The sequence below is a fragment of the Acidovorax sp. Root275 genome, assembly GCF_001428965.1.
Taxonomy (GTDB): domain Bacteria; phylum Pseudomonadota; class Gammaproteobacteria; order Burkholderiales; family Burkholderiaceae_C; genus Acidovorax; species Acidovorax radicis.
In genome coordinates, this window is record NZ_LMJH01000009.1 from 316,255 (window position 1) to 372,978 (window position 56,724).

At 66.0% G+C, this 56,724-nt stretch carries 50 protein-coding genes (1 of these 50 only partly in view); 22 read left to right on the forward strand and 28 right to left on the reverse strand.

Going from position 1 to position 56,724, the window contains the following annotated elements:
• Positions 1 to 448: L,D-transpeptidase (locus ASE52_RS16500; RefSeq protein WP_198928116.1), on the reverse strand; the 448-nt coding region annotated here is incomplete at its 3' end.
• A 394-nt stretch (positions 449 to 842) separates the two neighbouring features.
• Here ASE52_RS16500 and ASE52_RS16505 point away from each other — a divergent pair.
• A complete protein-coding gene (locus ASE52_RS16505) occupies positions 843 to 1,094 on the forward strand; it encodes a hypothetical protein (protein ID WP_057227638.1) in 252 nt (83 codons plus the stop codon).
• Between the two features lie 33 nt (positions 1,095 to 1,127).
• Here ASE52_RS16505 and ASE52_RS16510 read toward each other — a convergent pair whose 3' ends face one another.
• The 5 genes from ASE52_RS16510 to ASE52_RS16530 form a co-directional block, all read right to left on the reverse strand.
• On the reverse strand, positions 1,128 to 2,822 hold the full coding sequence (locus tag ASE52_RS16510) for an NAD(P)-binding protein (protein ID WP_057227641.1): 1,695 nt from the start codon (positions 2,820 to 2,822) through the stop codon (positions 1,128 to 1,130).
• 171 nt (positions 2,823 to 2,993) lie between these two features.
• Positions 2,994 to 4,556 carry a polyamine aminopropyltransferase gene (locus ASE52_RS16515; protein ID WP_057227644.1) on the reverse strand — a complete coding sequence of 521 codons (1,563 nt, stop codon included), beginning with the start codon at positions 4,554 to 4,556 and terminating at the stop codon, positions 2,994 to 2,996.
• A gap of 50 nt (positions 4,557 to 4,606) precedes the next feature.
• On the reverse strand, positions 4,607 to 4,828 hold the full coding sequence (locus tag ASE52_RS16520) for a DUF350 domain-containing protein (RefSeq protein ID WP_010464743.1): 222 nt from the start codon (positions 4,826 to 4,828) through the stop codon (positions 4,607 to 4,609).
• Between the two features lie 99 nt (positions 4,829 to 4,927).
• Positions 4,928 to 6,418, reverse strand: a complete 1,491-nt coding sequence (locus tag ASE52_RS16525) for a DUF4178 domain-containing protein (RefSeq protein WP_057227646.1) — start codon at positions 6,416 to 6,418, stop codon at positions 4,928 to 4,930.
• 104 nt (positions 6,419 to 6,522) lie between these two features.
• The gene (locus ASE52_RS16530; protein ID WP_010464747.1) at positions 6,523 to 7,575 is read right to left on the reverse strand and encodes an SPFH domain-containing protein; all 1,053 of its coding nucleotides are present in this window, start codon (positions 7,573 to 7,575) and stop codon (positions 6,523 to 6,525) included.
• 283 nt (positions 7,576 to 7,858) lie between these two features.
• Here ASE52_RS16530 and ASE52_RS16535 point away from each other — a divergent pair, with 283 nt between their 5' ends.
• Positions 7,859 to 8,128 (forward strand): DUF2061 domain-containing protein, encoded by a 270-nt coding sequence (locus tag ASE52_RS16535; protein ID WP_010464751.1) that lies wholly within the window; start codon positions 7,859 to 7,861, stop codon positions 8,126 to 8,128.
• A gap of 204 nt (positions 8,129 to 8,332) precedes the next feature.
• Here the strand turns inward: ASE52_RS16535 and ASE52_RS16540 are convergent, their stop codons facing one another.
• Both ASE52_RS16540 and ASE52_RS16545 read right to left on the reverse strand, forming a co-directional pair.
• Complete coding sequence (locus tag ASE52_RS16540) at positions 8,333 to 8,638, reverse strand: flagellar basal body protein (RefSeq protein ID WP_057227648.1); 306 nt, start codon at positions 8,636 to 8,638, stop codon at positions 8,333 to 8,335.
• A 74-nt stretch (positions 8,639 to 8,712) separates the two neighbouring features.
• Entirely contained in the window at positions 8,713 to 9,675 is a 963-nt protein-coding gene (locus tag ASE52_RS16545) for a LysR family transcriptional regulator (protein ID WP_181147550.1), read from the reverse strand.
• A gap of 130 nt (positions 9,676 to 9,805) precedes the next feature.
• On the opposite strand from ASE52_RS16545, the gene ASE52_RS16550 reads away from it, so the two are divergent.
• The 8 genes from ASE52_RS16550 to ASE52_RS16585 all read left to right on the forward strand — a co-directional run bounded on the left by ASE52_RS16550 (position 9,806) and on the right by ASE52_RS16585 (position 20,017).
• Positions 9,806 to 11,167, forward strand: a complete 1,362-nt coding sequence (locus tag ASE52_RS16550) for an aspartate aminotransferase family protein (protein ID WP_057227650.1) — start codon at positions 9,806 to 9,808, stop codon at positions 11,165 to 11,167.
• Positions 11,168 to 11,357: 190 nt separating this feature from the next.
• Positions 11,358 to 12,875, forward strand: a complete 1,518-nt coding sequence (locus ASE52_RS16555) for a CoA-acylating methylmalonate-semialdehyde dehydrogenase (protein ID WP_057227652.1) — start codon at positions 11,358 to 11,360, stop codon at positions 12,873 to 12,875.
• A gap of 321 nt (positions 12,876 to 13,196) precedes the next feature.
• Positions 13,197 to 14,789, forward strand: a complete 1,593-nt coding sequence (locus ASE52_RS16560) for an ABC transporter substrate-binding protein (RefSeq protein ID WP_225584927.1) — start codon at positions 13,197 to 13,199, stop codon at positions 14,787 to 14,789.
• 35 nt (positions 14,790 to 14,824) lie between these two features.
• Complete coding sequence (locus tag ASE52_RS16565) at positions 14,825 to 15,778, forward strand: ABC transporter permease (protein ID WP_057227657.1); 954 nt, start codon at positions 14,825 to 14,827, stop codon at positions 15,776 to 15,778.
• A 24-nt stretch (positions 15,779 to 15,802) separates the two neighbouring features.
• Positions 15,803 to 16,711, forward strand: coding sequence for an ABC transporter permease (locus ASE52_RS16570; RefSeq protein WP_057227660.1), 909 nt, complete (start codon positions 15,803 to 15,805; stop codon positions 16,709 to 16,711).
• Between the two features lie 21 nt (positions 16,712 to 16,732).
• Entirely contained in the window at positions 16,733 to 17,773 is a 1,041-nt protein-coding gene (locus tag ASE52_RS16575; protein ID WP_057227662.1) for an ABC transporter ATP-binding protein, read from the forward strand.
• Positions 17,774 to 17,828: 55 nt separating this feature from the next.
• Positions 17,829 to 18,836 (forward strand): ABC transporter ATP-binding protein, encoded by a 1,008-nt coding sequence (locus tag ASE52_RS16580; protein WP_057228506.1) that lies wholly within the window; start codon positions 17,829 to 17,831, stop codon positions 18,834 to 18,836.
• A complete protein-coding gene (locus tag ASE52_RS16585; RefSeq protein ID WP_057227664.1) occupies positions 18,833 to 20,017 on the forward strand; it encodes an amidase in 1,185 nt (394 codons plus the stop codon). The genes ASE52_RS16580 and ASE52_RS16585 overlap by 4 nt, the downstream gene beginning before the upstream one ends.
• A 20-nt stretch (positions 20,018 to 20,037) precedes the next feature.
• Here the strand turns inward: ASE52_RS16585 and ASE52_RS16590 are convergent, their stop codons facing one another.
• Positions 20,038 to 20,556: an ureidoglycolate lyase gene (locus tag ASE52_RS16590; RefSeq protein WP_057227666.1), complete on the reverse strand. Its 519-nt coding sequence runs from the start codon at positions 20,554 to 20,556 to the stop codon at positions 20,038 to 20,040.
• Positions 20,557 to 20,784: 228 nt separating this feature from the next.
• Between ASE52_RS16590 and ASE52_RS16595 the strand changes: the two genes are divergently transcribed.
• The 4 genes from ASE52_RS16595 to ASE52_RS26055 all read left to right on the forward strand — a co-directional run bounded on the left by ASE52_RS16595 (position 20,785) and on the right by ASE52_RS26055 (position 24,446).
• Positions 20,785 to 23,130, forward strand: coding sequence for an NADP-dependent malic enzyme (locus ASE52_RS16595; RefSeq protein WP_010464773.1), 2,346 nt, complete (start codon positions 20,785 to 20,787; stop codon positions 23,128 to 23,130).
• Between the two features lie 154 nt (positions 23,131 to 23,284).
• Entirely contained in the window at positions 23,285 to 23,692 is a 408-nt protein-coding gene (locus ASE52_RS25230; RefSeq protein WP_010464775.1) for a ribonuclease, read from the forward strand.
• 140 nt (positions 23,693 to 23,832) lie between these two features.
• Positions 23,833 to 24,258 (forward strand): barstar family protein, encoded by a 426-nt coding sequence (locus ASE52_RS16600; protein ID WP_010464776.1) that lies wholly within the window; start codon positions 23,833 to 23,835, stop codon positions 24,256 to 24,258.
• Positions 24,237 to 24,446, forward strand: coding sequence for a hypothetical protein (locus ASE52_RS26055; RefSeq protein ID WP_140426755.1), 210 nt, complete (start codon positions 24,237 to 24,239; stop codon positions 24,444 to 24,446). Before ASE52_RS16600 ends, ASE52_RS26055 begins: the two co-directional genes overlap by 22 nt.
• Before the next feature lie 193 nt (positions 24,447 to 24,639).
• Here the strand turns inward: ASE52_RS26055 and rsmA are convergent, their stop codons facing one another.
• The 3 genes from rsmA to ASE52_RS16615 are packed head-to-tail and all read right to left on the reverse strand — an operon-like array spanning position 24,640 to position 29,243.
• On the reverse strand, positions 24,640 to 25,419 hold the full coding sequence (gene rsmA / locus ASE52_RS16605; protein ID WP_010464778.1) for a 16S rRNA (adenine(1518)-N(6)/adenine(1519)-N(6))-dimethyltransferase RsmA: 780 nt from the start codon (positions 25,417 to 25,419) through the stop codon (positions 24,640 to 24,642).
• A 30-nt stretch (positions 25,420 to 25,449) separates the two neighbouring features.
• Positions 25,450 to 26,862: a peptidylprolyl isomerase gene (locus ASE52_RS16610; RefSeq protein WP_057227668.1), complete on the reverse strand. Its 1,413-nt coding sequence runs from the start codon at positions 26,860 to 26,862 to the stop codon at positions 25,450 to 25,452.
• An 11-nt stretch (positions 26,863 to 26,873) separates the two neighbouring features.
• Positions 26,874 to 29,243 (reverse strand): LPS-assembly protein LptD, encoded by a 2,370-nt coding sequence (locus ASE52_RS16615; protein WP_057227669.1) that lies wholly within the window; start codon positions 29,241 to 29,243, stop codon positions 26,874 to 26,876.
• Between the two features lie 161 nt (positions 29,244 to 29,404).
• On the opposite strand from ASE52_RS16615, the gene ASE52_RS16620 reads away from it, so the two are divergent.
• The 3 genes from ASE52_RS16620 (at position 29,405) to ASE52_RS16630 (ending at position 32,698) form a co-directional block, all read left to right on the forward strand.
• A complete protein-coding gene (locus ASE52_RS16620) occupies positions 29,405 to 30,547 on the forward strand; it encodes a phosphotransferase (protein ID WP_057227671.1) in 1,143 nt (380 codons plus the stop codon).
• A gap of 91 nt (positions 30,548 to 30,638) precedes the next feature.
• Positions 30,639 to 31,370: a 16S rRNA (uracil(1498)-N(3))-methyltransferase gene (locus ASE52_RS16625; RefSeq protein ID WP_057227673.1), complete on the forward strand. Its 732-nt coding sequence runs from the start codon at positions 30,639 to 30,641 to the stop codon at positions 31,368 to 31,370.
• Between the two features lie 182 nt (positions 31,371 to 31,552).
• Positions 31,553 to 32,698: a diguanylate cyclase gene (locus tag ASE52_RS16630; protein WP_057227675.1), complete on the forward strand. Its 1,146-nt coding sequence runs from the start codon at positions 31,553 to 31,555 to the stop codon at positions 32,696 to 32,698.
• Between the two features lie 31 nt (positions 32,699 to 32,729).
• Here ASE52_RS16630 and ASE52_RS16635 read toward each other — a convergent pair whose 3' ends face one another.
• Positions 32,730 to 34,022 carry an acyl-CoA dehydrogenase family protein gene (locus ASE52_RS16635; protein ID WP_057227677.1) on the reverse strand — a complete coding sequence of 431 codons (1,293 nt, stop codon included), beginning with the start codon at positions 34,020 to 34,022 and terminating at the stop codon, positions 32,730 to 32,732.
• Between the two features lie 197 nt (positions 34,023 to 34,219).
• Between ASE52_RS16635 and ASE52_RS16640 the strand changes: the two genes are divergently transcribed.
• From ASE52_RS16640 to ASE52_RS25240, 3 genes are all read left to right on the forward strand, one after another.
• Complete coding sequence (locus ASE52_RS16640) at positions 34,220 to 34,990, forward strand: SOS response-associated peptidase family protein (RefSeq protein WP_057227678.1); 771 nt, start codon at positions 34,220 to 34,222, stop codon at positions 34,988 to 34,990.
• A 224-nt stretch (positions 34,991 to 35,214) separates the two neighbouring features.
• Positions 35,215 to 35,982: a hypothetical protein gene (locus ASE52_RS25235; protein WP_081474671.1), complete on the forward strand. Its 768-nt coding sequence runs from the start codon at positions 35,215 to 35,217 to the stop codon at positions 35,980 to 35,982.
• 379 nt (positions 35,983 to 36,361) lie between these two features.
• A complete protein-coding gene (locus tag ASE52_RS25240; protein ID WP_158004169.1) occupies positions 36,362 to 37,378 on the forward strand; it encodes an acyltransferase in 1,017 nt (338 codons plus the stop codon).
• A 410-nt stretch (positions 37,379 to 37,788) separates the two neighbouring features.
• On the opposite strand, the gene ASE52_RS16650 is transcribed toward ASE52_RS25240, so the two are convergent.
• Genes ASE52_RS16650 through ASE52_RS16680 form a run of 7 tightly spaced genes read right to left on the reverse strand, consistent with a single transcriptional unit; the run spans position 37,789 to position 45,480 of the window.
• The gene (locus ASE52_RS16650) at positions 37,789 to 38,400 is read right to left on the reverse strand and encodes an alkylhydroperoxidase domain protein (protein WP_057227682.1); all 612 of its coding nucleotides are present in this window, start codon (positions 38,398 to 38,400) and stop codon (positions 37,789 to 37,791) included.
• The gene (locus tag ASE52_RS16655) at positions 38,397 to 39,080 is read right to left on the reverse strand and encodes a CMD domain protein (RefSeq protein ID WP_057227684.1); all 684 of its coding nucleotides are present in this window, start codon (positions 39,078 to 39,080) and stop codon (positions 38,397 to 38,399) included. The genes ASE52_RS16650 and ASE52_RS16655 overlap by 4 nt, the downstream gene beginning before the upstream one ends.
• Positions 39,077 to 40,183, reverse strand: a complete 1,107-nt coding sequence (locus ASE52_RS16660; RefSeq protein WP_057227686.1) for a putative FMN-dependent luciferase-like monooxygenase — start codon at positions 40,181 to 40,183, stop codon at positions 39,077 to 39,079. The genes ASE52_RS16655 and ASE52_RS16660 overlap by 4 nt, the downstream gene beginning before the upstream one ends.
• A complete protein-coding gene (locus ASE52_RS16665; RefSeq protein ID WP_057227688.1) occupies positions 40,125 to 41,834 on the reverse strand; it encodes an ABC transporter ATP-binding protein in 1,710 nt (569 codons plus the stop codon). Before ASE52_RS16665 ends, ASE52_RS16660 begins: the two co-directional genes overlap by 59 nt.
• Positions 41,831 to 42,811, reverse strand: a complete 981-nt coding sequence (locus tag ASE52_RS16670; RefSeq protein WP_010464806.1) for an ABC transporter permease — start codon at positions 42,809 to 42,811, stop codon at positions 41,831 to 41,833. Before ASE52_RS16670 ends, ASE52_RS16665 begins: the two co-directional genes overlap by 4 nt.
• A gap of 11 nt (positions 42,812 to 42,822) precedes the next feature.
• Entirely contained in the window at positions 42,823 to 43,761 is a 939-nt protein-coding gene (locus ASE52_RS16675) for an ABC transporter permease (protein WP_029414179.1), read from the reverse strand.
• A 60-nt stretch (positions 43,762 to 43,821) separates the two neighbouring features.
• Complete coding sequence (locus ASE52_RS16680) at positions 43,822 to 45,480, reverse strand: TIGR04028 family ABC transporter substrate-binding protein (protein WP_035197516.1); 1,659 nt, start codon at positions 45,478 to 45,480, stop codon at positions 43,822 to 43,824.
• A 324-nt stretch (positions 45,481 to 45,804) separates the two neighbouring features.
• Between ASE52_RS16680 and ASE52_RS16685 the strand changes: the two genes are divergently transcribed.
• Positions 45,805 to 46,389: an OsmC family protein gene (locus ASE52_RS16685; RefSeq protein WP_010464813.1), complete on the forward strand. Its 585-nt coding sequence runs from the start codon at positions 45,805 to 45,807 to the stop codon at positions 46,387 to 46,389.
• Between the two features lie 26 nt (positions 46,390 to 46,415).
• Complete coding sequence (locus ASE52_RS16690; RefSeq protein ID WP_057227690.1) at positions 46,416 to 47,228, forward strand: VOC family protein; 813 nt, start codon at positions 46,416 to 46,418, stop codon at positions 47,226 to 47,228.
• 110 nt (positions 47,229 to 47,338) lie between these two features.
• Here ASE52_RS16690 and ASE52_RS16695 read toward each other — a convergent pair whose 3' ends face one another.
• The 8 genes from ASE52_RS16695 to ubiD all read right to left on the reverse strand — a co-directional run.
• Entirely contained in the window at positions 47,339 to 49,426 is a 2,088-nt protein-coding gene (locus ASE52_RS16695) for a family 2A encapsulin nanocompartment cargo protein cysteine desulfurase (RefSeq protein WP_198928117.1), read from the reverse strand.
• 6 nt (positions 49,427 to 49,432) lie between these two features.
• Positions 49,433 to 50,365 (reverse strand): family 2A encapsulin nanocompartment shell protein, encoded by a 933-nt coding sequence (locus ASE52_RS16700; RefSeq protein WP_057227692.1) that lies wholly within the window; start codon positions 50,363 to 50,365, stop codon positions 49,433 to 49,435.
• 75 nt (positions 50,366 to 50,440) lie between these two features.
• Positions 50,441 to 50,710 (reverse strand): helix-turn-helix transcriptional regulator, encoded by a 270-nt coding sequence (locus ASE52_RS16705; RefSeq protein ID WP_057227694.1) that lies wholly within the window; start codon positions 50,708 to 50,710, stop codon positions 50,441 to 50,443.
• The gene (gene epsC / locus ASE52_RS16710; protein WP_057227696.1) at positions 50,707 to 51,639 is read right to left on the reverse strand and encodes a serine O-acetyltransferase EpsC; all 933 of its coding nucleotides are present in this window, start codon (positions 51,637 to 51,639) and stop codon (positions 50,707 to 50,709) included. The genes ASE52_RS16705 and epsC overlap by 4 nt, the downstream gene beginning before the upstream one ends.
• A gap of 63 nt (positions 51,640 to 51,702) precedes the next feature.
• Positions 51,703 to 52,182, reverse strand: a complete 480-nt coding sequence (locus ASE52_RS16715; protein WP_057227697.1) for a rhodanese-like domain-containing protein — start codon at positions 52,180 to 52,182, stop codon at positions 51,703 to 51,705.
• A 623-nt stretch (positions 52,183 to 52,805) separates the two neighbouring features.
• Positions 52,806 to 54,053, reverse strand: coding sequence for a branched-chain amino acid ABC transporter substrate-binding protein (locus tag ASE52_RS16720; RefSeq protein WP_057227699.1), 1,248 nt, complete (start codon positions 54,051 to 54,053; stop codon positions 52,806 to 52,808).
• A 60-nt stretch (positions 54,054 to 54,113) separates the two neighbouring features.
• On the reverse strand, positions 54,114 to 55,748 hold the full coding sequence (locus ASE52_RS16725; RefSeq protein WP_057227702.1) for a long-chain-fatty-acid--CoA ligase: 1,635 nt from the start codon (positions 55,746 to 55,748) through the stop codon (positions 54,114 to 54,116).
• Positions 55,749 to 55,911: 163 nt separating this feature from the next.
• A protein-coding gene (gene ubiD, locus ASE52_RS16730) for a 4-hydroxy-3-polyprenylbenzoate decarboxylase (protein WP_057227704.1) crosses the window boundary here: on the reverse strand, positions 55,912 to 56,724 show its 3' portion. It continues 675 nt past the right edge of the window; only the last 813 of its 1,488 coding nucleotides appear in the window; its start codon lies beyond the right edge, outside the window; it ends in the stop codon at positions 55,912 to 55,914.

Sequence of the window (56,724 nt, forward strand, 5' to 3'; positions counted from 1 at the left end):
TCGTCTGCTTGCATGGGCACGAGCCCATGCGGCGCATCCGAAGCTTCCACTCATCCCGATTGCACTCCAATGCGATCCCCGAAAAGACCTTGAACAGGTTCTCACGGCGCAGCGTGTCCACCGCACCGCCCCGGTTGACGCCGGGCGTGCAGCCGGTGAGCCACAGGATGCGGCTCAGGATCCAGTCGCGCCCCGGGTGCTGGGCGGCCAGCGCGGGTGAATAGATTTCGCCCGTGGCGCGGCGCCCCACAAACACCGTGCCGGGCGCGCAGCCCGCGCCCACCTTGGCCCGCACGCGGTGTGCGCCGCGCGGGGTGCAGCCGCTGCCGCTGCGTTCACCCACGCCGTTCAGGGCGGTCGATACCGGGTAGCTGCGCTCGATGGCGCCGTCTACCACCACGTCCAGCTGCTGCCGCGCCACGTGGATGTGCAGTTCGGTGCCCGCCATCGTGTTCGTTCAACCCGCCGCCATCCGCCGGGCCCCATGGCCACGCGTGAAGGCCTCTGCCAACACCGAATCGCCGGCCCCATCGCGGTGCACAAACGGGCTTGTTGCAGGTGTCAGTATCCAGAGCATTTGCTCACCATTTGATAGCTACTTGCGCTTTACTGTCAAGCGCTACAGGCCAATTTTTCATGAAAATTACTGCCTACCCGACACCAGAATGGACATGGCATGCCCACAGGACGTGATGTCCACTGCCACCGGGGTACCGCGTTCGATGCCGATACCCAGGCGGTCCCCCACCGGCTTGTTTTCATGGACCTTTTGCCGCGCCGGGGAATCACACCGGTCCCGCTGCCCACACGCACCCCGCCACCCCACCGCCGAACCCACCCGCATGGACACCCTTTCCGCATTGCAATCCCTCGGACTGGAACTGCCCAGCCCGGCCTACATCGCGGGCGCCGTCGTGTTCGGCCTTATCGGCATGGCCGCGTACTGGCACGGCAAAAAAACGCCGCAGCGGCGCACGCGCTGGTGGGGCGTGGCGCTCATGTTCTACCCCTACGCCATCTCGCTCACGTGGATGCTGTATGCCGTGGGCGTGGCGTTGTGCCTGGGCCTGTGGTGGGAGGTGCGGCGCACGTAGAGGTGCGCTTTGCCCGCCGCCCCCCTCACCCACTCACCCCGCCGCCACCAGCCCGGCCCCATGCCCGCGCGTGAAGGCCTCTTCCAGCACCGAGTAGCCGGACCAGTCGCTGTGCGCAAACGACAGCCGCGCCGTGGCGGGGGTGGGAATCCAGGGCGCTTGCTCCCCATTTGATAGCTGTTTGCGCTTACCAGATAAGCGCTGGAGGCCAATTTGGCTTAAAAACCCGAGCATTCCCGGCGTAGGGATGGCCATGGCGTGGCCGTAGCGGGTGATGTCCACGCGCGTGGCGCGCTGGCGCAGGTCGGGGTGGGGCACGGCCAGGGTGGCCAGCACAGCCTCGGCCCACGGTTGCCAGGGCTGGGTGGCCAGTTGCTGGCGGCCGTCGGGCACGTCGCCCAGCGCCTGGTAGTAGGTGAGCACCGTGGGCCCGGCCAGAGCGGCGCGGGTGTCCAGCCGCTGGTGCCCGGCGTTCACATACCCCAGGCCGCCGGCGGTGGGGTCGGCGTAGAGCACGTTGTCCCACGCGGGCGCGGCGCCGGGGCGGTCGGTGAGGGGGCTGTCGATGTGGATATTGGCCACCAGCCAGGGGGCCGACTGCAGGCGCTGCGCCGCGCCGGTCAGGAAGGCGGGCGGGCTTTGCACCACACGCGCCGCCACGAACACCGGCAGCGCCACGATGCAGCGCGGCGCCTGCCACCGCTCCACGCTGTCGGTGGCGTGGTTGAAGGCATCCACCTCCACGCCGTGGCGGGTTTCGGTAATGCGCAGCACGCTGGTGGCGGTGCGCAGCTGGCCTCCGGCGCGCAGGGGCTCGGCCAGGCGCTGGGTGATCCAGCCATTGCCTTCGGGCCAGGTCAGCACGCTTTCACGGGCCTCGTCCGCCGCCTCGCCGGGGGCGTGAAAACCGTGGCGGCTGGCAAAGTAGTGGATGCCCGCCCAGGCCGAAACCCGCGCCGCGCCCGCGCCGTAGTCGTCGCGGCAGCAGTAGTTCAGGTACCAGAGCAGGTGCTCGTCGTCAAAGCCCTCTTGCGCCAGCCAGGCGGCAAACGTCAGTGCATCCAGCGCCTGGTGGGGCTTGGCCAGCGGCTTGCCCGGGCCCAGCGACCGCAGCACGGGCATGGTGAAACGCGCGGCTTTGGCTGCGTCGTCCACCGCCTGCGCAAAGCGGCGGTACTGGGCCAGCGTGGTGTCCGGCACCCCGTGCGCGGGCAGTAGGCCTTCCTGCCACTCGCCCTCAAAGAAAAGCCGCTCCTGCGGGCTGTGGCACAGGTGGCGTTCGTCATAGCGCCAACGGCCCGCCACGCGCTGGCGCAAGCCCAGCTCTTCCAGCAGATCCTGCACTTCGCGCGCATCGTCGCCGGGCACCGGCAGGTAGTGCGCGCCAAGCGGGCAGGCAATGCCCTGCACGGCCCCGCCCCGGCTGTTGCCGCCCGCACTGTCTTCCAGCTCCAGCAGCGCGAAGTCCTCCACCCCGGCCAGCCGCAGCGACCGCGCCGCCGCCAGCCCCGCCACACCGCCGCCCGCGATGATGACCTGCGCGCGCCGCACCACGGCCGGTGCGGGCCAGGTGCCGGCCTTGAGCCGATCGCGCAGCTGGTGGCCCCGCGCCATGTCGATGCCGGTGAAGCCGCCTTCCAAGACGCGAGGGGCCTTGTCGCAACCCGGCAGGAGCACCGCGGCGGCAGTCGAGGCGGCGGCGGTGGCTAGGAAATGGCGACGTTGCATGGCGTCAGTGTCTCCGGGTGTACGCAACGCCTGCGCCGCTTGCGACCGGCGCGGCCCAGACCAGCGGCCCCCGCGCAAGGGCCGCCCCGCCGCGCTGGGGGCGTCCCCCTGCCCGCTGCGCGCAGCGCTGCGAGAGCGGGGGGAAGACGCGAAGCGGCTCAGGGGGGCTTCTCAATGTTTTCCCCACTCGCGCTCGTACGTGTGCACCAGCGCCTGGTTCGACAGCCGATTCACTTCGGCAGGCACCCGCGCCATGTCGCGCGGAAAATCGAACAGCAGGGGCAGCGAGTCGGTGCCCAGAAAACGCAGGCCGTCGGGCAAGGCCTCGGGCAGGCGCCAGGGCCTGCGGCTCGCGATGATGAAGCCCCATTCGCCAAAGCTGGGCACGTGCGCGTGGTAAGGCGCAGTGTGCAAGCCCACGGACTCGATGGTCTGCACCACCGTCCAGTAACTTTTGCGCGCCACCAGCGGGGACGTGGTCTGCACCACCGCGTAGCCACTGGCCGCCAGGCGTTTGTCCAGCAGCGCATAAAAGCTGTTGGTGTAGAGCTTGCCGATCGAGAAGTTGGTGGGGTCGGGAAAGTCCACCACGATGACGTCAAAAGTGTCCGCCCCCTCCTGCAGCCAGCCAAAGGCATCTGTGTTGACGATCTTCACCTTGGGGTTCTGCAAGGCGTTGCCGTTCAGGCGTGCGAGCGTGGGGTTCTCGCTGAAGATTTTTGTCATGGCCGGGTCCAGTTCGACCAGCGTCACGGACTCGACCGAGGGGTACTTGAGGATCTCGCGCACGGCCATGCCGTCGCCACCGCCCAGCACCGCCACTCGTTTGGGCGCACCGTGTGCCGACATGGCGGGGTGCACCAGGGCTTCGTGGTAGCGGTACTCGTCGGCCTGCGCAAACTGCAGGTTGCCGTTGAGGTACAGCCGGTGCCCCACGCGCCCCTGCGTGACCACGATACGCTGGTAAGGCGACGCGGTGCTGAAGACGATGCGGTCCTGGTAGAACTTGTCTTCGGCCACGCTGGTGATGTGCTCAGCCCCCGCCAGAGCGGCCAGCAGGATGCCCAGCACCATCACGCAGGCCACCAGGTGCGCCTTCAGGCGCCGCAGCTCGTGCCTAAACAGCCACACCGCCCACAGCGCCACGGCCGCGTTCATCACCCCGAACAGCAGCCCCGTGCGGATGAGCCCCAGGTGCGGCACCAGCAGCAGCGGGAACGCCAGCGACACCGCCAGCGCGCCCAGGTAGTCGAACGTGAGCACCTGGGAGACCAGGTCCTTGAGGGCCACATTGCGCTTGAGGATGCGCATCACCAAGGGGATCTCCAGCCCCACCAGCGTGCCCACCATCAGCACCATGCCGTACAGCAGAAAGCGAAACGCGCCCGGCGCGTACGCGTTGGCCAGGAACAGCGTGGCAGGCAAGGCGCCGCCAATCAGCGCCACCAGCAATTCGATGCGCAAAAAGTGCGCTGGCAGCTGCCGCTCGAAGTACCGCGACAGCCACGAGCCCACGCCCATGGCGAACAGGTAGGTGCCGATGATGGTGCTGAACTGCAGCACCGAATCGCCCAGCACATAGGACGCGAGCGCACCCGCAGCCAGCTCGTACAGCAGCCCGCAGGCGGCCACGACGAACACGCTGATGAGCAGGGCGATTTCGATGGGGCGGGGGCCGGAGTGGGCGCCCGGGGCCTCGGACGGCGAGGCAGGAGAAGTCAGGTCGGATTGCAAGGCAGGTACCGGCGCGCCGCAGGGGCGCGCGCCGCTTCAGGCAAGGTGCGTCAGTGAATGGCTGCCGCCACGATGATGCTGATGCCCAGGCACATCGCCGCCACCACCAGCCCCAGGGCCTGGTTCTGCTTTTCGACGATTTCGCGCCACAGGTCGTAGGGGGTGATCTTGTCCACGATGACAAAACACAGCCAGAAAATGACCACGCCGATGATGGCGTAGAGGATGGACCCGAGGAACGCTGCGGGCTTGAGCCATTCGATGCCGATCATGATGGGATCTCCTTGAAACGGGTGTTTGTGGGTGGGTTGTCGGTCGGGCCAGGGGGCGTGGATCGGTCTGAAAGCGGGCGGCGGGGTCCGTCCAGTCGCTTACTTGTGGCTTCCGCCGGACGAGTATCCACCGAACGATCCGCCTGAACTGCGGTAGCCGCTGCCCGACGATCCTGAACAATTGCTCAGGATGATCAGCAGGATGATGATGATGATCGCAATCAGGATGATGGTGCCGCAGCCCAGGCCCGACTTGGCCGCGAAGGGGCCGGGGTCGTCGCGCTGCAGCGCGTCCGCCTTGTCTTCGAGCTTGAAGGCCTTGGCCACCGTATCGCTGGCGAGCTTGTCCCCGGCCGACCAGGTGATCTCGTTCGGGCTTTGCTCCATCGAGAGCAGGCCTTTGGCACTGGCAAAGTCGCGGTTGGTGGTCTTCTGGCCGCGCGTGACCTGCCAGTAAAACTCGCCCAGCACGTAGGTGGTTTCGGCCTCGTAGGTGTACTTGAGCTCGTACTTGGTGCCCATGTAGGTGGCCGAGCGCCCGGTGGCCGCCATCTGCGGCGCGCCCGTGGTGGGGCGCACCATGCTCCAGCCCTCTTCCGAATCCACCAGGAAGGCAAAGCCGCGCTTCTGGTTGTAGAGCAGGTATTCGCTCCAGCCGAAGTGCTCGTCGTCGCCGGGCTCCACACCCATGCGGTGCTGAAAGCCCACCACCTGCCAATGCACGCCCTGCAGCTGGCCCTTGCTGCCCAGCGGGATGAGCGGCTGCACCGGCTCGTCCTGCTCGGCCGAGCGCAGCTCACCGCCCACGCCGCTATCGAGGCTGATGATGCTGGCGCACGAGCCGCAGGTGATGCTCTTGGTGCCCGCCAGCTGCACCTGCACCGGCGCGCCGCAGTGCGGGCAGTTGAACTGGCGGCCTTTTTCGTCCTTGGCGGATTCGTCCTTGAGGCCCTGGAGCTGCAGATCTTCCAGCAGCACAGACTTGCCGCGCTCGACGTTGGGCGGCGTGTGGCCGTAGTCGATGCTGACCACTTCACCGTCGGCGCTGCGCAGCTCGACCATGCCGAAGGGCTCGCCCAGGGGCGGCAGCTTGGGCAGCTCGCCCTGGGCCGAGATCAGCGATGCCTGGCCCGTGTAGGCCACGCTGTACGGCTTGCCATTGATGGCCGTGGTGCTGCCGATGCGAAAACGCGCGGCCTCGGGCATCTCGCGGCCGGGGTCGATCGTGCGCGTGAAGACGTAGGCGCCGTTGTCCTCGCCCAGGGTGGCCAGGGTGCCGTCGTTGAGGAAGGCGGCCCATTCGGTCCAGACACCCGCATCGCCCTTGTATTGCAGGCGGCCCACCAGGGTGAAGGGCACGTCCTTGCCATCGAGCTGGATGCGCCCACTGGCCATGAGCTGCAGCGGGCTGTGGTCGTCGAACAGCTCGGCCATCTTGCCCAGGCGCGTGAGCACATCGCCGCTGCGCACGACGGTGCTCTGGCAGTAGCCGCAGACGGCGTGCGTGGACTGCGCGCTGCGGAATTCAACCGGCGCACCGCAGCCCGGGCAGGGCGCGCGGTAATAACGCTGTGTGGGGTCGGTGGCCATCGTGGGGCTGCTGCCTGCGCCGCGCTACACGGCTTTGAGGCCTTTTTGGCCCCTAGCGCTTATCCCTCCAGCGCAAACAGCTATTTTTATGATAGCAACCGGATTCAGACCAGCTTCTTGAGCAGCTCGGCCTTCTTGGCGTCGAACTCTTCCTGGGTCAGGATGCCCTTGGATTTGAGGTCGCCCAGCTTCTCCAGCGTGGCCATCACGTCCTCGGGCTTGACGCCCAGAGGTGCGGCAGCTGCCTGTGCCGCTGCGGCCGCCGCAGGGGCCACCGGGGTCTGCAGGCCCTGCTGCAGGTTCTGCGCCAGCACCTGGCCCAGTGCCACACCTGCGCCCAAGCCCATCGCATCGCCCGCAATGCCGCCACCGCCGCCGCTGGCTTCGGCGAACTTGGGGATGGCCTGCGCCGTCTGGTACTGCATGAACTTGCCCATGTCGTTGCCGACCATGCCCATGCCGATTTTCTGGTCGAGGATCTTTTGCAGCTCTTCGGGCAGCGAGACGTTCTGCACCGTGAGAGATTCGATCAGGATACCCAGCTTGGCAAAGATGGGCGCCAGTTCCTTGGTCAGCGCATCGGCAAACATGACCTGGTTGGCCGCCAGGTCGAGGAACGGCAGGCCGCTGCCCGCAATGGCGTTGCTGATGTTCTGCAGCACCAGGCCACGCAGCTGGCCTTCGAGGTCGGCCACGGGATACATCTCCCGCGTGCCCGAGATCTCGGTGTGGAACAGCTTGGGGTCGGCGATGCGGAACGCGTAGTTGCCGAACGCGCGCAGGCGCACGGCGCCAAAGTCCTTGTCGCGGATCGTGATGGGCTGGGGCGTGCCCCACTTCTGGTCGATCTGCTGGCGCGTGCTGAAGAAGTAGACGTCACTCTTGAAGGGGGACTCGAAGAGCTTGTCCCAGTTCTTGAGGTAGGTCAGCACCGGCAACGTCTGCGTGGTGAGCTTGTAGGTGCCGGGCGTGAACACGTCGGCCACCTGGCCTTCGTTCACGAAGATGGCCATCTGCGACTCGCGCACCACCAGCGTGCCACCGTTCTGGATTTCCATGTCGCGCATGGGGAAGCGCCAGGCCAGGGTGCCGTCCCCCTCTTCGGTCCATTGAATGATGTCAATGAACTGTTTCTTGATGAAGTCCATGAGGGCCATGTGTGCTCCCAAAGCAAAAGAGGGGGTTGAAAAGAGCGGCCATCATAGCAACGGGGGCATGGCGCGCACCGGCTTTTTTTAACCCCATGGTGTGAACTAGTTCACGCGCAGAACCAGTCTGCTTGGAGTAGGGGCCACCCCATGCAGATGAGCCACCGCTTGATAGTGGCTATCTCCAGCTTAGCGATGATCAATTGGTCAGCGCTATTGCGAATAACTACCATTTCAACATTCCTGCCACCACCGCAGGCCCTGTTGAAAAAAGAGAGAGAAGGAGCTCGCCATGTCCCACATCCGCCGTGCCGCCCGCCAGAACCAAACCATGCTGATGAAAACGGGCAGCTACTACCTGATCCATATCTGTGTGGCCGCCTTGGTGGCCTATGCCGTCACGGGCAACCTGTGGGCGTCGCTCACGCTGAGCCTTCTGGAGCCGACCGTGCAGGCCGTGGCCTTCTTTTTCCACGAAAAGGCGTGGGACCGCGCGGCACGGCGCACCGCCAGCCATGGTGCCCCGGCGCAATCGCCCAGCCCCGCCTTGCAATCCGCCTGAACGCCACCCCAAGGAGCCCGCCATGTACAGCATTCCCTTGCGCAGCCGCACCGCCACCGGGTTGGCCTTTCAGCGCTGGCTCGTTCACCGGCTGGCGGGGCTGGCCTCTGCCAGCTGAGGCCAACCGAGGCCGCTTCAGCGCTGGCGCTGAAAACAACAATGCCCCGGCTGGCGGGGCATTGTGGGGAGCGCGTGAGAAACGACTCAGGCCTTCACATCCAGCAGCGAACCCATCATTTCATCTTGTGTCTTGATGGTCTGCAGGTTGGCCTTGAACGCGTAAGTGGCCGACATCTGCTCCACCGCCTCTTTTTCCAGCGCCACCCCTTCAGCCTCTTGCTGGCGCTGCACCGTGGCGCGCACGCCAGCGCTGTCAGCCGCTTCTTCCTGCGCCACCACCTGGCGGCGGTAATTGGGGGTGTTCATGTTGGCCACGTTGTTGGCCGAGGCATCCAGCCGCAACTGCGCGGCCTGCAGGCCAGAACTGCCAATTGAAGAAATGCTTGCCATCGTGTGCCCCGCTAAAAAAGCGCCAAAGAGTTGGCATTGTCTGCCTGCGCCGCGCCTGGGGCAACCCAGGTCCATCAACCATGCGCCTGGATCAGGCATTGCGCAAACGCCTGGGCCGCGCGCGGCGGGTGGGGCGACTTGCGCAACACGCTCACGAACTGGCAGCGGTAGTGGAACTGCGCGGGCGACACCGCCTGCATGAGCCCCTGGCGCTCGAAGCCTTCGGCGTAGTGGTCGGGCAAAAAACCCAGGTAGCGGCCGGACAGGACCAGCGTGGCGATCGACTCCTGGTCAAACCCCGTGGCTTTGCGCGGCAGGCGCGTGCTGTGGCTCAGTTCCATGTTGGGCGAGTGGTAGCCCAGGCCCGCGAACTGGTAGGCGCGCAGGGATTCCCAGGTGAGCGCGGCATGGTCGGTGCCGTACAGCGGGTGGCGTGCACCGCAGTACAGCAGCATGGTTTCGGCGAACAGGTCGGCATAGACCAGGCTTTGCGACGTGCGGTGCGCCGGGATGATGCCCACATGGAAGCTGCCGTCGATCAGCCCGCGCTCGATGGCCGGGATCGACGCCACATGCATCTGCAGGCTGACTTCGGGCGCCTGGCTGGCAAACAGCGCAATCGCGTCGCCAATGTGCGCGGCTGGGTTGCTGGCCGTCTTGTCGAACACGGCCACCTCCAGCCGCCCGCCCATGCGCCGGTGGATGTCGTCAATGCTGCTGCGAAAGGCATCCACGGCCGACAGCAGGCGCAGAGTTTCGTCGTACACCCGTTGCCCTTCGGCCGTGAGCGCAAAACCCGCCCGCCCGCGCCGGCACAGCGTGAGGCCCAGGCGGGTTTCCAGGTCCTTCATGTGTCGGCTGACGGTGCTGGTGCCGATGTTCAGCTCCAGCTCGGCCGCCGACATGCCGCCGCACTCGACCACGCTCTTGAACACCTGCAGCAGGCGCAGGTCCATGTCGCTGAGCTGGCCCAGCACGGCGCGGTGTTTGGTGGGCGATGGGGTTGCAGGGAGGGGGGCAGGTGCTTTTACTTGCATAAATCATCAAGTAAACATTGATATTGGATTATTTGAGAGATTAACAGGCGGCGCAACAATGCCCTACGTCAAGCCCCAGGCCGCTGGGGCCGCCCGCCTTTTGTCGCCGCCTTTGCACTGGAGAACCCCCATGAGCTTCGTCAACATCGAAAAACCCGCCGCTGGCGCCGAAGGCCCCCGCATGGACGCCGAATGGCTGGACGCGCACTGGATGCCCTACACGGCCAACCGCCAGTTCAAGGCCAACCCGCGCATGATCGTGGAGGGCAGCGGCGCGTACTACACCGACTCAGACGGCCGCAAGATTTTTGACGGGCTCTCGGGCCTGTGGTGTGCGGGCCTGGGCCACGGCCGCCGCGAGATAGCCGAAGCCATCGGCAAGCAGGCGATGAAGCTGGACTACGCACCGGCCTTCCAGTTTGGCCACCCGCTGGGTTTTGAGCTGGCCAACCGCGTCAAGGAACTCACGCCCGCCGGGCTCGACTATGTGTTCTTCACCGGTTCGGGCTCCGAGTCGGCCGACACGTCCCTCAAGATGGCCCGCGCCTACTGGCGCGCCAAGGGCCAGGGCACCAAGACGCGCCTAATTGGCCGCGAAAAGGGCTACCACGGCGTGAATTTTGGCGGCATCTCGGTGGGCGGCATCGTGGCCAACCGCAAGCTGTTCGGCCAGGGCGTCGAGGCCGACCACCTGCCCCACACCCAGCCAGCTGCGGGCTCGTTCCACAAGGGCATGCCGCCCACGGGCAAAGAGTTGGCCGACAAGCTGCTGGACGTGATCGCGCTGCACGATGCTTCCAATATCGCCGCCGTGATCGTCGAACCCTTCTCGGGCTCGGCCGGCGTGGTGATCCCCCCCGTGGGCTACCTGCAGCGCCTGCGCGAGATCTGCACACAGAACAACATCCTGCTGATTTTTGACGAAGTGATCAGCGGCTTTGGCCGCAGCGGCGCCTGGACCGGTGCCGAGGCCTTTGGCGTTACGCCCGACATCCTGAACTTTGCCAAGCAGGTCACCAACGGCGCGCAGCCGCTGGGCGGTGTGGTGGCGACCAAGGAAATCTACGACACCTTCATGGCCGCAGGCGGACCGGAGTACATGCTGGAGTTCCCGCACGGCTACACCTACTCGGCCCACCCGGTGGCCTGCGCAGCGGGCATCGCGGCACTCGACATCCTGCAAAACGAAGACATGATCGGCCGCGTGAAAGCGCTGGCGCCGTATTTTGAAGAAGCGGTGCACAGCCTCAAGGGCGCCAAACATGTGCTGGACATCCGCAACTTCGGCCTGGCAGCAGGCCTGACGATTGCGCCGCTGCCCGGCGAACCCGCCAAGCGCCCCTACGAGATCGCGATGAACTGCTGGAAGAAGGGTTTTTACGTGCGCTACGGCGGCGACACCATCCAGCTGGCGCCACCATTCATCAGCGAGCGCGCCGAGATTGACCGGTTGGTCAACGCGCTGGGCGACGCCCTGGCTGAAACGGCGTGATGACACACCCCCTGAGGCGCTACACGCCTTCCCCCAAGGGGACGCCGCCAGCGCGGCGGGGCGGCCCTTGCGCGGCGGCCGCTGGCCTGGCGCGCGCCCGTTTCATCCGCCTGCGGGAACACTCCTGATTCAATAGCTGCTAGCGCCTTCTGTATAAGCGCTAGCGGCACTTTTTATTCATATTTTCGCCATGAACCACGACAAGAACGTCACCACCACCGTCGGCCACCTCATCGACGGCAAGATCGTTGCGGACACCGAGCGCACGCAGCCGGTGTTCAACCCCGCCACCGGCCAATCGACCACCAGCGTGGCGCTGGCGAGCAAGGCCACCGTCGAGGCTGCCATTGCCTCGGCCGAGGCCGCCTTCCCGGCCTGGCGCAACACGCCACCGCTCAAGCGCGCACGGGTGATGAGCAAGCTGAAAGTCCTGCTCGAAGACAACGCCGACAAGATCGCCGCCCTGATCACGGCCGAACACGGCAAGGTGCTGGCCGATGCGCACGGCGAGCTGCAGCGCGGCATCGAGAACGTGGAATACGCGAGCTACGCGCCCGAGCTGCTCAAGGGCGAGCACAGCCGCAATGTGGGCCCGAACATCGACTCGTGGAGCGAGTTCCAGGCGCTGGGCGTCACCGCTGGCATCACCCCCTTCAACTTCCCGGCCATGGTGCCGCTGTGGATGTGGCCCGTGGCCGTCGCTTGCGGTAACACCTTTGTGCTCAAGCCCTCCGAGCGTGATCCTTCTTCCACGTTGTTCATCGCCCAGCTGGCCCTGGAAGCCGGCCTGCCGCCGGGTGTGCTCAATGTCGTCAACGGGGACAAGACGGCCGTGGACACGCTGCTGCAGGACCCGCGCGTCAAGGCCGTGAGCTTTGTCGGCTCCACCCCGATTGCCGAGTACATCTACGCCGAAGGCTGCAAGCACGGCAAGCGCGTGCAGGCCCTGGGCGGCGCCAAGAACCACGCGGTGCTGATGCCCGACGCGGACGTGGGCAACGCCGTGAGCGCCCTGATGGGCGCGGCCTACGGCTCGTGCGGCGAGCGCTGCATGGCCATCCCGCTGCTGGTGGCCGTGGGCGACGCGGTGGGTGACGCCGTCATTGCGGGCCTCAAGACCGAGATTGCCAAGATGAAGGTCGGCCCGGGCACCGACAACAGCAACGACATGGGCCCGCTGGTCACGAAGCAGCACTTCGAGAAGGTGAAGGGCTATGTGGACCAGGGCGTGGCCGAAGGCGCCACGCTGGTGGTGGATGGCCGGGGCGTGCAGGTGGCAGGCCATGCGGAAGGCTACTTCCTGGGCGCCTGCCTGTTCGACAACGTCAAGCCCGGCATGAAGATCTACCAGGAAGAGATCTTCGGCCCCGTGCTCGGCGTGGTGCGCGTGAAGACGCTGCAGGAAGCCATGCAGCTCATCAACGACCACGAATACGGCAACGGCACCTGCATCTTCACGCGCGACGGCGAGGCCGCCCGCTACTTCACCGACCACATCCAGGTCGGCATGGTGGGCGTGAACGTTCCCCTGCCGGTGCCCGTGGCCTACCACTCGTTCGGCGGCTGGAAGCGCAGCCTGTTCGGCGACCTGCACGCCTACGGACCCGACGCCGTGCGCTTCTATACCAAGCGCAAGACCATCACGCAGCGCTGGCCGTCGGCCGGTGTGCGCGAGGGCGCGGTGTTCAGTTTTCCGAGCAGCCGCTGATCCATCAGGGGCGCGACAGGCGCCACCCCCAAAGCTCCAACGGCCCCTCGCGGGCCGTTTTCTTTGGGCTGTCTTGTGGGTGGCGCACGCGCAGGGCGCACCACGGTGGGGAAACCCCGCCGCCGCACCTCGCTCATGGTGCACGGGGAAGTTTAGTGAACGCTGAAATGATGGCATGTCACTTGCTTTGAGAGGTTGACCTCAACCCCTCTCTGGAAGGTGATCCCCATGAGCCATGCCCTGCCGCCGTCGCACACCCGTACCCCTCCACGCCAGCGCCCCGCGCAACTGGCGCTGGCCCTGGCGATGGCTTTCTCGTTGATGGGTGGCTCTGCCGCGCTGGCGCAAGAGAAGGTGCTGCGCATCGCGATGACGGCGGCAGACATCCCCCGCACGCTGGGCCAGCCCGACCAGGGCTTTGAAGGCAACCGCTTCACGGGCATTCCGATCTATGACTCGCTCACGCAGTGGGACCTGTCCAAGGCCGATGCAGCCAGTGTGCTGATCCCTGCGCTGGCCACGTCGTGGACGGTGGATGACAAGGACAAGACGAAGTGGGTGTTCAAGTTGCGCCCTGGCGTGAAGTTCCATGACGGCGCCGCGCTCAACGCCGATGTGGTGGTGTGGAACGTGGCCAAAGTGCTGGACAAGGACGCCGTGCATTTCGACCCCAGCCAGGTGGGCGTGACGGCCTCGCGCATGCCCACGCTGCGCTCGGCCCGCAAGATCGACGACATGACGGTGGAGCTGACCACCAGCGAGCCCGACGCGTTCCTGCCCATCAACCTGACCAACCTGTTCATGGCGTCGCCCGCGCACTGGCAAAAGAAATTTGACGCGGCGGCAGGGGCCACGCCCGCCGACAAGTCCAAGGCGGCATGGACCGCCTTTGCGGCCGATCCCGCAGGCTCGGGCCCCTTCAAGGTCACACGTTTTGTGGCACGCGAACGCCTGGAGCTGGCCGCCAACAAGGCGTATTGGGACGCCAAGCGCACCCCCAAGATCGACAAGGTGGTGATGCTGCCCATGCCCGAGGCCAATGCCCGCACGGCCGCGTTGCTGGGCGGCCAGGTGGACTGGATCGAGGCACCCGCACCCGATGCCATGCCGCAGATCACGCAGCGCGGGTTCAAGATCTATTCCAACGCCCAGCCCCATGTGTGGCCGTGGCAGCTGTCGTTTGCCGAGGGCTCGCCCTGGCTGGACAAGCGCGTGCGCCAGGCCGCCAACCTGTGCATTGACCGTGGCGGCATGAAGCAGCTGCTGGGCGGCATGATGGCCGAGCCCAAGGGCACGGTGCCCCCAGGCCACCCGTGGTGGGGCAACCCCAAGTTCGACATCAAGTACGACGTGAAGGCCGCGCAGGCGCTGATGGCGCAGGCGGGCTACTCGGCGGCCAAGCCCATCAAGGTCAAGGTGCAGATCTCGGCCTCGGGCTCGGGCCAGATGCAGCCGCTGCCGATGAACGAGTTTGCGCAGCAATCGCTCAAAGCCTGTTTCTTTGACGTGCAGTTTGATGTGATCGAGTGGAACACCCTGTTCACCAACTGGCGCAAGGGTGCCAAGGACGCATCGGCCAACGGCGCCAACGCGGTGAACATCAGCTTTGCCGCCATGGACCCGTTTTTTGCGATGGTGCGTTTTGTGAGCACCAAGGCTTTCCCGCCGGTGTCCAACAACTGGGGCTACTACGGCAATGCCGAGGTGGACAAGCTGGTGGCCGATGCCCGCACCAGTTTTGACGAAAAGGCCCGCGACGCGGCCCTGGCCAAGCTGCATGCCCACATCGTGGAAGACGCGCCGTTTGTCTGGATTGCCCACGACGTGGGCCCACGCGCCATGTCGGCCAAGGTCAAGAACGTGGTGCAGCCGCGCAGCTGGTTCATCGACATCGCCACGATGACGATGGACTGAGTCCACGCCGCCGACCTCTGCACACCGCATTTTCCATGCTTGCCTACCTGCTGCGCCGCTTCCTCTATGCCCTGCCCATCATGCTGGGTGTGGCACTGGTGTGTTTCCTGCTGGTGCACCTGGCACCCGGCGACCCACTGGTGTCCATCCTGCCGCCCGACGCCTCGGCAGAGCTGCAGGCGCAGCTGCGCGAGCTGTATGGCTTCAACCGGTCGCTGCCTGAGCAGTTTGTGATGTGGGTGTGGCGCGCACTGCACGGCGACCTGGGGGTGTCGATCGCCAGCAACCGGGCCGTGGCGGGTGAGGTGATGACGGCCGTGGGCAACACGCTGCGGCTGGCCGTGGTGGCCACCTTCATCGGCTTTGTGCTGGGCAGCCTGTTTGGCTTTGTTGCGGGGTACTTTCGCAACTCGTGGGTGGACCGGCTGGCGTCCATGCTGTCGGTGCTGGGCGTGAGCGTGCCGCACTACTGGCTGGGCATGGTGATGGTGATCGTGTTCAGCTCGCAGTGGGCGCTGCTGCCCGCCACCGGCGCGGGGCCAGGCGGCTCCAGCGACTGGGCGTGGGACTGGGAACACCTGCAGTTCCTGGTGCTGCCTGCCGTCACCATGTCGGTGATCCCGATGGGCATCATCGCGCGCACGGTGCGCGCGCTGGTGGCCGACATCCTGGACCAGGAGTTCATCCTGGGCCTGCGCGCCAAGGGGCTTACGCACCGGGGAGTGTTCCGGCACATGGTGAAGAACGCAGCCCCTACGGCCCTGGCCGTGATGGGCCTGCAGCTGGGTTATCTGCTGGGTGGCTCGATCCTGATCGAAACGGTGTTTTCCTGGCCCGGCACGGGCTTCCTGCTGAACTCTGCGATCTTCCAGCGCGACCTGCCGCTGCTGCAGGGAACCATCCTGGTGCTGGCCCTGTTTTTTGTGATCCTCAATCTGCTCGTGGACGTGCTGCAGACGCTGCTGGACCCACGCATCGCCCGCGCCTGAAGCGGCAGAACAAGACCACCCACCATGGCCTCCACGACTGCACCCTCCTCTTCGGCGTCTGCCATTGCAGACAGCCCTGCGCCCGCGCTGCGCTCGCGCGGCTACTGGACAGCCGCGCTGGTGCGGTTCACCCGCGACCCGGTGGCCATGGGGGCGGCGCTGGTGGTGTTGCTGCTCATCGGTCTGGCGGTGCTGGGCCCGTGGATTGCGCCGGCAGACCCGTATGCAGCGTCCATGCTCAAGCGGCTCAAGCCCATCGGCACCGAAGGGCTGCCACTGGGCAGCGATGAGCTCGGTCGCGACATGCTGTCGCGGCTCATCGTGGGCGCGCGCCTGTCGCTGTTCATTGGCATCACGCCGGTGGTGTGCGCTTTTGTGCTGGGCTCGGTGATCGGCATCGTGGCGGGCTACGCCGGGGGCATCACCAATACGGCCATCATGCGCACCATCGACGTGTTCTACGCCTTTCCGTCGGTGCTGCTGGCGATTGCGCTGTCGGGCGTGCTGGGCGCGGGCGTCGTCAACTCGCTGATTTCGCTCACCATCGTGTTCATTCCGCAGATTGCGCGGGTGGCGGAAAGCGTGACCACCCAGGTGCGCAACCGCGACTACGTGGAGGCCGCGCGCGCTTCTGGCGCGAACCCGTTCACCATCGTGCGCGTGCACGTGCTGGGCAATGTGCTGGGGCCCATCTTTGTCTACGCCACCAGCCTGATCGCGGTGTCGATGATCCTGGCTTCGGGCCTGTCGTTCCTCGGCCTGGGGGTCAAGCCGCCCGAGCCCGAGTGGGGGCTGATGCTCAACACGCTGCGCACGGCCATCTACGTGCAGCCGTGGGTGGCGGCGCTGCCGGGACTGATGATTTTCGCCACTTCGATCTCGTTCAACATCCTCTCCGACGGCCTGCGCTCGGCCATGGACAACAAGGGCTGAGAGGCCGAAAGTCTTCTGACCATGCACACGATCACCGATGTCGGCGGACCCGCGCAGCCTCTGCTCACCATCAGGGGGCTGGTCAAGCACTTCCCGCTCAAGAAGGATGCGCTGGGGCGCGGCGGGGGCGTGGTGCATGCGGTGGATGGCGTGAACTTCGAAGTCCTCAAGGGGGAAACGCTGGGGGTGGTCGGGGAATCGGGCTGCGGCAAGTCGACGACGGCGCGCTTGCTGATGCAGCTCATCGCACCCACGGCCGGGGAGATCGTGTTTGACGGCCGCACCGTGGGCAGCCGCGATCTGCCCCTCAAGGAGTTCCGGCGCCAGGTGCAGATGGTGTTCCAGGACAGCTATGCGTCCCTGAACCCGCGCCTGACCATCGAAGATTCCATCGCCTTCGGACCACAGGTGCACGGCGTGCCGCAGCGCGAGGCCATCGCCCGTGCGCGCAGTCTGCTGGACCGTGTGGGCCTGGCCCCGGCGCGGTTTGCCGAGCGCTATCCGCACGAGCTGTCGGGCGGGCAACGCCAGCGGGTCAACATTGCGCGTGCACTGGCATTGCAACCCCGCATGGTGATCCTGGACGAGGCGGTGTCTGCGCTCGACAAATCGGTGGAAGCGCAGGTGCTGAACCTGCTGACCGACCTCAAGGCGGAATTCGGCCTGACCTATGTGTTCATCAGCCACGACCTGAACGTGGTGCACTACATGAGCGACCGGGTGATGGTGATGTACCTGGGCCAGGTGGCAGAGATCGGGCCGTCCGATGCCCTGTTCAAAAAGCCCGCGCACCCCTACACCGGCGCCCTGCTGTCGTCCATGCCGTCCATGGACCCCGACCACCGCACGTTGGAGGCGCCGCTGGCGGGCGACCCGCCCAACCCCATCAACCCGCCGTCGGGCTGCCGGTTTCATCCGCGCTGCAGCATGGCTGCGGCGGTGTGCGCGCAGCGGGTGCCCGTGCGCACCACCACCGGCCCGCACCATGTCGCAGCCTGCTTGGTGCATGAACCCGGCAGCGGCCACCCCCAAGCGCCCCAGCCGATGGCCCAGGCGGCCTGAAAGCAACACCATGACCCTGGACACCCTTCCTCCTTCGTCGGGGGCCACCGAACCCATGGTGGAGCTTCATGACCTCAGCGTCACCTTTACCGGTGGCCGCAGGCCGGTACAAGCCGTCAGCGGTGTGAGCCTGCAGGTGCAGCGTGGCGAGGTGGTTGCGCTGATTGGAGAATCCGGGTCTGGCAAAAGCGTGACGCTGCGCACCTTGCTGCGCCTGCACCCCGAGCGGCGCACCCGCATTGCAGGCAAGGTACGGGTGGCCGGCCAGAACCTGCTGACCTTGTCGGGCCGCGACTTGGCGGACTACCGGGGCAAGGTGGCGGCGATGATTTTTCAGGAGCCTTTGCTGGCGCTGGACCCGGTGTACACGGTGGGGGCACAGATCGTGGAGTCGATCCGCCGCCACGAGAAGGTGACCGCCGCACAGGCCCAGGAACGTGCGCTGGCCTTATTCAAGCGCGTGCGCATACCCAGCCCGGAGCGGCGGCTGCAGGCCTATCCGCACGAAATGTCGGGCGGCATGCGCCAGCGCGCCATGATTGCCCTGGCGCTGGCCTGCCGCCCGCAACTGCTGCTGGCCGACGAACCCACCACCGCGCTCGATGCGACCGTGCAGATCCAGATCCTGCTGCTGCTGCGCGAACTGCAGCGTGACCTGGGCCTGTCGGTGATCTTTGTCACGCACGACATTGGCGCCGCCGTCGAAGTGGCCGACCGCATTGCCGTGATGTACGCAGGGCGCATTGTGGAAGAGGGCACCGCGCGGGACCTCATTCGCCACCCGCGGCACCCGTACACCATTGCGCTGCTCAAAAGCCGGGCGCATGGCGCCATGGCACGCGGCACGCCGCTGGAGACCATTGCCGGTGCCCCCCCAGACCTGTCAAACCTGCCCCCCGGCTGCGCCTTTGCCGAGCGCTGTACGCTGGCAACGCCAGCATGCCGCACACAACAACCTCCGGCCGTCCAGATAGCGCCCGGCCACCGTGCGCTGTGCCTGCGCACTGAGGCCGCAGCAGCCATCGCCCCCGAGCTTCTTCCCGTTGTTGACACCACTCCATGACTGCGCACGACCCAGCCCACGCCTTTGTTCCCTATCCCCCCGTACCGGTAGTGAACGCCAGCACGGGCCCCCTGAGCGGGCTGTGTTTTGCAGCGAAGGACCTGTTTGATGTGGCGGGCTACCCCACCGGAGGCGGCAACCCCGTGGTGCTGGCACTGTCGGGCACCAAGACGCGTACCGCACCCACCGTGCAGAAGCTGCTCGACGCGGGGGCTCGGTTTGTGGGCAAGACCGTGACCGATGAGCTGGCGTTTTCGATGAACGGGAACAACGCGCACTTTGGCGCGCCCCTCAATGGGGCTGCGCCTGACCGGATCACGGGGGGTTCATCGTCAGGCTCCGCAGCGGCCGTGTCGTCCGGGCTGTGCGACTTTGCGCTGGGCACCGATACCGGCGGGTCGGTACGGGCGCCTGCCAACCATTGCGGCCTGTACGGGCTGCGCCCCACGCATGGGCGCGTGAGCCTGGAAGGGGCGATGGACCTGGCACCGAGCCTGGACACCTGCGGCTGGTTTGCGCGCGATGTGCAGACCTTTGCCCGGGTCGCCGACGTATTGCTGGGCGACGATGCGGCCCCGCTGCCACCCCGGGTGCGCCTGCTGCTCCCCACGGATGTGTGGGCGCTGCTCGACCCCACGGTGGTGGGCGCTCTGCAGGGTGCCACGCAGCAGGTGACGGACTTGCTTGGCCCCTCGCAGCCCGCCAACGCGGTGCTGGAGTCCTTCGACACGATGTACTGGAACTTTCGGTACGTGCAGGGGCGAGAAGCCTGGATGACCGACCGGCCACTGATCGAGCGCTACGCGCCCCCCCTGGGGCCGGGTGTGGCCGAGCGTTTTGCCTGGTCCCGCGACGTGACTGATGGGCAGGTGGCCAGCGCACGCGCCTTTCGGGATCGCTATCGCGCCCATCTTGCGGCGCTGCTGGGCCGGGATGGCGTCCTGCTTCTGCCCACGATGCCCGACATCGCACCGCTGCGCACGGCCCCCGAAAGCAGCCTGGAGGACTACCGCAACCGGGCCATCCAGATGTTGTGTATCGCCGGGCTGTCCGGGTTTCCACAACTGTCCATGCCGCTGGCGCGGCGCGACGGTGCGCCCTTGGGGCTGTCGCTTCTGGGCCCAGCAGGCAGCGACCGCTCATTGACTGCGCTGGCCGAGCGCATTGCGACGAAGGAGTGAGCGGGCTCCCCCGCAGCGCGCTATCGCCGCTCCAGCCGCAAGGGCAGGTCCAGCCGGTGGAGTTCGCAGTCCACCACAGCGGCTGCGCGCTCGATCACCAGAAAATCGCCCGCATCGACTGCCAGCAAGGCGTGGTGCCAGGTGCCCGGGGCCAGCACAACGCCCTGCCGGCCGTCGGTGACAAATGCCCGGATCTCTCCGCCACTGGGCATTTCGCCTGCCGGGGCCACCACCAGCACAAAGCGCACCACGCCCCAGGGCACAAAGGTCTGGCTGCCCCACCGATGGCATTCCATCTCGTGCACTTGCAGCGGAAATTGGCGTGCCTGCGCGCGAAAAAGCGCCAGTTGCGCCCGACCACCCTCTGCCCCCAATTGCAGGTCGTCTACCAGATCAAATCGTTCTGAGCTGCCCGCATTGATGGGGCGGCCCGGGCCCGCAGGCGCCTGCAGCACCGCCCCAAAAGGGAGAAACGCCGCGGGGGTCAGGGGGACCGGCACCAGTGTTGCAAAGTCGGCAGGGCACGCAGGAGCATTCATGCCTTCCACCCCAGCAAGAACTGAACCCGACCATCGGCGATGTAGGGATCGCCAGGGATCATTGGCTGCATGGGGATCACAATTGACCCACCCATATAAGCAGATTCGCTTACTAGGGTTTTTACCGTCTCCGCCCTACAATCGCAGACCCTTACAAAGCTGACAACCGCTGCGGAGCCCCTGCGGCATGTTTTTTTGCACCCATCCTGACTGAGTTGGAGACACTGAATGCCCGAGAACACCACGGCCCAGAACAACAACAACGATTCCGACAAGCGCGCCCAATTGCGCCGTGCCGCCCTCGAGTACCACGAGTTTCCCAAGCCCGGCAAGATCGCGATTGCCGCCACCAAGCAGATGGTGAACCAGCATGACCTGGCGCTGGCCTACTCGCCTGGCGTGGCAGCACCTTGCGAAGAAATCGTGAAGGACCCGGCCAATGCCTTCCGCTACACCTCGCGGGGCAACCTGGTCGCCGTCATCACCAACGGCACCGCCGTGCTGGGTCTGGGTGACATTGGCGCCCTCGCCTCCAAGCCCGTGATGGAGGGCAAAGCCGTACTGTTCAAGAAGTTTGCCGGCGTGGACGTGTTCGACATCGAGATCGACGAGAAGGACCCACAAAAGCTGGTGGAAGTGATTGCCGCGCTGGAGCCGACGTTCGGCGCCATCAACCTCGAAGACATCAAGGCACCCGACTGCTTCTATGTGGAGCGCGAGCTGCGCAAGCGCATGAAGATCCCGGTTTTCCACGACGACCAGCATGGCACGGCCATCACGGTGGCCGCAGCGATCGTGAACGCGCTGAAGGTGGCGGGCAAGAAGATCGAAGACGTGAAGCTCGTGACCAGCGGCGCAGGCGCAGCAGCGCTGGCTTGCCTGAACCTGCTGCTCAAGGTGGGCGTGCAGCGCAAGAATGTGTTCGTCACCGACCTGGCCGGTGTGGTCTATGAAGGCCGCGAAGAGCTGATGGACGACGACAAGCGCCAGTTCATGCAGAAGACCGATGCCCGCAAGCTGGCCGAGGTGATGGTGGGCGCGGATGTGTTCCTGGGCCTGTCGGCAGGCAATGTACTCAAGCCCGAAATGGTCGCCTCGATGGCCGAGCGCCCGGTGATCTTCGCGCTGGCCAACCCCAACCCCGAGATCCTGCCCGAACTGGCCCACAGCGTGCGCAGCGACATCATCATGGCCACGGGCCGCTCGGACTACCCGAACCAGGTCAACAACGTCCTGTGCTTCCCCTACATCTTCCGCGGCGCACTGGACTGCGGCGCCACCACCATCACCGATGAGATGGAGATTGCCGCTGTTCACGCCATCGCCGAATTGGCCCAGGCCGAGCAGAGCGAAGTAGTGGCCGCAGCCTACGTGGGCGAAAAGCTGTCGTTCGGCCCCGAATACCTGATCCCCAAGCCGTTCGACCCGCGCCTGATGATGAAGATCGCGCCGGCCGTGGCCCAGGCCGCTGCCGACAGCGGTGTGGCGCAACGCCCCATCGCCGATATGGACGCCTACCGTGATCGGCTGCAGACCTTTGTCTACGCCTCGGGCACGACGATGAAGCCCATCTTCGACGCCGCGCGCACCGCCGCCAAGAAGCGCGTGGCCTACGCCGAGGGTGAAGAAGAACGCGTGCTGCGCGCCGCGCAGATCGTGGTGGACGAGAAGGTCGCCCGCCCCACGCTGATTGGCCGCCCGGCCATCATCGCCCAGCGCATCGAGCAATTCGGCCTGCGCCTGAAGGAAGGCGTGGACTACGACGTGGTCAACACCGATTTTGACCACCGCTACCGCGACTTCTGGCAAACCTACCACCGCATGACCGAGCGCAAAGGCATCACCCAGCAGGTCGCCAAGATCGAGATGCGCCGGCGCCTGACCCTCATCGGCTGCATGATGCTGCACAAGGGCGAGGTGGACGGCCTGATCTGCGGTACCTGGGGCACCACCGCCAATCACCTGCTCTACATCGACCAGGTGATCGGCAAACACGCAGGCGGCGCCGACAGCACGGCGCAGGATGTACCGGTGTATGCCTGCATGAACGGCCTGATGTTGCCGGGGCGCCAGGTGTTCCTGGTGGACACGCACGTCAACTACGACCCCACTCCGACCGAACTGGCCGAAATCACCGCCCTCGCTGCCGAAGAAATGATGCGCTTCGGCATCAAGCCCAAGGCCGCGCTGCTGTCGCACTCCAATTTCGGCACCAGCAACCACCCCAGCGCCGTGAAGATGCGCCAAACGCTGGAACTGCTGCGCCAACAGGCCCCCTGGCTGGAGGTCGACGGCGAAATGCACGGTGATGTGGCGCTGGATGGCAAGGCCCGAGCAGCCCTCATGCCCAGCAGCGAGCTGACGGGTGACGCCAACCTGCTGGTGTTCCCCAACATCGACGCGGCCAACATCGCCTACAACCTGCTCAAGACCGCCGCAGGCGGCGGCATCGCCATCGGCCCGGTGCTGCTGGGCGCTGCCAAGCCGGTTCACATCCTGACGCCCAGCGCCACCGTGCGCCGCATCGTGAACATGACAGCCTTGACTGTGGCCGATGCCAACGTGTCAAGATAAGCCAAAAATTGATAGCAAGCGCTAACTTAAAGCGCTTGCTTCTCCCTTCAGCGTCTGCCCAATCTTTGTGCAGACGCTTGCTTTTTGGGGGCCGTTGAGCGACACTAGCGGCTCGAAATTTCGGGTTAACCCGTAGTTTCTGAAAGGTTCGTTGATGCTGAAGGCTGTAGCCACCCGGGCGCGCAAAGCAGGGTTTTTGTGTGTTTTGGGTGTTGCGTTCGTGTTGTCCCCGGTTGCGGGGCATGCCCGGAACTCCCCGTCCACCGACGGCTCCATATCCCCTATCGCATTGGCCGAGTTGCCGCCCCAAGGGCGGGCGACGTATGCGCTGATCCGTGAAGGAGGGCCCTTTCCGTATGACAAGGACGGAACGGTTTTTGGTAATCGCGAGCGGCTGTTGCCCGCCCACCAGCGGGGTTACTACCGTGAGTACACCGTCAGAACACCAGGATCGCGTAACCGGGGAGCCCGGCGCATCGTGTGTGGCGGCAAGCCCCGGGTTCCGGACGCCTGCTACTACACCAGCGATCACTACGCCAGTTTTCGCGAGATCGTTGAGTGACCCCCGTTGCGCTGCACGCAGGCCAGAGATACGCTGGCGGCGGTCAGTGCGCCCCCTTGAATCCCCCACCCGCAGGCTGCATCCCGCAGCCTTGCGAAATGCCAGAAGTTTGTGGACTTTAAAAAGAAAGAGTAGCGGAGATGCAGACGCCACTTCGTAAGGACCTGGAAACGCCACTGCGTGGCGTGCGCACCAACATCGTGCAGTCCATTCGCGCTTTCCGCGTGCAGGACTTGCAGGATGCAGCCACTTCCATGGGTCACCATTTCTTGTACGCCAACCTGGCCCACGCGCAGTCCAAGCAGGATGTGCTGGACCTGATTGCCGGGCAATTCACCTTCCCGTCGCACTTCGGCAAGAATTTTGATGCGTTGTACGACTGCATGACCGACCCCTTGCACAAATCGGGCCCACAGCCCGGCTTTATCGTGGTGCTGGAGCAGATCCCCGCCACGGGCAAGTTCGACAAGGAAGCGCGTGAACAGCTGCTCGATATCTTCCGCGACGCCGCCGACTACTGGGGCGACCGCAAGATACCGTTCCGGTGTTTCTATTCTTTTCTGTAGCCCGTTCTGCATCCACCAGCCAAGCAGAACGGGCGAACGAGGCTACCGGCACCCCAGGTGTCGAGGGCATTGAGATCGGCACGGACTCCGGCGAAAAAATGCCGACCGACAAGCTGGTCGATGTCTCACCCATGGCGCTGCGCATGAGCAGCCCCTTCAACGCGGGCTACTGGCTCAGCGCCGCCTGAATTCGGCAAATCCCCCTGAGCGGCTGCGCCGTTTCCCCCCTTCTCTCGCTTCGCCGGGAAGGGGGACACCACCAGCGCAGCGGGGCGCGGTGGCCTCGCGCGGCGGTTGCTGGTCGGGGCCGCGTCAGTTGCTGCGCGTTTTTAGTCAAATCAGGCGCTAGCGCTTATCTATAAAGCGCTAGCAGCTATTATTTTAAGAGCACTCCTGCGCCAGAGCCACAAACTCGCTCACCGGCACCTCCTCGGCACGGCGCTGGGTGTCGAAGTGGCCGGCAAACTGGCGTGACTCCAACCAGCGGCCCAGCGTGTGGCGCAGCAGCTTACGGCGCTGGCTGAAGGCGACCTGCACGAGTTCTTCCAGCAAGGGCACAGACAAAGGCGCTGGCTCCGCGCGCGGCACCATGCGCACCACGGCGCTGTCCACGCGCGGGGGCGGGTCAAAGCTCTCGGGCGGTACGAACAACACGTTTTCCATCGCGTAGCGCCATTGCAGCATGACTGACAGGCGCCCGTAGTCACTGGTGGCAGGCTTGGCCACCATGCGGTCGATCACTTCTTTTTGCAGCATGAAGTGCTGGTCTTCGATGACCTGCACATGGTCCAGCAAATGGAACAGGATGGGCGTGGAGATGTTGTAGGGCAGGTTGCCCACCACGCGCAGCCGCAGGTCAGGCTGTTCGGCTTTTTCGCGCATCGCGAGCGCCAGCGCAGTGAAATCCACCTTGAGCACGTCGGACTCGATCACCTCCAGCTGGCCGTGCAGCCGCAGGCGCAAGGCCAGGTCCCGGTCCAGCTCGATGACCGTGAGGCGCCCCAGGCGCTCCACCAGGGGCTGCGTCAGCGCTGCAAGGCCCGGCCCGATCTCGACCATGGGCTGGCCCGGCTGGGGCGCAATGGCCTGCACGATGTCTTCGATGATGCCCTTGTCGGACAGAAAATGCTGCCCGAAGCGCTTGCGGGGGATGTGTTTCAACGCGTGCTTACCTGTCTGTTCATCGGTCGGTCATTGCGGCGGGTCGCGGTATTCCACGTACGCGCGCCCGCGCAGTTCCTGCGCCCAGGTGGCGTAGGCCTCGTCCAGCTTCTTCTCGCGCACGGTATCGCGCGCCATGTCGCGCTGCTCGCGCTGGGTGAGCTTGGCCTCGCGGCGCTCCAGCAGCTGAATCAGGTGCACGCCAAAACGCGACACCACGGGTTCGCTGATGTCACCGGGCTTGAGGGCGTTCAGGGCCTGCTCGAACTCGGGCACATAACGGCCCGGGGTGGCCCAGCCCAGATCGCCACCTTCCTTGGAGCTGCCATCCTGCGAATGCTCGCGGGCCAGCGCGGCAAAATCGGCCTGCCCCATCTGCACGCGGCGGCGGTAATCGGCCAGGCGCGTGGCGGCTGCGCTCTCGGAAAGCTGTGGCCCCGTGCGCAGCAGGATGTGGCGGGCGTGGCTTTGCACCACCGTGGTGGGCACGCCCGCCGTGACACGCTCAATCACCTTGAGTACGTGGAAACCTGCTGGCGAGCGGACGGGCCCGACGATGCCGCCCACGGGCAGGCCCAGCGTGGAGTTCACAAACAGCTCGGGATAACGGTCGGCCGGGCGCAGGCCCAGCTGGCCGTTGGCGCGCTGCCCCTCGGGTGCGTCGGAAAACTCCCGGGCCACGGCCGCAAAGTCTTCCCCCGCGCGCACCTTGTCGGCCGCGCGCTGGGCGCGTGCCTGGCGCTCGGCCACCTGCACGGGGCTCGCGTTCTCAGGCACCAGGACCAGCACGTGGCCCAGGTTGATCTCCATCGCGGCGACATCGTTGCCCTTTTGCTGTTCGCGCAGGTACTGGTCGATGTCCAGGTCCGAGACTTTCACACGCGCTTCCACCTCCCGCTCTCGCAGGCGCTGCAGCAGCAGCTGGTTGCGCAGCTCCTCGCGGAAGCGCTCCTTGCCCATGCCGTCCCGGGCCAGGCGGCGGTAGAGGTCATCGACCGACATGTTGTTCTGGCGGGCCACGCCTTGTTCGGCCTGCGACACGGCGAAGTCATCCACCTTGATGCCGGATTCGCGCGCCTGCTGCAGCTGCGCACGCTCCAGAATGATCCGCTCGAGCACCTCGCGGGCCAACAGATCGCGGGCTGGCATGGCACCCCCCTGCTGGGCCAGCTGGACCTCGGCACGTGCAAGCCGCGAACGCACTTCGTTGTTGGTCACTGGCTCGGAATTGACCACGGCGACGATGAAGTCCGCTTGCCGGGGCGCAGAGCTGCTGCTGCCGCTCGTCTCGGGAGGCAGCGTGATCGACGGTGCGGCCGCCGGGCGCGCCGTCAGCCCCTTGCCCGGCGGCGTGCCGGAGGGGCGCAGGCCCTGGGCCAGGGCACCCTGAGACATCAGGGAAGCCAGGGTGGCAATGGCCAGTGCGATGACACGGTGATTCATGGCGTTAAGCGTTAGTCATAGTTGCTGAAGCGGCTGGGCGTCGTGACCTGCTCGCGCAGGTTCTGGTAACGCGGCACATTTTGCTTGAAGGTGTCCAGCGGACTGGAGCCCAGGCTCAGGCGCGAGAAGCCGACGAACTCGATCTGGAACAACAGGCGGGTGTTGGAGGTGGTCACGCTGCTTTGCAGGCGCTCCAGCACCACGCGGCCGATCCAGCAGCAGCTGTCGTATTCAAGGCCCACCACGGTATCCACCAGCTTGCGATCCTGCAGGCTGTAGTTCAGGCGGCCCACGCTGTACCAGCGCCCGCCGCCCTGGCCCCGACCCGCACCCAGGTCCTTGCCCTTGTCGCCCCACAGGTCGTTCAAGGGCCATTGCCAGCCGATATCGATCTGCTCACTCGTGCCGCGCTGCAGGCGGTAGGCCGCGCTCACGGTGCGGTAGTTGCCGGGGCTGTAGCGCGCGCCAATGGTCGAGCGGATGGAGCGGCCCGTCTTGGGGTTGTACTGCACGGTGGAGTCAAAGCCCCACTGCGGCGTCCAGGTGACGCCCGCACCCAGCAGCAAGTCCGACAGGCGCTCGCTCACGGGGGTGCCGCCCGGCAGGGTGACCTTCTGGTCCGAGAACCGCAGCCGCTGGGCAATGCCGAAGCGCGCGGCCTCGGCGCCCGTGTTTGGGTCCAGCAGCCGCGTCGTCACGCCCAGGGTGAGCAGGTTGTTGTCGGCCAGCCGGTCGTTGCCTCCGAAGGCGTTCTCGGTATAGATCGTGGCGAAGTTGAAATCGTTGGCCGCCGTGTCGTACACCGGCAGCATGCTCTGGTCGCGGTAGGGCGTGTAGGTGTAGAACGCGCGCGGCTCCAGCGTCTGCAAAAAGGCGCGCCCAAAGTAGGCGGCATCGCGTTCGAACACCAGGCCGCTGTCCAGGCTGAAGGTGGGCAGGGTGCGGTTGGCCGAGCGCTGCCCGTTGGACAGCGCCGAGTCAAACTGGTACTGCGTGGCATGCAGCTGCAGGCGCGGGGTGATGAAGCCCCCGGGCGACAGGAACGGCCGGCTGATCTGCGCCATCGCATAGCTGCGGTTGGCATTGGGCTGGCCTGTCAGGTCGCGGGCCGCCTGGAACCGCGTGGTGTCCAGTTCCACACTGGCATCCAGCCCACCGCCCAGCTGCGACGGTGCGTAGCGCCATTGCAGCTGAGGCAGACGGTCGTAAGGCGGCACGATGGGCGAGGTCACATCCTGCAGCGTCTGCCACTTGAGGGTGCGCACGCGGGCCGACATGTCCGTGCCCGCCCACGACAGCATGGCGTCGCCGGGCAGCAGGCGCTGGCGCAGCAGGTCCGAGGCCCGGCCAAAGTCGCGCCAGTAGTTGTCGTCGCTGACGCGGTTGACATTGAGGTTGAGCCCCAGCCCGCCCATCGGCGTATCAAAAGCGCCCTGGTGCTGGCCTGAAAAGCTCCAGCGCATGCGGTCGCGCAGGCGGTCGGAGGGCATGACATCGGCGCTGATCTGGCCAACGTAGCTGGGCTCCAGGTAGCGGAACTCGCCCCCCAGGTTGGCGCCGCGCTTGGTCATGAGGGCGGCACGCAGCGTGGCATCCCGGTTGGGAGCAATGTTCCAGTAATAGGGCTGCATGTACGCCACCCCGTCGCGGCTGTCCAGCCCGATGGTGGGCGGCAGCAGGCCGGATTTGCGCTTGTCCGACAGCGGGAAGGTGATGTACGGAATGGGCAGCAGGGACACGCCCTTGAACTCCAGCACCGCATCTTCGGCCGTGCCGACCTCTTCCTCGTTGTCAATGCGGATGGTGGCGGCGCGCAGCACCCAGTCGGGCCGCCAGCTTTCTTCATTGCCGCGCTCGCAAGTGGTGTACGTGGCGTTGTGCACCACGGCCCGGTCGCGGTCGATGAAATCCACGCGCGTGGCATCGCCATGGGCCTGGGTAGCCAGAAACTTGTAGCGCGCGTCGCTGAAGAAGCCCTCGAAGGCATCCACCCGCAGCTCCAGCGCCGTGCCTTCGTACACGTTGCCCGCGCGGTTGATGCGCACCTTGCCATTGGCCTTGGCGAGGTCTTCGGGCACGTTGTAGTCCAGCCGGTCGGCACGGATCACGGTGTCGCCGCGGCGCAATTCGGCATTGCCTTCGATGACGGCGTTCAGGTCGGCCTGGCCGCTGATGTGGTCACCGGTCACGAACACCGGCAGCTGGGGGCGCACAGCATCCGGGATCTTTTCCTGCAGCAGCGGCGAGCTGCGCAGCGCAGTGGGGGCATCCCAGGCGCTGGCAGGCGGGGCGTCAGGCGCCTGCGCCCACACGGAGAGCGGCAGACCGCACCAGGCCAGCGCCACGCCATAGGCCAGGGCCCGGGGCACGGGGGCGCGCAACCGCTCGGGCTTCGCCTTGACGGACCGGGAACGGGGGGAGGAGGTCTGCACGGTGGGGGGCTTGCAGCGTGGCACGTGGGGCGGTGGGCAGGGGCAGATAAAAAGGAGGAACCCGCCCACCTCAGAGTCTGGGGGAGCGGGTTTGTAAAATCGGATTATCCATGAGCCACCCATCTTCCCCTTCTCCCGCCTGCCCGCCCCCGGGCACGGCCGTGGCAACCCCCGCAACTTCCACCGTGGCCTGGCCCGACGCGGCCCGCCAGGCGGCCTTCGAGGCCTGGCTTGCGCCGCTCGTGGGGTCCCACCAGTTGTTGCCCGCCACACTGCGTCCGGCCTCGGCCGACGCAAGCTTTCGGCGCTACCTGCGCATCGACAGCGCCACGGGCAACAGCCGCATCGTGATGGACGCACCGCCGGACAAGGAAAACTGCCGCCCCTTCGTGCAGGTGCAGGGCCTCATGGCCGCTGCAGGTCTGAACGTGCCGCAGATCCTGGCCTGGAATGAAGCCGGCGGTTTCATGCTGTTGTCCGACCTGGGCCACCAGACGCTGATCGAGCTGCTAAACCCCGAGAAGCCCCAGGCCGCCTACGCCTGGTACCAGCAAGCCACCGATGTGCTGCTGGACTGGCAAAAGGCCTCCCAGCCCGGCGTGCTGCCGGCCTATGACGAAGCGCTGCTGCGCCGCGAACTGGCCCTGTATCCCGACTGGTACCTGGGCCAGCACCGGGGCGTCACGCTGGACGACCAGCAGCAGGCCACCCTGGGCAGCGCCTTCGACGCCATCGTGGCGCACAACCTGGCCGCGCCCAGCGTGTACGTCCACCGCGACTTCATGACACGCAATCTGATGGCGCCCATCGAAGACGGCGCGCCGCTCGGGGTCCTGGACTTCCAGGACGCCGTCTATGGCCCCATCACCTATGACATTGCCAGCCTGCTGCGCGACGCGTTCATCAGCTGGGAAGAGGAATTTGTCATCGACATTACCGTGCGTTACTGGGAGAAGGCCCGCAAGGCAGGGCTGCTGGGTGCCACCAGTGCCAGCGGCTGGGGCAACGACTTTGGCGAGTTCTACCGCAGCGTCGAGTGGATGGGCCTGCAGCGCCACCTCAAGGTCGCCGGCATCTTTGCGCGCCTGACCTTGCGCGATGGCAAGCCCAAGTACCTGGCCGATGCGCCCCGCTTCATGGCCTACATCCGCGCCACGGCCAACCGCTACCGGCAGCTGGGGCCCCTGCTCAAGATGCTCGACCAGATCGAAGGCACCGAGCCGGTCACGGGCTTTGCCTACGGCCGGATGTAGTGGCGCGACTGGGCGCACGCAGTAAAAATCGAATCAAATCAGGCTCTAGCGCTTATCCATAAAGCGCAAAAAGCTATAAATTAAGTAGCAAATGCCCCGTTTCCATTGCCCGGCCCTTCTGGCCACCGGCGCCGAGCTGGATTTGCCCCCCGGCGCTGCGCGCCACGTGCAGGTGCTGCGCCTGCAGCCGGGCGACGCCATCACGCTGTTCCATGGCGGCCAGGGCGAGGGCGATCCGGGCGGGGAGTTCGACGCCACCGTGCTGCGCATGGGCCGCAGCGACGTGCGCGTGGTGGTGGGTGCCCACCATGCCACCGAACGCGAAGCCCCGCGCGCCGTGCACCTGCTGGCCGGCATCACCGCCAACGAACGCATGGACTGGCTTGTCGAAAAAGCCACCGAGCTGGGCGTCGCCAGCATCACACCCCTGGTGGCCGAGCGCAGCGTCCTCAAGCTCAAAGGCGAGCGCGCCGAGAAAAAAATCGCCCACTGGCAGGCCGTGGCCGTGGCCGCCTGCGAACAATGCGGCCGCAACCGCGTGCCCGTGGTCCACGGCGCCGTGGACCTGGCAGCCTGGGTGCGCGCCCAGACTGCGGCTTCACAACGCCTGCTGCTGTCGCTGCGCACGGGCACGGCACCGCTGCGCACGGCGGCGGCCCCATCCGGACCCGTGGTGTTCCTCTCTGGCCCCGAGGGCGGCCTCTCCAGTGCCGAGGAAGACCTGGCGCTGCAACACGGCTTCACCCCGATCACGCTGGGGCCCCGCGTGCTGCGCGCCGAGACGGCGCCACTCGCGGCCCTGGCGGCACTCACCCTCGTTTAGATCGCCGCCTACGCTCTGCGGGGCCGCGCATGGGCCTTGTCAACCCCAGACCCAGCCTGGGCAGGGCTGTACGCAGGACGGCCACCCCCCTAGAATGAAACGGCGCACGGGGTACCCCCGACCGCACGCCGCCGTCCCCCTCCGTTCCACTCGACCCCACCGTCCTGGCAGGAGCCCTCACCTTGCGCACACCTTCCCGCTGGCAACGCATCCGGGATGTGATCCTCTCCACCGACCGACGGCGACGCACGCTTGTGGGCATGGCCTTGCTCGCCCTGTTGCTCATGGCCAGCAGCGCGGGCGTCATGCTGATGGTGGCGACGGCGAGCAGCGCAGTGAACGCCGTCGCCGTGCAGTGGTGGGCAGCCATCTCGGTCGGCGGGCTGGTGGTGATGACCGCGTTCATCCGCTCGGGCGAAACCGCCCGGCTCAGCGACCCCTCGCTCACCGTGCCCCAGATGGTCTGGACCATCACCAGCGGCGCCGTGGCCTATGTGCTGGCCGGCGAAGCGCGAGGCATCGTGCCCAGCGTGCTGGCCATGATTCTTTTCTTCGGCACTTTCGGGCTGACCGTGGCCGAGGTGATCGGCATCGGTGTGTATGCGCTGCTGGCCTTTGCCTGCGCCGTGGTGGCCACCACACGCTTCAATGCCAGCCCGCTGGGCTACCTGGATACCGCCTACGCGCTCATGGTGCTCATCGTGCTGGGCGGCAGCATCGCGCTCAACCTGCGCATTCAGCGCATCCGAGCACGGCTGCAGGAACAGCGTGAGGCACTGGCCCAGGCACTCGCGGTCAACCGTGATCTGGCCACCCGGGACGAGCTCACGGGCCTGCCCAACCGCCGCGCCATGCAGGATCTGATGGACCTGGAGCGCCGGCGCAGCCTGCGCAGTGGCCGCCTCATGCTGCTGGCGGAACTGGACATCGACCACTTCAAGCGGGTCAACGACACCCACGGCCACGCCACGGGGGACCGCGCTCTGCAGGCCTTTGCAGGCGTCGTGCGGGCCAGCGTGCGCGACACCGATGTGCTGGCACGCTGGGGCGGCGAGGAGTTTGTGCTGCTGCTGTCCGACACCCAGGTGGACGATGCCCGTGAACTGCTGGAGCGCGTGCGCCAGGCCGTGGCGGCGATGGAGATTCCGCATGCCTCGGGTGTGCTGCGCATGACCGTCTCGGCCGGCCTGGCACTGCACCTGCCCGGCGATACGGTGGAGCTGACGCTGGAGCGCGCCGACCAGGCGCTGTACACCGCCAAGTCGCTGGGGCGCAACCGCGTGGTGGTGGCGCCCTCCGGCCCGCGCGCCGCCCGGGCCTCGGCCTGATCTCCTCTCGCACCCAGGCCGGTTCAGGCGCTCAAGCACTCAGGCGTGGCGGCGCGCACATCTGCTCCGGGGTGATGAAGTAGGCCGCCAAGTCACCGAGCTGCTCGCGCGCCTGGCGCAGCTCCTGGCGCGCCACGGTGCGCAGGTGCACCTCGTCCGGGCCGTCCATCAGCCGCAGCGCGCGGCCCCAGGTCCAGAACGCCGCCAGCGGCGTGTCGGGCGAAAGGCCCATGGCGCCAAAGATCTGCATGGCCCGGTCCACCACCCTCTGCTGCAGCCGCGCGGCCACTACTTTGATGGCAGCGACCTGAGCACGCACCTGCCGGGCATCCACGGCGTTGCCCCGGTCCAGCAACCAGGCCGCGTGCAGCACCAGCAACCGTGCCTGGTCGATCTCGATGCGCGATTCCGCCAGCCATTCCTGCACATTGGCCTGCTCTGCCAGCGGCTTGCCAAACGCCGTGCGCTCCAGCGCACGCTCAGCGGCCAGGCGCAAGGCCAGCTCGCACTGGCCGATGGTGCGCATGCAGTGGTGCACCCGCCCCGGCCCCAGGCGCGCCTGCGCCATGGCAAAACCTGCCCCCCAGTCGCCCAGCAGGTGCTCGGCCGGCACGCGCACGCCCTGCAGCAGGATCTCGCAATGCCCCTCGGGCGCATGGTGGTGCAACACGCTGATGTTGCGCACGATCTGCACGCCCGGCGCGTCGGCAGGCACCAGCACCATGCTGTGGCGGGCGTGGCTGCTGATCGCCACATCACCATCGGCATTGCGGCACAGCACGATGAGCAGCCTGCAGTGCGGGTGTGCTGCGCCGGTGATAAACCACTTGCGGCCGCTGAGCACCAGATCATCGCCTTCGCGCCGCACCGTGGTCTGCAGGTTGGTGGGGTCGGACGACGCCACATCGGGCTCGCTCATCGCGAAGGCCGAGCGCATGCGCCCCAGTAGCAGCGGTTGCAGCCACTGTGTGCGCTGCGCGGGTGTGGCAAAGCGGTGCAGCAGCTCGATGTTGCCGGTGTCCGGCGCGTGGCAGTTGAACACCTCGGCCGCCCAGGGCAGGCGGCCCATGGCCTCGGCCAGCGGCGCGTAGTCGAGGTTGGACAGGCGCGTGCCCGGCTCGTCGCTCCGCAGCGTGGGCAGGAACAGGTTCCACAGGCCTTCCTCGCGGGCCAGGGCCTTGAGGTCTTCCAGAAACGGGGGCGGGTAGTCGCCCGCCAACACCGCCGCATGCCAGGCGGCGTTGTACGGCAGCAGATAGCGGTCGATGAACGCGGTGAGGCGTTCGTGCATTTCACGGGCCAGGGGCGAGGGGGCGAAGTCCATGGGGGCATTGTGAAAACACCGCCAAGGCGCGTCACAACGCAGGTGACAACCGGCTTGATGCATGTCAGGGCCGCACTGGGCGGGCAATGCATGGACCTGTAGTTGCTTCTATTTTTATAGCTGATAGCGCTTATAAAACAGGCGCCAGAGCCATATTTCATCCCAAAAACCCAGGCACCAAGCGCTACCATCGCCCCATGAGCACCCACTACGAAACCCTGCCCCACGCTGAGACCTACCGCGAGGCGTTTGCGGTCGAACCCCCCGAGGCCCTGGGTGAACGCCACCTGTGGCCCCGAAAGCCGGGCTTTTTCATCGTGCACGCAACCACGGCTGCGGCCATCTCCCAGCCGGCAGTGGCCAAGGCGACAATCGATGTCGAAACCCATGCCCTGGCAGATGCCCCCACAGAAGCGCCCGAATCCAACACCGAGCGCGTGCTCATACCCGCGCAGTGGGGCCTGGTGCCGCACTGGGTCAAGTCGGCGTCGGACGCCAAGCTCCGTGCGCCCAAACTCGTCAACGCCAAGTCCGATACCGCTTCCACCGGCACAGCGTTCCGCGACGCGTGGCTGGGCGGCCAGCGCTGCATCGTGCCCATGGCGGCGTTCTATGAAGACGACCTGCGCAGCGGCAAGGCCGTGCCCACCCGCATCGCCCGCGTGGACGGCAAACCCATGGGCGTGGCGGGCCTGTGGGCACGCTGGCAAGGCAGCGACGGCGAGGTAATCGTCAGCTACTGCCTGCTCACGGTGAACGCCAACAACCACGCGCTGCTGCACCGCTACGGCCAGCCAGGCAGCGAGAAAAGCATGCCCGCCATCCTGAACGAAGGCGCCTACGACGCGTGGCTGACAGCCCGCCCCGAAAAGGCCAAGGAGTTCATGCGCCAGTACGCGGCCAACTGGCTGCTGGCCAACCCCGTCGAAAAGAAGTCGGACAAGGTGCCCAAAGCATTGTTGGGATGAGCTGAACAAAGTTGCGCAGGCCGCCGCCGCAAGGACGCGAGGCACCCACTGGGCCATTGGCTGGTGAGGCCGAGCCCTCTGATATTTCGTTGTACTGAGGGATACAAATCAATACACTCGTTTCTGCGCGGGTTTGCCAACCCCCGCGCAGGAACGTGGTGCCAGTCAATCAGCACGATCTATCAGCGGTTGGTTCATGTTCAGACTAAACGAAAGAGATCAACATGAAAAAGTCTTTCTCAAAATGGGGAGCATTGCTGTCGGTCGCGCTCTTGATGGGATTGAGTTCCTCGGTGTACGCGCAAGCAACACGAACCTGGGTATCAGGCGTCGGCGACGACGCCAACCCCTGCAGCCGAACCGCACCCTGCAAGACATTTGCCGGGGCCATCAGCAAAACGGCGGCGGGCGGCGAAATCGACGTGTTGGATGACGGCGGGTTTGGGGGAGTCACCATCACAAAATCCATCACCATCAATGGCGGAGGCCATATTGCGGGTATCTTGGTAGCTGGCACGAATGGTGTTGTAATTAATGCTGCCACCACCGATGTGGTTATATTACGGGGGCTTACGTTCACGGGCACATCAGGCGCTCTTAACGCAGTCAGATACATGGCTGCCCGGTATGTCGTTGTAGAAGACAGCTCGATTTCAGGCTTCACCAACGGTATCAACATGCTAACTACGGTTGTGAATGGCCGAATGGATATCCGTAATGTGCAAATGACCAACGGAACCACCCTCGTTGGCACCACCGGTATCCACGTTGGGGCCGCCAACTCCATTGCCACCATCAGCGATGTATCCGTTCGAGGCTACACAGACGGTATCACCACCCGCGGTGGCGTAACCTACTTGCGCGGCTCCACGATAGTTGCCAACAACACTGGCTATAACAATATGGGTGGTAGTCTTTTATCTTTTGGTGACAATATGGTAAGTGGCAATGTGGTGAACGGCACGCCCACAGGAAGCATCCCGCATTTCTAAAAAAATTGCATTTGTCCAAGGCATTTCCCATCTTCACTCCGGATGGGGAATCCCTGCTCAATCTTTTTGCCAAAAAATGGCTATAACCGCGCCCTCTTCTCGATCAACGCGGTGCGCAGTTTGCGGGCAAGGCACATTGGTCGCATAAAGCTGGGTAGGTGAGATATCTATCCAGAATCACCGCGCCGTGCGCATTGAGACCGTGGGGCGCCCCGCTGCACTGTGAATGCTCGCAGCAACTGTGGTCAAGCTTGTGGAGCATGTTGATCCTTCCATTCTCGCGCTGCACAAGAGTTTCTCGACTTGGCAAGGTCCCCACTGGTTGTCCCGTGGTCTGATCCGATCCAAACCTCTCGAGGTCACTTCATCTAAATTCCCCATGCTTGGATCGCTGCGTTTTTTGCTTGCTCTGTTTGTTGTCATAGCCCATTTAACCGGTGGCATGCCATTTTTCTCGCATTGGGGTGGCTTCGCCGTCTTTGGCTTTTACATGATATCGGGTTATCTCATTACTTTGATTTTAAATGAGACATACCATTTCCGCCTCTCAGCCTTCGCACTCAACAGATTTTTACGCCTCTTCCCCATCTACTATATTGTGGCGATAGTCACTGCGTTCATCATTGCTTTCTCGAATAACGCAAGCGAATTTCACCCCGCATGGAATCTTCAAACAAGATGGATAGATATTCTCGGAAATAGTCTGATCATCCCGTTTGAATTCTATAACTCATCTTTCCGCCTGGTACCTCCCACTTGGTCCGTTGCGGTCGAATTAATTAATTATTTTATACTCTGGGCGATTGGGGCCAGAAGCAGAGCGCTGGCAATTTTATTATTTTTGGTCGCTTTCACGTACCATCTTGCAAGCTTTCTGAGTGGGGCAGGCTGGGGACAACGCTATTCACCCTTTTATGCTGCTCTTTTGCCATTTTCCGTGGGGGCAATCATCTATTTTTTCCAGAACTCTATAATTGTCCTACGCCGACAGCAAATAATCTATTTGAGCAGATTTTCATGCACTATCTGGCTAGGCAATCTGGTACTCTGTGGTTTCATGGGAGGCTTGAACAGTCGATTTTTTGAGTTATTTTCCTATATCAACCTCTGCTCGCTCGCCATTTTTCTCTGCACCAATATTCGCCCACCATCAAGCGATGCTCCAATCGGCCTATGGGATAAACGGCTCGGCGATCTCGCGTATCCGGTATTTCTTACACATTGGGTCGTTGGCTTCGTAGTGGGCCAAGTGTTCCTGGATGGACAGCACCGAGGATTACTCTTGTTCACAGTTTCCCTACTTCCAATCATTGCAATTTCTTATGCATTGTCCGAAATTGCAGACCGAATGATTGAGCCGTTGCGAAACAAGGTGAGAAGCGGACTCAAGTCCTGAAAGAGCCTTCCCGGCAGCAGGCGTTTCATCACAGTCCCTGACGTAAAGGTCGAGCGTTAACGACCAGGGATTGCTTCTCTCCTCGGAAAGCAAACATTGGTCATTGGCTAGAGACGCCTCCAGCCAATGACCGCACCGTGCGAACTGGCTGCTACGGCCTTGGGATCTTCTGCACGAACTGAGAAGTCCGTGCGCGCCGCGGATCGGGAAAGGCGGCAGGGCGCAAATCAGGGCAACAGCTGTGACTATTGCAATCTCCATGCCATTGGAGCTGGTGACAAGGACAAACCTCTATGCCCTCCGAGAATGGACGACAAGGTTCCGAGGGCTTGCTGGGCCGGCCCAGCAAGCACCTTGGCATCCGACCGCCAGGACTTCATTGCAGACAGTGCCCTGCGCAATGAGTCCGCCTAGCCGCCCACCTGCAACTGCGGCTCCCCCAGCGACAGCATCAGACGGTTCGCCCAGTTGAAGAACGCCGCGCCGTGCAGTGCGTCGGAGATCGCAAAGTCGTCGAGCCCTGCAGCGCGCAGGTTGTCGATGTGCGTGCCGTCCAGCGCCGCGGGTGTGGTGGTGAGCGCCACCGACGCCCCGACGATGGCGTTCCAGCGCGGGTCCAGATCCGCCCCGACACCCTCGTCCAGCAGACGCTGCACATCGGCCTCGCGGTGCGAGAAGTGCGAGGCAAAACGCGCGTGCACCGACGCGCAGTAGATGCAGCCGTTGGCGCGCGACGTGGCCGTGGCCGACAGCTCGCGCTCCGCCCGGGGCAGCCCTGCGTCGGGGTTGTAGAAGATGTCCTTGTCGGTGCGGGTGCGCGCGCCCAGCGTGTCCGGGTCGCGCGCCAGCAGGCGAAAGTAGGGCGACTTGGCACGTGCCGCGTCCACCAGGCCGGCATAGTGGCGCTCGGTCAACTCGTCCTCGGCCAGCGGGGGCAGCCAGGGCAGCCATTCGAGCTGCGCCTGCGTGAAGGCCGAGGGCTCATGGTTGCCGGGGTGGGTGATGACGGCGGTATCGCTCATGGCTGGGCCTCTGCGGTGTGGGGGGTGGACGACGACGCGGCAGGTGCCGGATGCGCTGCGAGCAGGCGCAGGCCCACCACCACGCGGATCTGGAACGACAGGAACGCCACCAGCTGCGACAGGATCACGATGTCGGTGGCCGACCAGCCTGCGTCCAGCAGCGCCTGCAAGGCCTCGGGGCTGGCATCGCGCGGGTGGAAGGTGAGCAGGTGCGCATGCGCCAAGCCCGCCGACAGCCGCGCGCCCAGCACGGTGCGCTGCGACTCGCCCACGGCGTAAGCGGGGCCGTCGGTGTTTTCGCGGCTCAGCGGGCCGGCGGGGTAGTGGCCGTACGGGCCCTGCGCTGCGCCCCGGCTGACCTCGGCTGCAATCGCCTGGGCCAGCCCCGCACCCGCGTCCTGCGCGACCAGCGCGGCGGCATAGAACGCCGCTGCGTCCGGCTGCTGGTGCAGGCCTGCGACGAAAGCCGCGACCGCCAGGCGCTCGGCCAGCGTGACGGTGCCCGGCGCCGGCGCGGTGGGCGCGAACAACGCACGGTAGCTCGCTTGCGCGTGCGTACGCGCCTCGATCCGGTGGCGGCGGATGGTGTCCAGGTGGTCGCCAGGCTCGATGCCTGCGAGCAGGTCGATGACGTCGGGCAGCGTTGCGCCGGGGGAGGGGATGGGGGCAGGGGTGCTCATGCAAGGGCCTCGGTACGGGTTGCGGAAGAAGGAAGGGCCACGGATGCGGCAGTGGCGTTGCCGGGCTGTTTGCGCACCCAGCCCAGCGCCGGCGCCACGCGCGTGGCCGTGAGTTCGATAGAGCGCAGGATGTGCGCGTGCGGCGGGTCCACCGAATGCACCTGGAACACGATGTCGGTGGCGCGTGCCAGCGCCGTGTCGGCCTGCAGCGAGGCGATCACATCGTCGGGCGTGCCCACGTGCACGTCGTACGCGGCGATCAATGTCTCCAGCGGTGCATCGGGCCCGGGGCGCGGTGCCTGCCCCGGCTGCAGCGCGGCTGCGGCAAAACGCGCGGCGGCGCGGCGCAGGCCCACATCGGCCATGCGTAGCGCCTCCTTGCGGTCGTCGGCCACGAACAGGCTGCGCGAGCCGACGATGCGCGGCGTGGCGCCGCCCGGCAGCGCGGCCAGGTAGGCGTCGATGATGGGGTGCTGCAGGTCGTGCAGCGCTGCGCCCGGCGCCTCGGCCGTGCGCGGCTGGGTGCGCGACAGCATCAGCCCGTCGCCCGCCTGCCCCGCGCGCTCGCCGCCCGCCACCGAGAACGTGGCCTGCCAGATGCGGCCCAGCAGCTGCTCGGCCGTCGGGTACAGCCGGTCGCCACCGGGCAGGGGCCGGCCAGCCCAGGCCTCACGCACCAGGGTCAGGTGGCGCGCATACACGGCGCTGCGGTCATCGCTGGTGATGCCGAAGGCCGCGAACGACTCGGGCGTGCCGCCCGTGCCCACGCCCAGCTCCAGGCGCCCGCCCGAAAGCAGGTCGAGCACGATGGCGTCCTCGGCCACGCGCACTGCGTTTTCCATGGGCAGGGTCACGATGCCGGTGCCCAGGCGGATGCGCCGCGTGCGCGCCGCCACATGGGCCAGGAAGACGAAGGGCGAGGGCAGGCCGCCTTCGTGTTCGTGGAAGTGGTGCTGCGCCACCCACGCGGAGTCGAAGCCGAAGGCCTCCGCATGGGCGATCTGCTCGGTCACCAGCCGGTAGCGTTCACCGGCTGGCACTTCGTCAAGCAGCCTGCTGAAAAAGCCCAGGCGCTTGGTGGGAGAAGGGGTCGATAGGGTCATGGTGATGGTTCTTCTTTCCGGGGATGGCTGCAATGAGTTCACGCGTGTAGTCGCTGCCGGGGCGCAGGAACACGTCTTCCACGCGGCCCGCGTCCACCTGGCGGCCGGCCTGCAGTACCGAGACGGTGTCTGCGATCTGGCGCACCACGGCGAGGTCGTGCGAGATGAAGAGGTAGGTCAGGCCCAGGTCGCGCTGCAGGGTCTCCAGCAGCGCCAGGATCTGCGCCTGCACGGTCACGTCCAGGGCCGAGACGGCCTCGTCAAGCACCAGCACGCGCGGCTGCAGCACCAGGGCGCGCGCAATGGCCACGCGCTGGCGCTGGCCGCCCGACAGGGCGCGCGGGCGGCGCTCCAGCACAGCGGGCGGCAGGCCCACGCGGGCCAGGATGTCGTGCACGCGCTGCGCGCGCTCGGCGGCGGGCAGCGGGTCGAAATTGAGCAGGGGCTCCTCGATGATCTGGAAGATGGTCTGGCGCGGGTCCAGCGAGCTGAACGGGTTCTGGTAGACCAGTTGCACCGTGCGGCGGAACTGCCGCAGCGCCTCTCCGCGCAGGGTGGTGAGGTCCGTGCCCTCGATGACGATGCGGCCCGCCGTGGGCTGGCGAAAGCCCACCACGTCGCGGATGGTGGTGGTCTTGCCCGAGCCCGACTCGCCCACGATGGCGTGCGTGGTGCCGCGCCGCACGCGGAACGACACGCCGTCCACCGCGCGGAACGGCTCCTTGCGACCGGCCACGTCGAAGTCGTGCACCAGGCCATCCACCACGATGGCGAAGTCCTCGGGCCGCTCGGGCGCATCGTTGGCGGCGGCGGCACGGGCCGGGCGAAACGCCCCCTGCGAAAGCGAAGGCGCATCGGCCAGCAGCTTGCGCGTGTAGGCGCTGTGCGGGTTGCGCAGCACGCTGGCCGTGTCGCCCTGCTCCTGGATGCGCCCGCCCTGCAGCACCACCAGCCGGTTGGCGCGGTCGGCCGCCACGCCCAGGTCGTGCGTGACCAGTAGCACGGCGGTGCCGAACTCGCTGCGCAGTTCGTCGATGAGGTCGAGGATGCGCCGCTGCACCGTCACGTCGAGCGCGCTGGTGGGCTCGTCGGCAATGATGAGCGCGGGCTGCAACGCAATGGCAATGGCGATCAGCACGCGCTGCTTCATGCCGCCCGACAGCTCGTGCGGGTACTGCCGCGCACGCAGCTCGGGCTGAGACAGGCCCACCTTGGCCAGCAGGTCAACCACGCGCCGCGCGATGGCCTGGCGATCGCCGTAGCGGTGGATCTTCAAAATCTCGCCCACCTGCTCGCCCACCGTGCGCACGGGGTTGAGCGAGCTGGTCGGGTCCTGCGGGATCAGGCTCACCACGCGGCCGCGCACGGAGTCGAAGCGGTCTACGGACCAGCCGGCAATGTCCGTGCCGTTCAGGCGGATTGCGCCCTGCTGCACCCGGCCGTTGTCGGCCAGCAGCCCGATCAGGGCCTGCGCGGTGGTGGTCTTGCCCGAGCCGGACTCGCCCACCAGCGCCACGACCTCGCCAGGCGCGATCGCGAACGACACGCCGTGCACGACGCGCTGCTCGTGGTCCTTGTCGCGGTAGGTGATGGAGAGGTTCTCCACCTCCAGCACAGGCGGCGGCGCAACGGCCTGGGCGATGGCGGTCATGCGCGCCCCTTCGTCAACGCCACGCTGATGCGGTTGGCCGCCAGCACCACGGCCACCACCACCAGCCCCGGCACGGTGGTGAGCCACCACGCCGTCGAGATGTAGTTGCGCCCTTCTGCGATGAGCAGGCCCCACTCGGGTGTGGGCGGCGGTGCGCCGTAGCCCAAAAACCCCAGCGTCGAGATCGACAGGATGGCCGAGCCGAACTGCAGCGCCGCCATGGCGATCACCGAGGTGAGCGAGTTGGGCAGCACGTGGCGCCACAGCACGGCACCAAAGCGCCCGCCGCTGCCAAAGGCCGCCTCCACATAGTCGGAACAGCGCACGCGCACCACCTCGGACCGTGTAAGCCGCGCAAAGCTGGCCACCGACGCCACGCCCACGGCCACCGCGGCATTCAGCGTGCCAAAGCCCAGGATGATGATGATGGACAGCGACAGCAGCAGCGAGGGCACCGACAGCAGCACGTCGACGGTGCGCATGATCACGTCCTCCACCCACCCGCCAATGGAGCCGGCCAGCACGCCGAGCAGCGTGCCCAGCACCAGCCCCACGGCCACCGCCAGGAACGCGCCCGACAGCGAATGCACCGCACCGAACACCAGCCGCGCATAGCCGTCGCGCCCCAGCGCATCCGTGCCCAGCCAGTGCGCAGCCGACGGCGCCTGTAGTTGCTGGCCGGCCACGCCCACCGTGGCGCTGTAGCTGGTGAAGACACCGGGCGCGACGGCCCACAGCGCCACCAACGCAAGAACGCCCCAGGCCAGCCACAGGCTGATGGGTGCGCTGCGCGCGCGCTGCACCAAGCGGCGGCCCCATGTGCCGCTGTGCGCGCGCGGCGGCGGGGCGGCAGGGATGGGCACCGTGGGCACCACTACAGCAGCAGGCGCCGCCACAGCGCGCTCGAAGCGATGCGGGGCAGGCTGTGCGGCGCCCGTGAAAGCGCCCAGGTGGGCGGTCGAAGACGTGGTGGTCATACGGTATCTCCTCAGGTGCCCAGGCGCGAACGCAGGCGGGGGTCGAACACGGGGTAGAGCAGGTCCACCACCAGGTTGATGAACACGAAGGCCGTGGCCGAGACCACCACCACCGCCTGCAGCACGGCGGTGTCCTGGTTTCCCACCGCCTGCTGCGTGAGGCTGCCCAGGCCGTTGAGGCCGAATACCGCTTCGGTCACCACGGCCCCCGCCAGTAGCTCGCCAAACAGCACGCCCGCAATCGTCAGCGTGGGCAGCACCGCGTTGCGCGCCACGTGTTTCCACAGCACCCACTGGCGCGTGGCACCCTTGGCGCGCGCCACGGCCACGAAGGGCTGCGTGAGCACCTCGTCGATGTTGCGGGTCAGGATCTGCGCCAGCGGCGCGGCGATGGGGATGGCGAGCGTGAGCGTGGGCAGCACCAGGCCCTGCCACTTGCCGGGGTTGATCACCGGAATCCACCCCAGGCGGAACGACACCACCTGGATCAGCATGATCCCCAGCCAGAACACCGGCACCGAGATGAACAGCGAGGGCAGCGACTGCAACGCCGAGCGCAGCCAGCCCCAGCGCGTGAGCTGCGAGGCAAACGCCAGCACCACCGCCAGCAGCAGCGCCGCCGCAAAACCCAGCCCCGCCAGGCGCAGCGTGGGAGGCAGGTTGGTGGCCAAGCCCTGGCTCACCGGCACACCCGCCTGCACCGAGTACCCGAAGTTGCCGCTGAGGAAGCCCAGCAGCGTGTGCAGATACTGCTGCCACACCGACGTGTCCGCGCCGTAGGCCGCACGGATGTCCGCGATCTCCTGCGGGCCCAGGCCAAACTCAGGGTTCAGGAACTTGATCAGGATCGCATCGCCCGGCAGCAGCTGCAGCAGCACGAACGATGCCGTGAAGGCGGCCCACAGCACCAGCAGGGCCTGGCCCGTGCGGTTGGCAAGGTACTTGAACATGTCGAACTTTCCTTCCACGGCCGAGGGCATCAGGCCTGACAGGCGGGTGCCCTCCAAAGATCAGTGCTTTGCCGCAATCCACGTGCCGTAGAAGCTGGGGCGGCCCACGGCCTCAAACTCCACACCCTTCACCGAAGGCGCACCCGCAAAGGCCTGCGGCTCTTCGAACACCGGGATCACATAGGCCTGTTCGATCAGGTAGTTCTGCACATCGGCCGTGAGCGCCAGGCGCTTGGCCGGATCGGTCTCGGCGGCAATGGCTTCGAGCAAACCGTTGAGCTTCGTGTCTTCGAACGACTTGACCTTGCTGCTCACCCCACCCTTTTGCAGCAGCACGTTGCGGTTGGTGGGGTAGTAGTTGCTCTTGATCACGTCGGGGTCGGCGCGGCCCACCATGCCGGGGGCGACAGGGGTCTTTTCGGGATCGAGGCTGTCCACGGTGCGGCTGCCAGAGTCGCCCGCCAGCACATTGAGCTTGACGCCCACCTTGGCCCACTGCTGGGCCACGAGCTGCAGGGTTTCCTTGTTCTGTGGCTGCGGCAGCGACTCGTACGCGGCCAGCACCAGCTCCTTGCCGTCCTTCTCGCGCAGGCCGTTGGCATTGAGTTTCCAGCCGGCGTCATCCAGCAATTGTTTGGCCTTGGCCTCGTCGTAACCCAGCTTGGCCGACAGGTTCACATAGCCCAGGGCCGTGGACGCGATGACCGATGTGGCCTGCGGGTAGTTGGCCGAGAACAGGGTCTGCACGATCTCCTTGGTGTTGGTGGCATGCAGCAGCGCCTGGCGCACCTTCACATCGGCCACCAGCGCGTTGTCGGGGCGAAAGACCACGCTGTTGTTCACGCCGCGCGTGGAGGGCGCGTAGATGGCGAACTTCTGGTCGAGCACGCGCTTTTCGTCATAGGCCTGCACCTGGCGGATGAAGCCCGCCTGGCCCGACAGCAGCGCACCGATGCGCACGCTGTCCTCGGGCGTGACGATGAGCTTGATCTCGTCGAGGCGCGCACGGCCCTGGTGGGCGTGCTTGGCGGGGCCCCATGTGTAGTCCTTGCGGGCGGTGAGCGTGAGCTCCTTGCCCAGCGTCTCGGCCGTCACCACGAAGGGCCCGGAGCCGATGATCTTGGTCGCATCGCCCAGCTCTTCAAACGGCCGTGCCAGGGTAGCCAGCGACACCAGGCCCGAGCCGATGACGGACGTGCCCTGCAGGAAGCCGGGCGATGGCTTCTTGAAGTAGAACTTGACGGTGAGCGGGTCCACCACCTCACTGCGTTCGTAGTTGTTGATGACTTCGGACACGGGCAGCTTGAGTTCCTTGTTGCCCAGACCGTAGGTGTCGTAGTTCCTGGCCACGGCGGCGGCATCGAGCGGGGTGCCGTCCGAGAAGGTCACGCCTTTCTTCAGCTTGAAGGTGTACTCGGTGGCGGTAGGGTTCACCTCCCACGACTCGGCGATCCAGGGCTGGATCTCCAGGGTCTTGGGGTCTTGGTAGGTGAGCTTGTCGGTGATCTGGTTGAGGATGCCGCCGTTCGGATAGAAGCCCCCTGCAGGCGGGTACAGGTTGGTGTGGGCCTGCTGCTCCAGATACACCAGCGTGCCGCCCTGCACGGGTTGGTCGGTGGCGGCACCGGTGGAGGCGGCTGGCTCGCTGGCCTGCTTGGAGCAGCCCGCCACCAGCACGCCCAGCGCCAGCGCAGACGCACCCCACACCCTCCATCCCATTGATTTCTTCAGAGAAAACACGTTCGTACCTCGTCGCCGGACCGGCATTGACAGACCATGAAACACCGGCCCCACAGTGGGCCGATTCATGTGTATGCATGCTATCGACGCACCATCCAAACGTGCACCTATTACGTAGCATGCATATTCGGAAAACGACGAAGCAGGCCGCAGCACACAGCCCCGCCCGGCATATCTGAAACCCGCATATGCGAGCGCAGTTTTGTTTGTTTCCAGCGCGGGTGTGGCCCCGAACAATGCATGTGCGACGCCGCTTTACCCACGCCCGATGTCCGAGCGCGGAAGGCGTTGGAAAGAACATCCATGCCCCATTCGAATAGCCACCTCAACGACTACCTGGCTGAAAAGCGTGCCGCCGTGCTCGCGCGCAATGCCGCCATCGACGCAGGCACTGCACAACCGGCCGCCCTGCAGGCGCGCGTGAGCGCCGAGGGCCGCAGCGGCGTGCGCCGCATCCGCATCCGCGACCACCAGGTCATCAGCGACAGCCCGCCCGACTTCGCGGGCTACAACCTGGGCCCGAGTTCGCCCGAGTTGCAGCTGGGTGTTCTGGGCAGCTGCGTGACACACATCTTCCTGATCCAGGCGGCCTTGCGCCAGGTGCCTTTGACGAGCCTGGAGGTGGAGGTCAGCGGTGTGATCGACCCGCGCGGCGGCAAGCCTGGGCACGAGGCCACGCCCATCTGGCCGCACCACATTGCCTACACGGTGCACATCGACTCACCCGCCAGCCGGGCCGACATCGACGCGCTTTTTCAGGCGGTCGAGCAGACCTGCCCCATCCTCAACCTGCTGCGCAACCCGCAGCACATCCACGCCGAAGTGAAGCTGGTGAACTCCGTTGCCTCCGCACCCCTACGCGCCACCACAGAGGCCGTGGCGGCCTGAACTCGACGAAAGCAACAAGGAACCCCATGGCATTGACACTCGACCACATCGTGATCGCGGTGAAGGATCTGGAGCAGACCATCACCGACTACCGCGCCCTTGGCTTTAACGTGCTGCAGGGTGGCGAGCACCCGGGCCGGCCCACCTATAACGCGCTGGTCGTGTTGGCCGATGGCGCCTACTTTGAACTCATCGCCTGGCGTTCCCCTTCGCCCGGCGACCGCTGGTGGGAACTGCTGAACCAGCATGGGGACGGCATCGTGGACTTTGCGCTGCTGCCGCCTGGGACTGCGGCCACCGTGAGCAACGCACAGGCCCGGGGCCTGGCCTACAGCGGGCCGCACGACGGAGGCCGCCTGCGGCCCGATGGCGAGCGCCTGCAATGGCAAACAGCCCGCCCGCCGTCGGCCGATCTGCCGTTTCTGTGCGGAGACCTCACGCCTCGCGCGCTGCGTGTGCCCGAGGGTGACGCCCGCGTGCACCCCAACGGCGCACGCGGCGTGCTCAGCCTGTCGATTGCGGTGGAAGACCTTGATGCCAGCCTGGCCCACTACCGCGCCTTGCTGGGCGAGACACAGGCGGCACACATTGGCACGCCGTTGGTGTTGCCTGGAGCCGGCGCACGGGTGGCCACCATAGCCCTGGGAACCACCACGCTGGTGCTGACGCAGCCAACCCAAAGTGCTGCGCCGCACGCCGCCGGAGCGCAGCAGCTTGCCACGCGTGGCCCCGGGCCGTTTGCCGTGGTCCTGGGCGCCAGCTTGCCTGCAGCACAGACTGCCCCGGCATGGGGACTGGATCAGACCCACGGAGCAGCCATTGAGTTGGCGGTGGCCTGATAGCGGCTGATCCACACACTGCCGCCCCATAAAAAAGGGGAAGTGGGCACAACACCCACTTCCCCTTTTTTGATCGCCAACCGGCTGACAGTGCAGCCGGTGTGCGCTGGCTATCGCCGTTGCGCCGCCAGCCTGCGCACCACGGTCGTGAGGCAGTCGATTTCGTCAAACGTGTTGTAGAACGCCAGCGACGGCCGCACCGTGGTCTCCACGCCAAAGCGGCGCAGGATAGGCTGCGCGCAGTGGTGGCCCGTGCGCACCGCAATGCCCTCCTGGTTGAGCGCCTTGCCGACCTCTTCCGTGGTGTAGCCCGCGAGAACGAAGGACATCACGCTGGCCTTGTGCGCCGCCGTGCCGACCAGGCGCACACCCGGAATGGCGCCCAGCTGCTGCATGCCATACACCAGCAGGTCATGCTCGTACTGCGCAATGTTCTCGATGCCCACGCGGTTCACGTAGTCGATGGCGGCCCCCAGGCCCACGGCGTCGGCGATGTTGCCGGTGCCGGCCTCAAACTTGTTGGGGATGGGCTGGAACACCGTCTTCTCGAAGGTCACGTCGGCAATCATGTTGCCGCCGCCCTGCCAGGGTGGCATGTCTTCCAGCACCTCGCGCTTGCCCCAGACCACGCCAATGCCGGTGGGCCCGAACACCTTGTGGCCGGAGAACACGAAGAAGTCGGCACCGATGTCCTGCACGTCCACCCGCATGTGCGAGATGGACTGCGCGCCATCGACCAGCACCTTGGCCCCTGCGCGGTGCGCCAGGGCCACGATCTCCTTCACGGGCACCACCGTACCGAGCGCGTTCGACACTTGCGTGACGGACACGATCTTGGTGCGGTCGTTCAAGAGCTTCTGGTATTCATCCAGCAGCACCTGGCCCGAGTCGTCCACCGGGATCACGCGCAGCCTGGCGCCCTTGGCCGCCGCAAGCTGCTGCCAGGGCACGATGTTGGCGTGGTGCTCCAGGTGGCTGACGATGATCTCGTCGCCCTCGCCAATGTGTTGCGCGCCCCAGCTCTTGGCCACGAGGTTGATGGCCTCGGTGGTGCCGCGCACAAAAATCACCTCGTTCACATCGGGCGCGTTGATGAAGTTCTTCACGCGCTGGCGGGCGCCTTCGTAGGCGTCCGTGGCACGTGCAGCCAGCTCATGGGCGGCGCGGTGGATGTTCGAGTTTTCGTGCTCGTAAAAGTAGCTGATGCGGTCGATGACCGCCCGGGGCTTGTGCGTGGTGGCCGCGTTGTCGAACCACACCAGCTGCCGGCCATTCACGCGCTCGGAGAGCACGGGAAAGTCGCGGCGGATGGCATGCACGTCAAACGGCGGATGCTGCCCCTGCCCCGCCAGGGGCACCGTGGCGTGCGGCGCGGGCTTGGCCGGGGTGACATAGCCGCTGGGCAGCACCACCGCATCGGCAAAGTAGAACTGCGGTGCAGTGCCAGGAGACGTCTGCGCCAAAGGTGCGGACGAGGGCGCTGGTGTGCCGCGCAGGTCCACCCCTTGCAGGTTGGCAAACGGCTGGCGGGCCAGTTCGTCGCTGACGCGGGTGGGGCCCAGCGCATTGCCTGGTGTGCCGCTGTGGCCACCGGGCGATGGCTGTCCATGGGTGGGCGACAGGAAGTAGAACGGTAATGCGCTGGCCGCAGGGTGGCTGCCAGCAGATGCGCCGCTGGCACCCGCCGCCTCGGGCACACCCAGCAAACCACTGCCAAAGCGGGGCTCATAGCCCGGCACGGCAGTGACCACGGTGTCGGGCACGCCATTGGCGGCGGTGGCGTGGGGCAGCAGGGCAGGCGCCCTGTGCGCCAACGACAGTACAGGCGTGGGCGAGGCCGGCACCAGGTTGGCACCCGGCACTTGTCCTTGCGGAAACGGCGTACCTGGCACGCTGGGCCCCAAGCCCGCAGGGCTGGCCAGCGGCGAGCCCGCAGGCGCAATGTTGACGGGCACCTGCACACCGGCCGGGCCGGGCGATGCCTGGGCAAAGCTCGGGACCGTGGCCGGTGGTGTCGATGGCAACCCCAGCCCGGCCAGCGGACTTGCCGGGCCGGAAGGGTTGCCGGTGGGCAGCTGGGGCGTCTCGCCCGGCCGGGCCGAGAAGAACGCCGTGGCCATCTGTGCCAGCAGCGCCGGGCTGATCGGCGCCTCGGGCGCGTCGGGCACGCCCACAGAGGTGGAGGGAATGTTGCTCACCGCAGATTACTTGTAGGTGTCGGGGTAGTCGTGGTACTTGTTGACCTCGACGTCATCCAGCACCGCCAGCGCGTCGCTGGTCAATACCGCCAGCGAGCAGTACAACGAGATCAGGTACGACGCAATCGCATGGTTGTTGATGCCCATGAAACGCACCGACAGGCCCGGCCCCTGCTCGCCCGGCAGGCCCGGCTGGAACAGGCCCACCACGCCTTGGCGCTTGTCGCCCACGCGCAGCAACAGGATCTTGCTCTTGCCATCGGCCACGGGCACCTTGTCCGAAGGGATCAGCGGAATGCCGCGCCAAGTGATGAACTGCGAGCCAAACAGGCTCACGGTGGGCGGTGGCGTGCCACGGCGGGTGGCTTCGCGCCCGAACGCTGCAATGGCCAGCGGGTGCGCCAGGAAGAACGCTGGCTCCTTCCAGACCTTGGTCAGCAGTTCGTCCAGGTCGTCCGGCGTGGGGGCACCGGTGAGCGGGAAGATGCGCTGCTCGTCCGTCACCTGCGCCAGCAGGCCGTAGTCGGGGTTGTTGATGAGCTCGCTTTCCTGGTTTTCCTTGATCGTCTCGATCGTGAGGCGCAGCTGCTCCTTGATCTGGTCGTGCGGGCTGCTGTACAGGTCCGACACGCGGGTGTGCACGTCGAGCACGGTGCTCACGGCGTTGAGGAAATACTCGCGCGGGTTCTCTTCGTAGTCCACGAAGGTGCGCGGGAGCTGGTTCTCCGACTCCTTGGCGGTGCAGGCCACCTTGATGGCTTCGGGGTTCTTGACCTTGTTGAGGCGGTAGATGCCCGCTTCCACCGGCGTCCACTGCAGCAGGTGGGTCAGCCAGCGGGGGCTGATGGTCTCCAGTTGGGGGACGGTCTTGGTTGCATTGGCTAGTTGCCGTGCGGCGCTATCGCCGAGTGCGGTCGTGCCGCCCACTGTTGCCGACATAGTGAAACTCCCTGGGGTAAAAAAACAGTGATGAAGAATGGAACGCGCGGAGTGTCCCGTGGCGGGGCTGTGGGCTCAACAGGCTATAGCCGCCAATTGGATGCCGCGCACCAGATTGGCCTGCTGAACGGTCTCGCCCCGCACCACCAGGCCCGAAGCCGCCACGCCCAGCGCACCGGCCAGCTTCTCGACGGTGGCCAGCGAGGCAATCACGCTGCCGCGCTCGATCTCGCCCACATAGGAGCGGTTGAGGTCAGAGTGTTCGGCCAGGCGCTCCTGCGACCAGCCCCGGGCCTCGCGCGACTGGCGCACGGCAATGCCGAAACCTTGGACCAACGTGCTCATAGCGCAGCCCCCGCCAGCACGGAGGCAAAACGACCCGACTCCAGCGAGCTGGCCTGGGTGACATTGCCCCCAGCCGGCACGTCGTGCGTGAGCCAGACGTTGCCACCGATGACGGCGCCCCTGCCCAGCGTGACGCGGCCCAGAATGGTGGCGCCCGCATAGATGACCACGTCGTCTTCCACCACCGGGTGGCGTGGCAGACCCTTTTGCAGGTGACCTTCGGCATCGGTGGGAAAACGCTTGGCGCCCAGCGTGACAGCCTGGTAGACCCGCACGCGCTGGCCGATGACGGCGGTCTCTCCAATCACCACGCCCGTGCCATGGTCGATGAAAAAACCCGCGCCAATCTGTGCGCCTGGGTGGATGTCAATGCCGGTTTCGCTGTGCGCCAGCTCGGCCACGATGCGCGCCAGCAACGGCAAGCCCAGCTGGTACAGCCGATGTGCCAGGCGGTGGTGGATCATGGCCAGGATGCCGGGGTAGCACAGCAGCACCTCGTCCACGCTGCGCGCCGCCGGGTCGCCCTGGTAGGCCGCCAGCACATCGCTGTCGAGCAGGCGGCGGATGGCGGGCAGCGACTGCGCAAACGCCTGGGCCGACTGGCGCGCCTGCGCGTCCACATCCGCTCCGTCCAGGCCTTGTCGGCGGGCGCTGTAGCGCAGCTCCAGGCCCATCTGCACGTGCAACGTGTGCAAGGCGCTGTCCAGCGTGTGGGCCACGTAGAAGTCCTCGCTCTCCTGGCGCAGGTCGTAAGGGCCCAGCCGCATGGGAAAGAGCGCACCCTTGAGCTGGTGCACCACCTGCGCCAGTGCGTCGCGCGAGGGGAACTCGCGTTCGCCCGCATCCTGCACGCGGTTGTGCGCATCGCGCCACTCACGCCGGGCCGCGCTCAAGGATTGCGCGATCTGTTCAATGTCAAAAAGGGCCATGGGATTCCACACCGGTCGGGCCGGTCCATCCAAAATGCAAAGTTCGGGAGGTCAGCGCGCTGTTCAGTCCTGCACCCAGGGCAGCTGGTGAAAGCGCCAGCCATCGCCACCGCCCCGGTGCTGGTGGGCGTCGATCTCACCCTCGAACCCTTCGAGCACGTTGAACACATGGTGAAACCCTGCCGCCGCTGCCGCCTCAGCGGCCAGCACCGAGCGCTTGCCGCTGCGGCACAGCAGCAGCGCCACGGCGTCCTTGCCACCGTCCTTGGCCAGTCGGGCCTCCAGCTCGCGCACAAAACGCGGGTTGCGCGTGAGCGCCGTGCCCGTCGCCCAGGCCACATGCTGGCTGCCAGGCACATGGCCCACAAACTTGCGCTCTTCGGCCGAACGCACGTCCACGAGCACCGCCTGACCTGACCGCACCAGTTCCCACGCCACGGGCGGGCGCACGCCACCGGCGTAGCTCAGCCCCTGGGCAGCGGCATCTGCGCGGGCAGCCTCCAGGGCTTCGGGCAAGGTGATCTCAAGGGCTTCGGCGGACATGGACAGGGTCTCCTGGAACGTGGGGGAAAGCGGTTTTGGGTGGGGATAGCCACCAATCTATGCGGTGGCCCGCCAAAACCAAACGAATAAAAATCGTTTTCTTTACAACCAAATCATCTGAAGAGAGGCACTGAAAGCGAAAGAAGGAGGCACTGGCTTGCCGCGCGCCCCACGGAGGAAGGGCTCGCCTCTGCGAGGCTTGCGCCACCCGCGCGGAGCCAGGGGCAGGAAAGCGCCGCAGGCGGCACACGCCGATTCAGGGCTTGCGGCGCAGGAGGAGTCTTGGAGGTGCGGGGCGCCCGTCAGCGGGGGCTGCGGGCTTCATGCCCGGGCTGGCGCGTTGATGCGATCACGCACAGAGCCCCTGAGCGCGTGCCGTGTGCAAGCCACGCTCACGAGCGAGAAGGAGCGGGGCCGATGCCAGCCACGCCACTCAAAGAGTCACCGGCTTGCGCCAGCAGTCAAAAGTGGCTTGTGCCGATGGACGGCCGTTTGTCACTGCAGACCGATACCGCACTGACGGCAAGGCTCCGCAACCTGGCCTTGCGAAACGCGTTTTCGCCTGCAGCACCTACGCAAAGTGCGTAGCGTGCAGGCACGGAGATAGCAGGACGCCAGGGCGATCAGGAAGGCCGCTTCATCTGGCAGGACGTGGGCTGGGCGCTGATGTAGTTGTCCCAGGCCACTTCGGAGCGGAAGCCATAGCCGGTTTTCTCGGCGTCGTACTTCACGCCCTTGCTGCCCTGCTTGGCCCAGATGCCAAGGTACAGCGGGGCTTCAAGCTGGTGGTCGGTTTTGCGCATGCGCACCTCGCCCATGGGGCTCTTGTAGGTCATGCCTTCCAGGGCCAGGGCCACCTTCTTGGCGTCGGTGGACTGGGCCTTGCGCATGGCTTCGCGCAGCATGTGCACGCTGTTCCAGTGGGCGGCAAACACAAAGTCTTCACCGGTCTTCTTCTTGTAGTCCACGTAGATCTTTTCGAGCTCGGGGGTGGGGGCGTTATGCACCCAGTTCCAGATGACCCCGACCTTGCCTTCGCCCCAGGGCCCGATCTGCGCGGGCGTGCCGGGGTTGTTGGCATTGAGCGTGAAGTAGTTGATGTTCAGGCCATAGTCGCGCGAGGACTTGAACAGCAGTGTGAGGTCGCTGCCCCAGTTGGAGGTGATGACGGTGTCGGCCTTGGTGGCGGCAATCTTGGCCACGTACGAGGCGAAGTCACGCGTCTGGGCGATGGGGATGAAGTCATCGCCCACAACCTCGATGTCAGGCCGCTTGCGCGCCAGGTATTCCTTGGCGGCCTTGGAGACCTGGCGGCCGTGGGTGTAGTCCTGGTTGAGCAGGTACACGCGCTTCACGTCCTTGCGGCCTTGCAGGTAGGTGGTCAGCGCCTCCATTTTCATCTCGCTCGATGGATAGAAACGGAAGTGCCAAAAGCTACAGCGCTCGTTGGTGAGCTGCGGGTCCATGGCGGCGTAGTTCAGGTACACCGTCGCGCGCTCTGGGTCGCGCTCGGCGAGCTTGTTGAGCCCGTCCACCAGCGCCAGGGCCACCCCTGATCCGCCTCCCTGGGTGATGTAGCGCACACCTCGGTCGGTAGCGGCCTTGAGCGCGTTCAGGCTCTCTTGCGGCGTGCCCTTGTTGTCGAAGTCCATCACCTCGAACTTGGGCTCGTTGGGCCCGGCCTTGGCATTGACCTGCGCCACCACCTCGCGCAGCTGGTTGAGCGAGCTTTGGCCGGTGAGCGCGAACGGGCCGGACAGCAGATCGATGAAGCCGATCTTTACCGTCTCGGCCGCCCCGGCGTGCGCGGCCATCACCAGCGCTGTGGCGCATGCGCCGACCTGAAGCCATTTCCTGGGAACCAAATTCATGTCTGTCTCCGTGGGGTGGGTGAGTGGGAAAGAAAGGAAAGCCGTCAACGCGTGGTTGCGTCACTCGCCGCCGAACACCGCGCCATGGCGCTGCCGCAGCTCGTTTTTCTGGACCTTGCCGGTGCCGCCCAGCGGCAGGCTGTCCACAAACAGCACGTCGTCGGGCAGCCACCACTTGGCCACGCGCTCTGCGAGGAAGTCCAGGATCTGCGTCTTGTCGAGCGACTGGCCGGGCTTGCGCACGATGAAGAGCAGCGGGCGTTCGTCCCACTTGGGGTGCTTGACGCCAATGACGGCCGCCATGGCCACCGCCGGGTGGGCCACGGCGGCGTTCTCCAGGTCGATGGAGCTGATCCACTCGCCACCCGACTTGATCACGTCCTTGGTGCGGTCGCGGATCTGCACCACGCCCTGCGGGTTGATGGTGGCGATGTCGCCGGTGGGGAACCAGCCATCGGCCAGCGCCGAACGTTCGGCCTTGTGGTAGCGGTCCACGATCCACTGGCCGCGCACCATCAGCTCGCCCTGCGCCACGCCGTCGCGCGGCAGGTTCGCCCCCTGTTCATCCACCAGCTTGAGTTCGATGCCGAACACCGACTTGCCCTGCTTGGCGACCAGTGCATGGCGGTCCTCGGGCGGCAGCTCGGCATCGGCCGCGCCCAGCACGCTCATGGTGGCAATGGCCGTGGTCTCGGTCATGCCCCAGCCGTGGCGCACCTCCACGTCGTACACGTCGTTGAACTTGGCGATCAGCGCCTTGGGCATGGCCGAGCCGCCCACGCCCGTGCGGCGCATGGTGGTGAACCGCAGTTGGTGCTGCTCCACATGCTGGATCAGGCCCATCCAGATCGTGGGCACGCCCGCGCTGACGGTAACGCGCTCGGACTCCATCAGCTCGTACAGGCTGGCGGCGTCCAGGCGCGGGCCGGGCAACACCAGCTTGGCGCCGCCGATCAGGGCCGCATAGGGCAGGCACCAGGCGTTGATGTGGAACATGGGCACCACGGGCAGGATGGTCTCCCGCGCGCTGATGCTCAGCACGCCCGGCATGCAGGCCGACAAGGCACTGAGCACCAGCGCCCGGTGCGAATACAGCACGCCCTTGGGGTTGCCGGTGGTGCCCGACGTGTAGCACAGCGCTGCGCCGGTCTTTTCATCACATTCGGGCCACTCAAAGCGGTCATGCTGGCCGGCCACCAGTGTCTCGTAGGCCTCGACCCTGGACACCCCTTGCAGGTCGATGCTGCCCAGCATTTCGGCATCACACAGCGCCACCCAGTGCCGCACGCGGGGGCACGACGCCGCAATGGCGCGCACCAGCGGTGCAAAGGTGGTGTCAAACAGCACCACCTCGTCGTCGGCGTGGTTGACGATGTAGGCCAGCTGCTCGGGGTGCAGGCGTGGGTTGCAGGTGTGCATGACCATGCCGCTGCCGGACACGGCGTAGTACGCCTCCAGGTGGCGGTGGTTGTTCCAGGCCAGCGACCCCACCACGCCGCCAGGGCGCAGGCCCAGCGCCTGCAGTGCGTTGGCCAGCTGCCGGGCGCGCCGGGCCATGTCGGCAAAGCGGTAGCGGTGCAGGCTGCCATTGGTGTCGCGCGAGACGATCTGCTGGTCGCCGTACTGGTTCTCGCCGTGTTCGAGGATGGCCGAGACCAGTAATGGCCGGTCCATCATGCTGCCGGGCTGCTGCATTGCCGTTGTCTCCTTGGGATGTGCACCTTGCTGCATCGCGGCATCCGCAGGTGCCGGTGCAGAGCCCTCTTTATCGGGGCTGGCACATCGTCGCAAACAACACGGGGCGTGCTTGTCTTCTACGTGACTGGGGTGCGCAGCACCGCCTTGGTGCATGGAGGTGTCAAAGGCCCAGCGCTGTGAAAAGCGTGTCCATGCGCGCCTGCGCGGCGGCGTCCATGGCCATGGGGCGGCCCCACTCCCGCGGCGTCTCGCCCGGCCACTTATTCGTCGCATCCATCCCCATCTTGCTGCCCAGCCCGCTCACGGGCGAGGCGAAGTCCAGGTAGTCGATGGGCGTGTGCTCCACCAGCAGGGTGTCGCGCGCCGGGTCCATGCGGGTGGTAATGGCCCAGATCACGTCTTTCCAATCGCGCACGTCCACGTCGTCGTCCACCACCACGATAAATTTCGTATACATGAACTGGCGCAGGTGGCTCCACACGCCCATCATCACGCGCCGCGCGTGACCTGCGTAGGCCTTGCGGATGCTGACCACCGCCAGCCGATAGCTGCAGCCTTCGGGCGGCAGGTAGAAATCCACGATCTCGGGGAACTGCTTTTGCAAGAGCGGGATGAACAGCTCGTTCATCGCCAGGCCCAGCATGGCAGGCTCGTCGGGCGGCTTGCCGGTGTAGGTGCTGTGGTAGATCGCGTCCTTGCGCAGGGTGATGCGGTCCACGGTGAGCACGGGGAACTCGGCGCATTCGTTGTAGTAGCCGGTGTGGTCGCCATACGGCCCTTCCAGCGCATGCTGCCAGCCGCTCGGATGCTGAGCGTCGGGCTGGATATGGCCTTCGAGCACGATTTCGGCGGTGGCGGGCACCGAGAGGGGCACGCCCAGCGCGGGCGTCACCTCCGTGCGCGCGCCGCGCAGCAGGCCGGCGAACTGGTATTCGCTCAACGCATCGGGCACGGGCGTCACGGCGCCCAGCAG

Excerpts from the sequence above, each read along its gene's own strand:
- ASE52_RS16600 (WP_010464776.1), top strand. The coding sequence starts at position 23,833 with ATGCAGACGCCACTTCGTAAGGACCTGGAAACGCCACTGCGTGGCGTG.
- ASE52_RS16540 (WP_057227648.1), bottom strand. The coding sequence starts at position 8,638 with ATGGCAAGCATTTCTTCAATTGGCAGTTCTGGCCTGCAGGCCGCGCAG.
- ASE52_RS16705 (WP_057227694.1), bottom strand. The coding sequence starts at position 50,710 with ATGAGCACGTTGGTCCAAGGTTTCGGCATTGCCGTGCGCCAGTCGCGC.
- ASE52_RS16550 (WP_057227650.1), top strand. The coding sequence starts at position 9,806 with ATGAGCTTCGTCAACATCGAAAAACCCGCCGCTGGCGCCGAAGGCCCC.
- ASE52_RS16610 (WP_057227668.1), bottom strand. The coding sequence starts at position 26,862 with ATGAATCACCGTGTCATCGCACTGGCCATTGCCACCCTGGCTTCCCTG.
- ASE52_RS16560 (WP_225584927.1), top strand. The coding sequence starts at position 13,197 with ATGGGTGGCTCTGCCGCGCTGGCGCAAGAGAAGGTGCTGCGCATCGCG.
- ASE52_RS16665 (WP_057227688.1), bottom strand. The coding sequence starts at position 41,834 with ATGACCGCCATCGCCCAGGCCGTTGCGCCGCCGCCTGTGCTGGAGGTG.
- ASE52_RS16700 (WP_057227692.1), bottom strand. The coding sequence starts at position 50,365 with ATGTCGGCAACAGTGGGCGGCACGACCGCACTCGGCGATAGCGCCGCA.
- ASE52_RS16640 (WP_057227678.1), top strand. The coding sequence starts at position 34,220 with ATGAGCACCCACTACGAAACCCTGCCCCACGCTGAGACCTACCGCGAG.
- ASE52_RS16720 (WP_057227699.1), bottom strand. The coding sequence starts at position 54,053 with ATGAATTTGGTTCCCAGGAAATGGCTTCAGGTCGGCGCATGCGCCACA.
- ASE52_RS16555 (WP_057227652.1), top strand. The coding sequence starts at position 11,358 with ATGAACCACGACAAGAACGTCACCACCACCGTCGGCCACCTCATCGAC.
- ASE52_RS16565 (WP_057227657.1), top strand. The coding sequence starts at position 14,825 with ATGCTTGCCTACCTGCTGCGCCGCTTCCTCTATGCCCTGCCCATCATG.
- ASE52_RS16660 (WP_057227686.1), bottom strand. The coding sequence starts at position 40,183 with ATGACCCTATCGACCCCTTCTCCCACCAAGCGCCTGGGCTTTTTCAGC.
- ASE52_RS16590 (WP_057227666.1), bottom strand. The coding sequence starts at position 20,556 with ATGAATGCTCCTGCGTGCCCTGCCGACTTTGCAACACTGGTGCCGGTC.
- ASE52_RS16655 (WP_057227684.1), bottom strand. The coding sequence starts at position 39,080 with ATGAGCACCCCTGCCCCCATCCCCTCCCCCGGCGCAACGCTGCCCGAC.
- ASE52_RS16575 (WP_057227662.1), top strand. The coding sequence starts at position 16,733 with ATGCACACGATCACCGATGTCGGCGGACCCGCGCAGCCTCTGCTCACC.
- ASE52_RS16685 (WP_010464813.1), top strand. The coding sequence starts at position 45,805 with ATGCCCCATTCGAATAGCCACCTCAACGACTACCTGGCTGAAAAGCGT.
- ASE52_RS16635 (WP_057227677.1), bottom strand. The coding sequence starts at position 34,022 with ATGGACTTCGCCCCCTCGCCCCTGGCCCGTGAAATGCACGAACGCCTC.
- ASE52_RS16725 (WP_057227702.1), bottom strand. The coding sequence starts at position 55,748 with ATGCAGCAGCCCGGCAGCATGATGGACCGGCCATTACTGGTCTCGGCC.
- ASE52_RS16675 (WP_029414179.1), bottom strand. The coding sequence starts at position 43,761 with ATGTTCAAGTACCTTGCCAACCGCACGGGCCAGGCCCTGCTGGTGCTG.
- ASE52_RS16680 (WP_035197516.1), bottom strand. The coding sequence starts at position 45,480 with ATGGGATGGAGGGTGTGGGGTGCGTCTGCGCTGGCGCTGGGCGTGCTG.
- ASE52_RS16625 (WP_057227673.1), top strand. The coding sequence starts at position 30,639 with ATGCCCCGTTTCCATTGCCCGGCCCTTCTGGCCACCGGCGCCGAGCTG.
- ASE52_RS16525 (WP_057227646.1), bottom strand. The coding sequence starts at position 6,418 with ATGGCCACCGACCCCACACAGCGTTATTACCGCGCGCCCTGCCCGGGC.
- ASE52_RS16670 (WP_010464806.1), bottom strand. The coding sequence starts at position 42,811 with ATGACCACCACGTCTTCGACCGCCCACCTGGGCGCTTTCACGGGCGCC.
- ASE52_RS16510 (WP_057227641.1), bottom strand. The coding sequence starts at position 2,822 with ATGCAACGTCGCCATTTCCTAGCCACCGCCGCCGCCTCGACTGCCGCC.
- ASE52_RS16715 (WP_057227697.1), bottom strand. The coding sequence starts at position 52,182 with ATGTCCGCCGAAGCCCTTGAGATCACCTTGCCCGAAGCCCTGGAGGCT.
- ASE52_RS16505 (WP_057227638.1), top strand. The coding sequence starts at position 843 with ATGGACACCCTTTCCGCATTGCAATCCCTCGGACTGGAACTGCCCAGC.
- ASE52_RS16690 (WP_057227690.1), top strand. The coding sequence starts at position 46,416 with ATGGCATTGACACTCGACCACATCGTGATCGCGGTGAAGGATCTGGAG.
- epsC (WP_057227696.1), bottom strand. The coding sequence starts at position 51,639 with ATGGCCCTTTTTGACATTGAACAGATCGCGCAATCCTTGAGCGCGGCC.
- ASE52_RS16595 (WP_010464773.1), top strand. The coding sequence starts at position 20,785 with ATGCCCGAGAACACCACGGCCCAGAACAACAACAACGATTCCGACAAG.
- ASE52_RS16530 (WP_010464747.1), bottom strand. The coding sequence starts at position 7,575 with ATGGCCCTCATGGACTTCATCAAGAAACAGTTCATTGACATCATTCAA.
- ASE52_RS25235 (WP_081474671.1), top strand. The coding sequence starts at position 35,215 with ATGAAAAAGTCTTTCTCAAAATGGGGAGCATTGCTGTCGGTCGCGCTC.
- ASE52_RS25240 (WP_158004169.1), top strand. The coding sequence starts at position 36,362 with ATGCTTGGATCGCTGCGTTTTTTGCTTGCTCTGTTTGTTGTCATAGCC.
- ASE52_RS16535 (WP_010464751.1), top strand. The coding sequence starts at position 7,859 with ATGTCCCACATCCGCCGTGCCGCCCGCCAGAACCAAACCATGCTGATG.
- ASE52_RS16585 (WP_057227664.1), top strand. The coding sequence starts at position 18,833 with ATGACTGCGCACGACCCAGCCCACGCCTTTGTTCCCTATCCCCCCGTA.
- ASE52_RS25230 (WP_010464775.1), top strand. The coding sequence starts at position 23,285 with ATGCTGAAGGCTGTAGCCACCCGGGCGCGCAAAGCAGGGTTTTTGTGT.
- ASE52_RS16650 (WP_057227682.1), bottom strand. The coding sequence starts at position 38,400 with ATGAGCGATACCGCCGTCATCACCCACCCCGGCAACCATGAGCCCTCG.
- ASE52_RS16520 (WP_010464743.1), bottom strand. The coding sequence starts at position 4,828 with ATGATCGGCATCGAATGGCTCAAGCCCGCAGCGTTCCTCGGGTCCATC.
- ASE52_RS16620 (WP_057227671.1), top strand. The coding sequence starts at position 29,405 with ATGAGCCACCCATCTTCCCCTTCTCCCGCCTGCCCGCCCCCGGGCACG.
- ASE52_RS16545 (WP_181147550.1), bottom strand. The coding sequence starts at position 9,675 with ATGCAAGTAAAAGCACCTGCCCCCCTCCCTGCAACCCCATCGCCCACC.
- ASE52_RS16580 (WP_057228506.1), top strand. The coding sequence starts at position 17,829 with ATGGTGGAGCTTCATGACCTCAGCGTCACCTTTACCGGTGGCCGCAGG.
- ASE52_RS16570 (WP_057227660.1), top strand. The coding sequence starts at position 15,803 with ATGGCCTCCACGACTGCACCCTCCTCTTCGGCGTCTGCCATTGCAGAC.